The sequence below is a fragment of the Klebsiella sp. GB_Kp047 genome (assembly GCF_040065235.1).
GTDB lineage: Bacteria > Pseudomonadota > Gammaproteobacteria > Enterobacterales > Enterobacteriaceae > Klebsiella > Klebsiella quasipneumoniae.
In genome coordinates, this window is the sequence record NZ_JBEAJG010000010.1 from 1 (window position 1) to 57671 (window position 57671).

At 58.2% G+C, this 57671-nt stretch carries 52 protein-coding genes and 2 pseudogenes (1 of these 54 running past the window's edge); 20 read left to right on the forward strand and 34 right to left on the reverse strand.

Annotation, left to right across the window (positions count from 1 at the left end; all coding sequences use genetic code 11):
* Positions 1-215: 215 nt before the first annotated feature.
* From cpoB to sdhC, 19 genes are all read right to left on the reverse strand, one after another.
* Positions 216-1010, reverse strand: coding sequence for a cell division protein CpoB (gene cpoB / locus ABLV76_RS06760; protein WP_004886003.1), 795 nt, complete (start codon positions 1008-1010; stop codon positions 216-218).
* 9 nt (positions 1011-1019) lie between these two features.
* A complete protein-coding gene (pal, locus tag ABLV76_RS06765) occupies positions 1020-1544 on the reverse strand; it encodes a peptidoglycan-associated lipoprotein Pal (RefSeq protein WP_002895068.1) in 525 nt (174 codons plus the stop codon).
* 34 nt (positions 1545-1578) lie between these two features.
* Positions 1579-2871, reverse strand: coding sequence for a Tol-Pal system beta propeller repeat protein TolB (gene tolB / locus ABLV76_RS06770; RefSeq protein WP_004885999.1), 1293 nt, complete (start codon positions 2869-2871; stop codon positions 1579-1581).
* 132 nt (positions 2872-3003) lie between these two features.
* Complete coding sequence (gene tolA, locus ABLV76_RS06775) at positions 3004-4344, reverse strand: cell envelope integrity protein TolA (RefSeq protein ID WP_099441834.1); 1341 nt, start codon at positions 4342-4344, stop codon at positions 3004-3006.
* 99 nt (positions 4345-4443) lie between these two features.
* Entirely contained in the window at positions 4444-4872 is a 429-nt protein-coding gene (gene tolR / locus ABLV76_RS06780) for a colicin uptake protein TolR (protein ID WP_002895061.1), read from the reverse strand.
* 3 nt (positions 4873-4875) lie between these two features.
* Positions 4876-5568: a Tol-Pal system protein TolQ gene (gene tolQ / locus ABLV76_RS06785; protein ID WP_004152221.1), complete on the reverse strand. Its 693-nt coding sequence runs from the start codon at positions 5566-5568 to the stop codon at positions 4876-4878.
* Positions 5565-5969 carry a tol-pal system-associated acyl-CoA thioesterase gene (gene ybgC / locus ABLV76_RS06790; protein WP_002895056.1) on the reverse strand — a complete coding sequence of 135 codons (405 nt, stop codon included), beginning with the start codon at positions 5967-5969 and terminating at the stop codon, positions 5565-5567. The genes tolQ and ybgC overlap by 4 nt, the downstream gene beginning before the upstream one ends.
* A gap of 149 nt (positions 5970-6118) precedes the next feature.
* Positions 6119-6409 (reverse strand): cyd operon protein YbgE, encoded by a 291-nt coding sequence (ybgE, locus tag ABLV76_RS06795; RefSeq protein WP_002895053.1) that lies wholly within the window; start codon positions 6407-6409, stop codon positions 6119-6121.
* A complete protein-coding gene (gene cydX, locus ABLV76_RS06800; RefSeq protein WP_002895051.1) occupies positions 6409-6525 on the reverse strand; it encodes a cytochrome bd-I oxidase subunit CydX in 117 nt (38 codons plus the stop codon). Before cydX ends, ybgE begins: the two co-directional genes overlap by 1 nt.
* A gap of 15 nt (positions 6526-6540) precedes the next feature.
* Complete coding sequence (cydB, locus tag ABLV76_RS06805) at positions 6541-7680, reverse strand: cytochrome d ubiquinol oxidase subunit II (protein WP_004885993.1); 1140 nt, start codon at positions 7678-7680, stop codon at positions 6541-6543.
* A 15-nt stretch (positions 7681-7695) separates the two neighbouring features.
* Positions 7696-9264 (reverse strand): cytochrome ubiquinol oxidase subunit I, encoded by a 1569-nt coding sequence (gene cydA / locus ABLV76_RS06810; protein WP_032455734.1) that lies wholly within the window; start codon positions 9262-9264, stop codon positions 7696-7698.
* An 828-nt stretch (positions 9265-10092) separates the two neighbouring features.
* On the reverse strand, positions 10093-10962 hold the full coding sequence (gene sucD / locus ABLV76_RS06815; protein ID WP_218422642.1) for a succinate--CoA ligase subunit alpha: 870 nt from the start codon (positions 10960-10962) through the stop codon (positions 10093-10095).
* A complete protein-coding gene (gene sucC, locus ABLV76_RS06820) occupies positions 10962-12128 on the reverse strand; it encodes an ADP-forming succinate--CoA ligase subunit beta (RefSeq protein WP_002895039.1) in 1167 nt (388 codons plus the stop codon). Before sucC ends, sucD begins: the two co-directional genes overlap by 1 nt.
* Positions 12129-12231: 103 nt before the next feature.
* Complete coding sequence (odhB, locus tag ABLV76_RS06825) at positions 12232-13458, reverse strand: 2-oxoglutarate dehydrogenase complex dihydrolipoyllysine-residue succinyltransferase (RefSeq protein WP_004142209.1); 1227 nt, start codon at positions 13456-13458, stop codon at positions 12232-12234.
* 14 nt (positions 13459-13472) lie between these two features.
* Positions 13473-16280 (reverse strand): 2-oxoglutarate dehydrogenase E1 component, encoded by a 2808-nt coding sequence (gene sucA / locus ABLV76_RS06830; RefSeq protein ID WP_004147623.1) that lies wholly within the window; start codon positions 16278-16280, stop codon positions 13473-13475.
* Positions 16281-16720: 440 nt separating this feature from the next.
* On the reverse strand, positions 16721-17437 hold the full coding sequence (gene sdhB, locus ABLV76_RS06835; RefSeq protein WP_002894954.1) for a succinate dehydrogenase iron-sulfur subunit SdhB: 717 nt from the start codon (positions 17435-17437) through the stop codon (positions 16721-16723).
* A 15-nt stretch (positions 17438-17452) separates the two neighbouring features.
* The gene (gene sdhA, locus ABLV76_RS06840) at positions 17453-19219 is read right to left on the reverse strand and encodes a succinate dehydrogenase flavoprotein subunit (RefSeq protein ID WP_004179067.1); all 1767 of its coding nucleotides are present in this window, start codon (positions 19217-19219) and stop codon (positions 17453-17455) included.
* The gene (gene sdhD, locus ABLV76_RS06845) at positions 19219-19566 is read right to left on the reverse strand and encodes a succinate dehydrogenase membrane anchor subunit (protein ID WP_002894949.1); all 348 of its coding nucleotides are present in this window, start codon (positions 19564-19566) and stop codon (positions 19219-19221) included. The genes sdhA and sdhD overlap by 1 nt, the downstream gene beginning before the upstream one ends.
* On the reverse strand, positions 19560-19964 hold the full coding sequence (gene sdhC, locus ABLV76_RS06850) for a succinate dehydrogenase cytochrome b556 subunit (RefSeq protein ID WP_004142216.1): 405 nt from the start codon (positions 19962-19964) through the stop codon (positions 19560-19562). Before sdhC ends, sdhD begins: the two co-directional genes overlap by 7 nt.
* Positions 19965-20604: 640 nt before the next feature.
* Between sdhC and gltA the strand changes: the two genes are divergently transcribed.
* Positions 20605-21888 carry a citrate synthase gene (gene gltA, locus ABLV76_RS06855; RefSeq protein WP_004885983.1) on the forward strand — a complete coding sequence of 428 codons (1284 nt, stop codon included), beginning with the start codon at positions 20605-20607 and terminating at the stop codon, positions 21886-21888.
* A 90-nt stretch (positions 21889-21978) separates the two neighbouring features.
* Here gltA and nei read toward each other — a convergent pair whose 3' ends face one another.
* The 6 genes from nei to ABLV76_RS06885 are packed head-to-tail and all read right to left on the reverse strand — an operon-like array spanning position 21979 to position 26542.
* The gene (gene nei / locus ABLV76_RS06860; protein ID WP_049092145.1) at positions 21979-22770 is read right to left on the reverse strand and encodes an endonuclease VIII; all 792 of its coding nucleotides are present in this window, start codon (positions 22768-22770) and stop codon (positions 21979-21981) included.
* A gap of 15 nt (positions 22771-22785) precedes the next feature.
* Positions 22786-23430, reverse strand: coding sequence for a pyroglutamyl-peptidase I (pcp, locus tag ABLV76_RS06865; protein ID WP_004885979.1), 645 nt, complete (start codon positions 23428-23430; stop codon positions 22786-22788).
* Positions 23431-23459: 29 nt separating this feature from the next.
* Positions 23460-24212: a 5-oxoprolinase subunit PxpA gene (gene pxpA / locus ABLV76_RS06870; protein WP_004885977.1), complete on the reverse strand. Its 753-nt coding sequence runs from the start codon at positions 24210-24212 to the stop codon at positions 23460-23462.
* Entirely contained in the window at positions 24202-25134 is a 933-nt protein-coding gene (gene pxpC / locus ABLV76_RS06875; protein WP_004885976.1) for a 5-oxoprolinase subunit PxpC, read from the reverse strand. The genes pxpA and pxpC overlap by 11 nt, the downstream gene beginning before the upstream one ends.
* Positions 25128-25784, reverse strand: coding sequence for a 5-oxoprolinase subunit PxpB (pxpB, locus tag ABLV76_RS06880; RefSeq protein ID WP_017901415.1), 657 nt, complete (start codon positions 25782-25784; stop codon positions 25128-25130). The genes pxpC and pxpB overlap by 7 nt, the downstream gene beginning before the upstream one ends.
* A 14-nt stretch (positions 25785-25798) precedes the next feature.
* The gene (locus ABLV76_RS06885; RefSeq protein WP_004885970.1) at positions 25799-26542 is read right to left on the reverse strand and encodes a type 2 GTP cyclohydrolase I; all 744 of its coding nucleotides are present in this window, start codon (positions 26540-26542) and stop codon (positions 25799-25801) included.
* A gap of 267 nt (positions 26543-26809) precedes the next feature.
* On the opposite strand from ABLV76_RS06885, the gene ABLV76_RS06890 reads away from it, so the two are divergent.
* Positions 26810-28288: an MFS transporter gene (locus ABLV76_RS06890; RefSeq protein WP_004885969.1), complete on the forward strand. Its 1479-nt coding sequence runs from the start codon at positions 26810-26812 to the stop codon at positions 28286-28288.
* Here ABLV76_RS06890 and phrB read toward each other — a convergent pair.
* On the reverse strand, positions 28260-29702 hold the full coding sequence (phrB, locus tag ABLV76_RS06895; RefSeq protein ID WP_094309561.1) for a deoxyribodipyrimidine photo-lyase: 1443 nt from the start codon (positions 29700-29702) through the stop codon (positions 28260-28262). The genes ABLV76_RS06890 and phrB overlap by 29 nt on opposite strands.
* 183 nt (positions 29703-29885) lie before the next feature.
* Complete coding sequence (locus tag ABLV76_RS06900) at positions 29886-30095, reverse strand: DUF2517 family protein (RefSeq protein WP_004142243.1); 210 nt, start codon at positions 30093-30095, stop codon at positions 29886-29888.
* Between the two features lie 305 nt (positions 30096-30400).
* Here ABLV76_RS06900 and kdpF point away from each other — a divergent pair, with 305 nt between their 5' ends.
* Genes kdpF through kdpE form a run of 6 tightly spaced genes read left to right on the forward strand, consistent with a single transcriptional unit; the run spans position 30401 to position 38186 of the window.
* Positions 30401-30490 (forward strand): K(+)-transporting ATPase subunit F, encoded by a 90-nt coding sequence (gene kdpF / locus ABLV76_RS06905; protein ID WP_020323459.1) that lies wholly within the window; start codon positions 30401-30403, stop codon positions 30488-30490.
* Positions 30490-32169, forward strand: coding sequence for a potassium-transporting ATPase subunit KdpA (gene kdpA / locus ABLV76_RS06910; RefSeq protein WP_017901418.1), 1680 nt, complete (start codon positions 30490-30492; stop codon positions 32167-32169). Before kdpF ends, kdpA begins: the two co-directional genes overlap by 1 nt.
* A 20-nt stretch (positions 32170-32189) precedes the next feature.
* A complete protein-coding gene (gene kdpB / locus ABLV76_RS06915) occupies positions 32190-34238 on the forward strand; it encodes a potassium-transporting ATPase subunit KdpB (RefSeq protein ID WP_004885966.1) in 2049 nt (682 codons plus the stop codon).
* A 10-nt stretch (positions 34239-34248) separates the two neighbouring features.
* Positions 34249-34824 carry a potassium-transporting ATPase subunit KdpC gene (gene kdpC, locus ABLV76_RS06920; protein WP_004885963.1) on the forward strand — a complete coding sequence of 192 codons (576 nt, stop codon included), beginning with the start codon at positions 34249-34251 and terminating at the stop codon, positions 34822-34824.
* Positions 34825-37512 carry a two-component system sensor histidine kinase KdpD gene (gene kdpD / locus ABLV76_RS06925; RefSeq protein ID WP_048323415.1) on the forward strand — a complete coding sequence of 896 codons (2688 nt, stop codon included), beginning with the start codon at positions 34825-34827 and terminating at the stop codon, positions 37510-37512.
* Positions 37509-38186 (forward strand): two-component system response regulator KdpE, encoded by a 678-nt coding sequence (kdpE, locus tag ABLV76_RS06930; RefSeq protein WP_002894776.1) that lies wholly within the window; start codon positions 37509-37511, stop codon positions 38184-38186. Before kdpD ends, kdpE begins: the two co-directional genes overlap by 4 nt.
* Here the strand turns inward: kdpE and ABLV76_RS06935 are convergent.
* Genes ABLV76_RS06935 through seqA form a run of 3 tightly spaced genes read right to left on the reverse strand, consistent with a single transcriptional unit; the run spans position 38168 to position 40881 of the window.
* Positions 38168-38605, reverse strand: coding sequence for a hypothetical protein (locus ABLV76_RS06935; RefSeq protein WP_004885958.1), 438 nt, complete (start codon positions 38603-38605; stop codon positions 38168-38170). The genes kdpE and ABLV76_RS06935 overlap by 19 nt on opposite strands.
* Positions 38606-38659: 54 nt before the next feature.
* Complete coding sequence (gene pgm / locus ABLV76_RS06940; protein WP_002894773.1) at positions 38660-40300, reverse strand: phosphoglucomutase (alpha-D-glucose-1,6-bisphosphate-dependent); 1641 nt, start codon at positions 40298-40300, stop codon at positions 38660-38662.
* 32 nt (positions 40301-40332) lie between these two features.
* A complete protein-coding gene (seqA, locus tag ABLV76_RS06945; RefSeq protein WP_017901421.1) occupies positions 40333-40881 on the reverse strand; it encodes a replication initiation negative regulator SeqA in 549 nt (182 codons plus the stop codon).
* 183 nt (positions 40882-41064) lie between these two features.
* On the opposite strand from seqA, the gene ybfF reads away from it, so the two are divergent.
* From ybfF to ABLV76_RS06985, 8 genes and pseudogenes are all read left to right on the forward strand, one after another.
* Positions 41065-41838 (forward strand): esterase, encoded by a 774-nt coding sequence (gene ybfF / locus ABLV76_RS06950; protein WP_065696723.1) that lies wholly within the window; start codon positions 41065-41067, stop codon positions 41836-41838.
* 133 nt (positions 41839-41971) lie between these two features.
* Positions 41972-42265: a LexA regulated protein gene (ybfE, locus tag ABLV76_RS06955; RefSeq protein ID WP_004885954.1), complete on the forward strand. Its 294-nt coding sequence runs from the start codon at positions 41972-41974 to the stop codon at positions 42263-42265.
* Between the two features lie 151 nt (positions 42266-42416).
* On the forward strand, positions 42417-42947 hold the full coding sequence (gene fldA, locus ABLV76_RS06960; protein ID WP_002894765.1) for a flavodoxin FldA: 531 nt from the start codon (positions 42417-42419) through the stop codon (positions 42945-42947).
* A 291-nt stretch (positions 42948-43238) separates the two neighbouring features.
* On the forward strand, positions 43239-43691 hold the full coding sequence (gene fur, locus ABLV76_RS06965) for a ferric iron uptake transcriptional regulator (protein WP_004885952.1): 453 nt from the start codon (positions 43239-43241) through the stop codon (positions 43689-43691).
* Between the two features lie 127 nt (positions 43692-43818).
* Positions 43819-44745: a tricarballylate utilization LysR family transcriptional regulator TcuR gene (gene tcuR / locus ABLV76_RS06970; RefSeq protein WP_004885949.1), complete on the forward strand. Its 927-nt coding sequence runs from the start codon at positions 43819-43821 to the stop codon at positions 44743-44745.
* Between the two features lie 97 nt (positions 44746-44842).
* A complete protein-coding gene (tcuA, locus tag ABLV76_RS06975) occupies positions 44843-46246 on the forward strand; it encodes an FAD-dependent tricarballylate dehydrogenase TcuA (RefSeq protein WP_017901423.1) in 1404 nt (467 codons plus the stop codon).
* Positions 46233-47372, forward strand: coding sequence for a tricarballylate utilization 4Fe-4S protein TcuB (gene tcuB, locus ABLV76_RS06980; protein WP_049003862.1), 1140 nt, complete (start codon positions 46233-46235; stop codon positions 47370-47372). Before tcuA ends, tcuB begins: the two co-directional genes overlap by 14 nt.
* Before the next feature lie 55 nt (positions 47373-47427).
* A pseudogene (locus ABLV76_RS06985) lies at positions 47428-48722 on the forward strand (MFS transporter).
* Between the two features lie 51 nt (positions 48723-48773).
* On the opposite strand, the gene chiQ reads toward ABLV76_RS06985, so the two are convergent.
* Entirely contained in the window at positions 48774-49106 is a 333-nt protein-coding gene (gene chiQ, locus ABLV76_RS06990; protein ID WP_004885941.1) for a ChiQ/YbfN family lipoprotein, read from the reverse strand.
* A 47-nt stretch (positions 49107-49153) separates the two neighbouring features.
* Complete coding sequence (gene chiP, locus ABLV76_RS06995) at positions 49154-50557, reverse strand: chitoporin (RefSeq protein ID WP_017901425.1); 1404 nt, start codon at positions 50555-50557, stop codon at positions 49154-49156.
* A 73-nt stretch (positions 50558-50630) separates the two neighbouring features.
* Here chiP and ABLV76_RS07000 point away from each other — a divergent pair.
* Positions 50631-50939: pseudogene (locus tag ABLV76_RS07000) on the forward strand (methionine synthase).
* A 54-nt stretch (positions 50940-50993) separates the two neighbouring features.
* On the opposite strand, the gene glnS reads toward ABLV76_RS07000, so the two are convergent.
* Together glnS and nagE are read right to left on the reverse strand one after the other, a co-directional pair.
* Positions 50994-52661, reverse strand: a complete 1668-nt coding sequence (gene glnS, locus ABLV76_RS07005) for a glutamine--tRNA ligase (protein ID WP_004885933.1) — start codon at positions 52659-52661, stop codon at positions 50994-50996.
* Between the two features lie 178 nt (positions 52662-52839).
* The gene (gene nagE / locus ABLV76_RS07010) at positions 52840-54795 is read right to left on the reverse strand and encodes a PTS N-acetyl glucosamine transporter subunit IIABC (RefSeq protein ID WP_064183003.1); all 1956 of its coding nucleotides are present in this window, start codon (positions 54793-54795) and stop codon (positions 52840-52842) included.
* Positions 54796-55110: 315 nt separating this feature from the next.
* Between nagE and nagB the strand changes: the two genes are divergently transcribed.
* From nagB to ABLV76_RS07025, 3 genes are all read left to right on the forward strand, one after another.
* Positions 55111-55911: a glucosamine-6-phosphate deaminase gene (gene nagB / locus ABLV76_RS07015; protein WP_002894749.1), complete on the forward strand. Its 801-nt coding sequence runs from the start codon at positions 55111-55113 to the stop codon at positions 55909-55911.
* A 113-nt stretch (positions 55912-56024) separates the two neighbouring features.
* Positions 56025-57173 (forward strand): N-acetylglucosamine-6-phosphate deacetylase, encoded by a 1149-nt coding sequence (nagA, locus tag ABLV76_RS07020; RefSeq protein ID WP_064183002.1) that lies wholly within the window; start codon positions 56025-56027, stop codon positions 57171-57173.
* An 8-nt stretch (positions 57174-57181) separates the two neighbouring features.
* A protein-coding gene (locus tag ABLV76_RS07025) for an N-acetylglucosamine repressor (protein WP_004885919.1) crosses the window boundary here: on the forward strand, positions 57182-57671 show its 5' end (the start). 731 nt of this gene lie beyond the right edge of the window; the window shows 490 of its 1221 coding nt (coding positions 1-490); it begins with the start codon at positions 57182-57184; its stop codon lies beyond the right edge, outside the window.

A 57671-nucleotide genomic window follows, 5' to 3' on the forward strand; every position in this document is an offset into this window, starting at 1 on the left:
ACCTGCGACCAATTGATTAAAAGTCAACTGCTCTACCAACTGAGCTAACGACCCACTCTGGCGTCGCTTTGGGCTTGTTTGATATCCCTTGGCAACGGCGGCATATATTACTGATTTCAGAATTCAGCGCAACTAAAATTTCGATAAAGATCACTTAACTGCTGGCGATTCAGGCGACAAGACCAGAAATGACGCGATTTCTGGTCATGCCGTAATCAACCAAGGGCATTAAGTCGTTTTTGCGCTTGTTTCGCACCGTCGGTGCCGGGGAATTTGTTGATCACCTGCTGGTAAACCGCTTTCGCTTTCGCGGTATCACCTTTGTCCTGCATGATCACGCCGACCTTAAACATGGCGTCTGGCGCTTTTGGCGATTTCGGGTAGTTCTTCACCACCGAGGCGAAGTAAAACGCCGCATCGTCTTTTTTCCCCTTATTGTAGTTCAACTGTCCGAGCCAATAGTTGGCGTTCGGCTGATAAGTCGAATCCGGGTACTTTTTAACGAAGTTCTGAAACGCCGCCATGGCGTCATCCTGGCGTGAAGCATCCTTCACCAGGGCAATGGCCGCATTGTAATCGGTGTTCGCATCGCCGGTCATCGCCGGAGCGCCTGAAGAGGCCGCTGGCGCTGCGCTGGTAGCAGCCGCGCTCTGATCGCCGGAAGACGACGTCTGGGCGCCAGCCGCTGCTGCGCCACCCCCGCTCGTCAGCCCGTCAATCTGCAGCAGAATCTGCTTTTGACGCTCAACGATCTGATTCAGCTGATACTGGTTCTCCTGGATCTGACCACGGAGAGAATCAATGTCAGTCTGGTTATCAGAGAGTTGTTGCTGGAGTTGGGTTAAAAGCTGGCTGTGAGCATTGGAAATACGCTCAAGTTGAGTGACACGGTCTTCGACCGAGCCTGAGCCGACACTACTGATTGGCGCCTGAGCAAAAGCGGCCCAGGGGGCCGCTATGCCAACCAGTAACGACAGACTCAATAAATGATGTCTGAAGTTACTGCTCATGCAATTCTCTTAGTAAACCAGTACGGCGCGACGGTTTTTGGCATATGCCGCTTCGTCATGACCCAGTACTGCTGGTTTTTCTTTACCGTAAGAAACGATGGAGATCTGATCGGCAGAAACACCTTTGCCCTGCAGATACATCTTAACGGCGTTAGCACGACGCTCACCCAGCGCGATGTTGTATTCCGGCGTACCGCGCTCATCCGCGTGACCTTCTACAGTCACTTTGTAGGACGGGTTGCTGCGCAGGAAGTTAGCGTGCGCGTCCAGCATGGCAGCGAAGTCAGAACGGATATCGTACTTGTCCAGATCGAAGTAAACGATGTTGTTCTGCTGCAGCTGCTGCATCTGCAGACGAGCTTGCTCTTCAGAAGACATGTTGCCGCCGTTACCGTTAGCGTCCATACCAGTGCCGGCACCCAGCATGCCTTCACCGCTCTGGTCGTTGCTGGCGTTCTTGTTAGAAGAACATGCCGCGATTGCCATAACCGGCAGAGCGATCATCAGCCCTTTCAGCACTTTGTTCAGTTGCATTTCTTTGATTCCTTTAATAATCAATTATTTATTATCACAGATACGGCGACCAGGCAGGTGATTTTACCTGTCCATCAGTTGCCGGAAGACGCGCTTTGAAACGCCCATCTGTAGAAACCAGATTCAGCACGGATCCCATCCCCTGAGAAGAGCTGTAGATTACCATAGTGCCGTTAGGTGCCAGACTTGGCGTTTCGTCTAAAAACGTTGATGACAGAACCTGTACACCACCCGCTTCCAGATCTTGTTTGGCAATGTGCTGCTGGCCGCCGGCCGAGCTGACCATTACCATCGTTTTACCATCCGCGCTCACGTCAGCGTCCTGGTTCTGCGAACCTTCCCAGGTGATACGCTGCGGCGTGCCGCCATTAATATTGACTTTATACACCTGCGGACGACCGGCCTGGTCAGAGGTGAAGGCCAGGTTCTGGCTGTCCGGGAACCAGCTTGGTTCGGTGTTGTTGCTGCGACCGTTGGTCACCTGACGAATCTGACCCGAGCCCAGATCCATCACGTACAGGTTCAGGCTACCGGTTTTCGACAGCGCGAAAGCCAGTTTAGAGCCATCCGGCGAGAACGCCGGCGCGCCGTTGTGCTGCGGGAAGGAGGCAATCTGACGCACTGCGCCGTTCGCCAGGGTCTGCACCACCAGCGCAGAACGACCGCTTTCGAAGGTTACGTAAGCCAGTTTTGAACCGTCCGGAGACCAGGCCGGGGACATCAGCGGCTGGGAGGAGCGGTGAACCACGAACTGGTTGTAGCCATCATAATCGGAGACACGCAGCTCATACGGGAACTGACCGCCGTTGGTCTGCACCACGTAGGCGATACGGGTACGGAAGGCGCCTTTAATACCAGTCAGCTTTTCAAATACCGCATCGCTGGCAGTGTGCGCTGCATAGCGCAGGTACTGCTTAGTGACTTTGAAAGAGCCTTGCGCCAGCGTTGTGCCCGGCGCACCGCCGGTATCCACCAGCTGATACGCGACCTGATAAGAACCATCCGGGTTTGACGTCACCTGACCGACGACCACGGCGTCAATACCCAGCGCAGACCAGGCTGCAGGCTGCACTTCCTGGGGACTGGTCGGCTGCTGCGGCAGACGCGAGCGATCCAGCGGGTTGAATTTACCGCTGTTGCGCAGGTCAGCTGCCACGATACCGCCAACATCTTCCGGCGCAGCGCCCTGGCCGGCCCACTGGAATGGTACCACCCCGATGGGGCGCGCCGAGTCCACCCCCTGGGTGATCTCGATACGTACTTCTGCGTGCAGCACCGCCGCCCACAGCATTAAAAAACCAAATGCTACTCGTAATGCCTGCTTCATCATATCTCCCTTATCCGGGCGGAAAGCCCACGATAATTTAGCAGAATGTTAACAAACTCAAATACACAAAACTACCAAAACCCATGACCGCCCTATTTTCTTTCCCCCCGCTAACGCGGGGAGAAAAAGCGCTTAAGGTTTGAAGTCCAGTGGCGCATTTTTGAACGTTTCATAAACAGCCTGCGACGGCGGTTTAGGGAATTTGCTCATCCGACTGGTAGCCGCCAGCATTTGCTGGCAGAAAGCCGGATCGCCGCCTTCCGATTTCACACTCAACAACGTTCCATCCTGAGCCAGGTTTACGCGCAACGTACATACTTTACCCTTGTACGTATCCCAGTCATAGAGATGTCCTTTAATCGCGGCCTGCACCTGCGAAATATAGCTGGCAATCTCCGCCTGAGATGCACCGCCCTGCCCCGGTTTACTTCCTTTAGCAGGTGAAGAGCCACCTGTGCTACCGCTGGTGCTACCTTTCGGCGCATTCTTACCAGAGCTCAGATCGCCGAGCAGGTCGTCAACGCCGTCCGCTTCTTTCGCTGCAGCCGCTTTCTTCGCTGCCGCGGCTTTTGCTGCTGCCGCTTTGGCCGCTTTATCAGCCGCCGCCTTCTCAGCAGCTGCCGCTTTGGCTGCCGCTGCTTTTTCAGCTGCGGCGGCTTTCTCGGCGGCGGCCTTCTCCGCGGCCGCTTTTTGCGCGGCCGCTTTCTCAGCTGCTTTTTCGGCGGCTTTTTCTGCAGCCGCTTTTTCAGCCGCTGCCTGTTTAGCCGCTTCCTGCTGGGCCTTCTTCTCCGCTTCCTGTTGCGCTTTTTTCGCCGCTGCCGCTTCTGCTTTCTTCTGCGCCTCTGCCGCGGCTTTCGCCGCTTCTGCTTCCGCCTGTTTCTTCGCCTCGGCCGCTGCTTTCGCGGCGGCGGCTTCGGCCTGTTTCTTCGCGTCAGCAGCCGCTTTCGCTGCCGCCAGTTCAGCCGCTTTCGCCTGGGCATCCGCCTTCGCTTTCGCCTCGGCGGCCGCTTTGGCCGCTGCTTCCTGCGCTTCTTTAGCCTGCGCATCCGCTTTGGCTTTCGCCGCCGCGGCAGCCTTGGCTGCGGCTTCCTCAGCCTGCTTCTGTTGTTCCTTCGCTTCTTTCGCCGCTTCCTGCGCCTGCAGCCGCTCCTGTTCGAGCTGTTTCAGCCGTTCCTGTTCCGCCGCCTGCTTCTCACGTAACTCTTCCGCCTGCTGCTGCGCCTGTTTTTCGCGCTGTTCAGCGGCGCGACGTGCGCTAGCCTGCTGCTGTTGCTGACGGTTATAGTTATTTACCACCGCCCCCGGATCGACCATGACGGCATCAATCGACGATCCCCCGCCGCCGCCGGCAGAGGCATCCAGATGCTCGTCAAACGAACTCCAGATCAGCAGCGCGATCAGTATGATGTGCAGCGCGACTGAAATGATGATCGCTCGTTTAAGCTTGTCGTTTTGTTCGGTTGCCTTTGACACTATCGGTTCCCAAAAACTGTTCGCCTGTACCCGCGATGCGCACCGACGGCGAGCGATACTCGCCGCCGAACGCCGCGCGGACGCACCTACCTGAAGCGATTAAATAGGTTTGGTCATCAAGCCGACCGATTTAACCCCTGCACTATGCAACAGGTTCAGCGCTTTAATAATTTCATCGTAAGGGACGTCTTTCGCACCGCCGATCAGGAATACCGTTTTCTCATTGGCTTCAAGACGACGCTTCGCTTCGGCAATCACCTGCTCCGGCGGCAGCTGGGACAGCGTCTCCTGCCCCACTTTCACGCTGTACTGCCCTACCCCGGAGACTTCCACAATCACCGGCGGATCGTCATTGCTTTTCACCGCTTGCGATTCCGTGGCGTCCGGCAGATCGACTTCCACGCTCTGCGTAATGATCGGCGCCGTTGCCATAAAGATCAGCAACAGCACCAGCAGGACATCCAGCAGCGGAACGATGTTGATCTCGGACTTCAGTTCGCGACGTCCGCGTCCACGTGCTCTGGCCATGGCTTACCCCTTATTGCTTTCGCTGGTGGTAAAAGCCTGACGGTGCAGAATGGCGGTGAACTCTTCCATAAAGTTGTCGTAATTCAGTTCAAGCTTGTTCACGCGCTGGTTCAGGCGGTTATACGCCATGACCGCCGGGATAGCAGCGAACAGACCGATCGCAGTGGCGATCAGCGCTTCGGCGATACCCGGCGCCACCATCTGCAGGGTGGCCTGCTTCACCGCGCCAAGAGCGATAAAGGCGTGCATGATCCCCCAAACGGTACCGAACAGACCGATATACGGGCTGATGGAGCCTACGGTGCCGAGGAACGGAATATGGGTCTCCAGCGTTTCCAGCTCGCGGTTCATCGAAATACGCATCGCGCGCGATGCCCCTTCGACGATCGCCTCCGGCGCATGGCTGTTGGCCCGATGCAAGCGCGCAAACTCTTTGAAGCCGCTGTAGAAAATCTGCTCCGAACCGGTCAGATTATCGCGACGCCCCTGGCTTTCCTGATACAAACGGGACAGTTCAATCCCGGACCAGAATTTGTCCTCGAACGCTTCAGCTTCGCGCGCGGCCGAGTTAAGGATACGCGTTCTCTGAATAATGATAGCCCAGGAAGCGATAGAAAAACCAATCAAAATCAACATGATAAGTTTAACCAGAAGGCTCGCCTTCAGGAACAAATCAAGGATATTCATGTCAGTCACTGCTTAAACTCCGCGACAATAGACTTGGGAAGCGCACGTGGCTTCATTAAGAGTGGATCAACGCACACAATGAGAACCTCAGCTTCGTTTAACACTGTATTCTCGGCGTTGACGATTCGCTGCGTGAAAACCAAAGAGGTGCCGCGCATCGAGGTAATTTCCGTCTGGACTTCGAGCATGTCGTCGAGTCTGGCGGGGGCAAAATACTCCAGCGTCATTTTGCGAACCACGAAGGCAACGCGTTCAGCCAACAGAACCTGTTGACTAAAGTGATGGTGGCGCAGCATCTCTGTGCGTGCTCTTTCATAAAAAGCGACGTAACTGGCGTGGTAAACCACACCACCGGCGTCGGTATCTTCGTAGTAGACCCGAACCGGCCATCGAAACAGCGTTGTATTCACTTTACATCCCGGTAATGCAAAAAAAGGTTAGAGCTTTCAAACTTCGCTACTATACGCGCGGGAAAGGTGGTTTGGAATGGGGGAAAGTAAACGGGGCGTAAATTTTTATGGGCTTATGCAAGCCCATAGCATTAACAGAGATCTCTTATTCAAAAGAAGAAAAAGAAGAGACCTAAAGCGAGCACGATATCAGCGATAAGCGGACAAAAAATCCCCTGCCAGTGAACGGCACGCGGGCGGAAGCCCACGCCGTGAATAACGCCGCTGCAAACTGCCCACATCAGCAAGAAACCATGCCAGATTTCCAGCTCGCTGGTCTTCGCGGCAAAGCGCGACGGATCCCAGAAGATGCAGCCTGCCAGCAGCAGCGCCATCAATAAGGAAAGCGCCCGGAGCGGGCGCTTGTCCATTATCGCGTACAGAGTAGCGATAAATTTCATCAGATTTCTTCTTTCTTCCCGGCTTTGGTGGCTTCCACGTGCTCAAGCGCCAGCGCGGTAATCACCCCAAAGGCACAGGCAAGAAGCGTTCCCAAAATCCATGCGAAGTACCACATATATAGCTCCTTACCTTAGTACAGCGAGTGGGTGTTCTTTTCGATGTCTTCGCGCGTGATGCGGCCAAACATTTTCCAGTAACACCAGCTGGTGTAGCCCAGAATGATCGGCACGAAGACAATCGCCACGTAGGTCATCAGATTCAGCGTCCGCTGGCTGGAGGTCGCGTCCCACATCGTCAGGCTGGCGTTCAGCATAGTGCTGGACGGCATGATGAACGGGAACATCGCAATACCGGCAGTCAGAATGATGCAGGCCAGGGTCAGCGAGGAGAACAGGAATGCCCAGGCGCCTTTATCCGCTTTGGTCGAAACGACGGTCAGCAGCGGCAGCACCACGCCCAGGGCAGGGATCGCCCACAGCGCTGGCATATTGTTAAAGTTCACCATCCACGCGCCAGCTTCACGCACCACTTCTTTGGTCAGCGGATTAGACGGGCCGGTATGGTCAATCACCGATTTCACCACATAGCCGTCGATACCGTAGTAGACCCACACGCCCGCCAGCGCGAAGCAGACCAGCGTCACCAGCGCCGCCACCGTGGAGACGGTGCGGGTGCGCAGGTGTAGTTCGCCTACGGTACGCATCTGCAGGTAGGTCGCGCCCTGGGTCAGGATCATCGCCACGCTGACGATACCGGCCAGCAGACCAAACGGGTTCAGCAGCTGGAAGAAATTACCGGTATAGAAGAGACGCAGGTATTCGTCGACATGGAACGGCACGCCCTGCAGCAGGTTGCCGAAGGCCACGCCAATCACCAGCGGCGGCACGAAGCTGCCGATGAAGATGCCCCAGTCCCACATGTTGCGCCAGCGGGTGTCCTCGATCTTGGAACGGTAGTCGAAACCGACCGGACGGAAGAACAACGAGGCCAGCACCAGAATCATCGCCACATAGAAACCGGAGAACGCCGCGGCGTAGACCATCGGCCAGGCAGCGAACAGCGCGCCGCCGGCGGTGATCAGCCACACCTGGTTACCGTCCCAGTGCGGGGCGATGGCGTTGATCATAATCCGACGCTCGGTGTCGTTACGGCCGAGGAAGCGGGTGAGCATGCCCACCCCCATGTCGAACCCGTCGGCGACGGCGAAGCCAATCAGCAGGATGCCAATCAGCAGCCACCAGATAAAACGCAATACTTCATAATCGATCATTTGACGACTCCTGTCTTAGCGTGCCGACTGAATAGCCGCAGAGGACTGTTCAAAGTGATAGCGGCCGGTTTTCAGGCTGCTAGGTCCTTTGCGGGCAAACTTGAACATCAGGAACAGTTCAGCCACCAGGAACAGCGTGTACAGGCCGCAGATCAGCAACATAGAGAAGATCAGATCGCCCGCGGTCAGCGACGAGTTGGCCACCGCCGTCGGCAGGACTTCACCAATCGCCCACGGCTGACGGCCGTATTCGGCAACAAACCAGCCTGACTCCACGGCAATCCACGGCAGCGGCAAGCCATAGAACGCGGCGCGCAGCAGCCATTTTTTCTCGCCGATACGGTTACGGATCACGCTCCAGAAGGAGGCGCCGATAATCAACAGCATCAGGATGCCGCACGCCACCATGATACGGAAGGCGAAGTACAGCGGTGCGACGCTTGGAATAGAGTCTTTAGTCGCTTTGGCGATCTGCTCTTCCGTGGCGTCAGCGACGTTCGGGGTATAGCGTTTCAGCAGCAGACCATAGCCAAGATCTTTCTTCACGTTATTGAACTGGTCGCGAACGGACTGGTCGGTGGAACCGGCGCGCAGTTGCTCCAGCAGCGCATAGGCCTTCATGCCGTTACGGATACGCTCTTCGTGCTGAACCATCAGATCCTTCAGACCGATAACCGGCTTATCCACCGAGCGGGTGGCAATGATGCCCAGCGCGTAAGGGATCTGGATGGCGAAGTGGTTGGTTTGCGCATTCTGATCGGGAATACCAAACAGGGTAAAGGCCGCCGGCGCAGGCTGGGTTTCCCACTCTGCTTCGATAGCCGCCAGTTTGGTTTTCTGCACGTCGCCCATTTCGTAACCAGATTCGTCACCCAGCACAATAACGGAGAGGATCGCTGCCATACCGAAGCTGGCTGCGATGGCGAAGGAGCGCTTAGCAAAGGCAAAGTCACGGCCTTTCAGCATGTACCAGGAGCTGATAGCCAGGATGAACATCGCACCGGTGACATAGCCAGACGCCACGGTGTGAACGAATTTCACCTGAGCAACCGGGTTGAGCACCAGTTCGGAGAAGCTAACCATCTCCATACGCATGGTTTCAAAGTTGAAGTCCGATGCGATAGGGTTCTGCATCCAGCCGTTTGCGACGAGGATCCACAGCGCGGAGAGGTTGGAGCCCAGTGCGACCAGCCAGGTGACGGCCATGTGCTGAACTTTACCCAGACGATCCCAACCGAAGAAGAACAGACCTACAAAGGTGGATTCGAGGAAGAAGGCCATCAGACCTTCAATGGCCAGCGGCGCACCGAAGATATCCCCCACGTAGTGTGAGTAATACGACCAGTTAGTCCCGAACTGGAACTCCATGGTCAGACCGGTCGCCACACCCAGCGCGAAGTTGATACCAAACAACTTGCCCCAGAATTTGGTCATATCTTTATAAATCTGTTTGCCGGAAAGGACGTAGACCGTTTCCATAATGGCCAGCAGGAACGCCATACCGAGCGTCAGTGGCACAAACAGGAAGTGGTACATCGCGGTCAAGGCAAACTGTAAGCGCGACAGTTCGACTATATCTAACATCATGACTCCTTGCTCATCGCATGAAGACTCCGAAAATGAACCGAGAAGCTCTGGCTCATACGCATGCCCCAATACAAATTTTTATTTGTCGCCCGCCCGGAGCGGGTTTCAACCGAAAGTGAAACCACGCCAGGACAAGGTTACAAATACGTTAACGAAAAACCCAATTGATTCCCCAATATATTACGCCGCAATAACCTTACAATAAATATGTTTTTATTGTTCCAGTTTTACATTTTTCGACAGTGATCAATATATAGCGAAGATGGCCAGTTTAGGCCAATTTGACTTGAGACAATTTAACGTTTTTTGAAGGATTTTTCCAAGCATTAAGTATTGATATAAATCAATTTTTACTCTACGTGTTAATTATGTAGCCCAATAAAGAATATTGGTAAACTTAATGTTAATACTGTGTTTAAAGTATACTTTGATTGGTTACTAAAAAGGGAGAGATGAGAATCATAGGTAATATTATTTAACGCCGCAGGAAAAAAAAGAAAAAAAAGAGCCGATCCGATTAATGCTAGACCGCTCACAGTATTTTTTCCTGTTTTCTTATCCCCTCCCCCACTCTTTTTTTAGTGTCTGTTTTGCTTCCCTCCGGTACGGCCAGGGCATATTTTCCTTTCCGACAACCGCACGTCGAGAATATTTATGAAATAATTCTTAAAATCAATATGATAGATAAGGTTTTCGCCAAACGCGGGGTTTGCTGGCTCAGCGGCTTTCGGGAGAAGCGGATAACGGCCAAAAAAAAGGCCACCTGACGGTGGCCAACCATGTCGAAATCGGACAGATTTCTGCTTGCGGACAAGCAGAGAGGGTTTACTTGATGATCGCTTTCAGCGCTTCGCCGATATCGGCCAGGCTGCGAACGGTTTTCACACCGGCTGCTTCCAGGGCTGCGAATTTCTCATCAGCAGTACCTTTACCGCCAGCGATGATGGCGCCCGCATGGCCCATACGCTTGCCTTTCGGCGCGGTCACGCCCGCGATGTAGCCGACAACCGGCTTGCTCACGTGCTCTTTGATGTAGGCAGCCGCTTCTTCTTCCGCGCTGCCGCCGATCTCACCGATCATGACGATAGCTTCGGTCTGCGGGTCTTCCTGGAACAGCTTCAGGATATCGATGAAGTTAGAGCCCGGGATCGGGTCGCCGCCGATACCGACGCAGGTAGACTGGCCGAAGCCGTAGTCGGTGGTTTGCTTAACCGCTTCATAGGTCAGGGTACCGGAACGGGAAACGATGCCCACTTTACCCGGCTTGTGAATGTGACCCGGCATGATGCCGATTTTGCATTCGCCCGGGGTGATCACGCCTGGGCAGTTCGGGCCGATCATGCGCACGCCCGCTTCGTCCAGTTTCACTTTCACGGTCAGCATATCCAGGGTCGGGATACCTTCGGTGATGGTGATGATAAGCTTAATGCCCGCGTCAATCGCTTCCAGAATGGAATCTTTGCAGAACGGCGCCGGAACGTAGATCACGGTCGCGGTAGCGCCGGTCGCTTCAACGGCTTCGCGCACGGTGTTGAACACCGGCAGGCCCAGGTGCGTGGTGCCGCCTTTGCCTGGCGTCACGCCGCCAACCATTTGCGTACCGTAAGCGATCGCTTGTTCAGAGTGGAAGGTCCCCTGGCTACCGGTGAAGCCCTGGCAGATAACCTTGGTATCTTTATTAATTAAAACTGACATTATTTCCCCTCCACTGCGGCAACAACCTGCTGTGCTGCGTCCGTCAGACTTTTCGCTGCAATAATATTCAGGCCGCTGTCAGCCAGTTTTTTCGCGCCCAGTTCGGCGTTGTTACCTTCCAGACGAACCACCACCGGAACGTTAACCCCAACTTCCGCTACCGCACCGATGATACCGTCAGCGATCAGGTCGCAGCGTACGATACCGCCGAAGATGTTAACCAGAACCGCTTTCACGTTGTCGTCAGAGAGGATGATTTTGAACGCTTCGGTGACGCGCTCTTTGGTGGCGCCGCCGCCCACGTCGAGGAAGTTAGCCGGTTCGCCGCCGTGCAGTTTAACGATGTCCATGGTACCCATCGCCAGGCCCGCGCCGTTAACCATGCAACCAATGTTGCCGTCCAGCGCGACGTAGTTCAGTTCCCACTGCGCAGCCTGCGCTTCACGCGGATCTTCCTGAGACTGGTCGCGCATTTCGCGCAGATCCGGCTGGCGGAACAGTGCGTTGCCGTCAGCGCCCAGTTTGCCGTCCAGGCAGATCAGGTCGCCCTGCTTGGTGATCACCAGCGGGTTAATTTCGATCAGCGCGAGGTCGCGCTCCAGGAAAATGGTCGCCAGGCCCATGAAAATCTTAGTGAACTGCTGAACCTGCTTACCTTCCAGGCCCAGTTTGAACGCCAGTTCACGGCCCTGGTAAGGCATCGGGCCAGCCAGCGGATCGATGGCGATCTTGTGGATCAGGTGCGGGGTCTCTTCCGCCACTTTTTCGATTTCCACGCCGCCTTCAGTAGAGGCCATGAACACCACGCGACGGGAACTACGGTCAACGACCGCGCCCAGGTACAGCTCTTTGTCAATATCGGTCGCCGCTTCAACCAGGATCTGGTTAACCGGCTGGCCGTTCGCATCTGTTTGATAGGTCACCAGACGTTTGCCCAGCCAGTGCTCGGCAAATGCGCGGATCTCTTCTTTGCTCTTCACCACTTTCACACCGCCCGCTTTGCCGCGGCCACCAGCGTGAACCTGACATTTCACTACCCACGGACCCGCGCCGATTTTTGAAGCGGCTTCTTCTGCTTCACGCGGAGTAGTACAGGCATAACCCACCGGCGCCGGTAAGCCATAGCGGGCAAAAAGTTGTTTTGCCTGATATTCATGTAAGTTCATGTGTTCAGTCCATCCTTCAGGGTGTAATTATCTTTAAACCTGTAGGCCTGATAACGGCGCTAACGCGTGTTATCCGGCCTACGGTAGGTAATACGCTTGCTGACTACACGTCCAGCAGCAGACGGGTCGGATCTTCCAGCAGCTCTTTAATCGCCACCAGGAAGCCTACCGACTCACGTCCGTCGATCAGACGGTGGTCGTAGGAGAGCGCCAGGTACATCATCGGCAGGATCTCTACCTTGCCATTCACCGCCATCGGACGGTCTTTAATGGCATGCATACCCAGGATGGCGCTCTGCGGTGGGTTGATGATCGGCGTGGACATCAGGGAGCCGAACACGCCGCCGTTGGTAATGGTGAAGTTACCGCCGGTCAGGTCATCTACGGTCAGCTTGCCGTCGCGGCCTTTCACTGCCAGCTCTTTAATATTCTTTTCGATATCCGCCATGCCCAGCAGGTCGACGTCACGCAGAACCGGGGTGACCAGGCCGCGCGGGGTGGATACGGCCATGCTGACGTCGAAGTAGTTGTGGTACACCACGTCGTCGCCATCGATGGAGGCGTTCACTTCCGGATAGCGTTTCAGCGCTTCCACTACCGCTTTCACGTAGAAGGACATAAAGCCCAGACGGATGCCGTGACGTTTTTCGAACGCCTCACCGTACTGCTTACGCAGATCCATGATGGGCTTCATGTTGACTTCGTTAAAGGTCGTCAGCATGGCGGTAGAGTTTTTCGCTTCCAGCAGACGTTCGGCTACGCGTTTACGCAGGCGGGTCATCGGGACGCGTTTTTCCGAACGGTGGCCCAGCTGCGGCGCCGGCGCGGCTGCCGGGGCGGCGGCTGGCGCTTTGGCTTCTGCCGGCGCCGGGGCTTTCGCCAGATGTTTCTCAACGTCTTCGCGGGTCAGACGGCCGCCGACGCCAGTGCCTTTGATGGCCGCTGGGTCAAGGTTGTGTTCAGCCAGCAGACGACGGATCGCCGGGCTCAGCGCGTCGTTGTTCTGCTCTTCCAGAGAGGCCTGCTGACGCTGCGCCGGAGTGGACGCTTTCGCATCGGCTTTTTCGCTGCTTTCTTTACCTGCGCTGTTACCTTCGCGCAGGCGGCCAAGGATCTGGCGAGACAGGACGGTAGCGCCCTCGTCTTCCAGCACTGCATCCAGAATGCCGTCCGCTGATGCCGGTACTTCCAGTACCACTTTGTCAGTTTCGATTTCGACCAGGACTTCGTCACGGACGACCGCGTCGCCCGGTTTTTTGTGCCAGGTGGCGACGGTTGCGTCAGCTACGGACTCAGGCAGGTCGGGAACCAGAATATCTACGCTACTCATTGTGTATCCTTTAATTAATCGACGTTCAGCGCGTCATTGACCAGATCTTGTTGCTGTTTCTGGTGAACGGACATATACCCTACCGCCGGAGAGGCGGAGGCCGGGCGGCCTGCATAACGCAGAGAGGCCCCAAACGGAATCACTTCACGGAAGTGATGCTGGCTGCAGTACCATGCGCCCTGGTTGAGCGGCTCTTCCTGGCACCAGACAAAATCATGCACGTGCGCATACGCTTTCAGCGCTTCCTGCACCGCCTGATGCGGGAACGGATAGAGCTGCTCGATACGAACGATAGCGACATCTTTTTGCTCGTTTTTGCGGCGCTGTTCCAGCAGGTCGTAGTAAACCTTACCAGAGCACAGCACAACGCGCTTCACAGCCTGCGGATCAAGTTGATCGATTTCACCGATGGCCGGCAGGAAAGTGCCGTTCGCCAGCTCATCCATGCTGGAGACTGCCAGCGGATGACGCAGCAGCGACTTCGGCGACATCACCACCAGCGGACGACGCATACCGCGCAGCGCCTGACGACGCAGCATGTGGTACACCTGCGCCGGTGTGGACGGTACGCAGACCTGCATGTTCTGCTCAGCGCACAGCTGCAGATAACGCTCCAGACGCGCGGAGGAGTGCTCCGGACCCTGGCCTTCATAGCCGTGCGGCAGGAGCATCACCAGGCCGCACATCCGGCCCCACTTCTGCTCACCGGAGGAGATGAACTGGTCGATCACCACCTGCGCGCCGTTGGCGAAGTCGCCAAACTGCGCTTCCCAGATGGTCAGGGTGCGCGGCTCAGCGGTGGCGTAACCATATTCAAACGCCAGTACGGCTTCTTCAGACAGCACCGAGTCCCAAACGCGGAACTGGCCCTGACCGTTATGGACATGCTGCAGCGGGGTGTAAGTTGAACCATTGGTCTGGTTATGGATCACCGCATGACGATGGAAGAAGGTGCCGCGACCGGAGTCTTCCCCGGACAGACGCACCGGAATACCTTCGTCAACCAGCGTGGCGTAGGCCAGGTTTTCGGCGCCGCCCCAGTCGAACAGCTTCTCACCTGCCGCCATCGCCTGGCGGTCGGCGTAAATTTTCGCTACGCGGGACTGCATTTCGATACCTTCCGGCACCGTGCTGATGCGTTTCGCCAGCTCCTGCAGACGCTTCGGCTCCACTTTATCCGGATAGCTCTCGTCCCACTCATGATTGAGGTACGGCGACCAGGTAAAGGAGTGCATGTTCATCGGACGCCATTCCTGCACCACGCATTCGCCGGCATCCAGCGCATCGCGGTAGAGGTTAACCTGCTCGGTCGCGTCTTCCAGAGTCGCCACCTTCTCCTGCTCCAGCTTGTCAGCATAGATTTTGCGCGGGGTCGGGTGCTTTTTGATCTTCTGATACATCAGCGGCTGAGTTGCGCTCGGCTCATCGGCTTCGTTATGGCCGTGACGGCGGTAGCACACCAGATCGATGAAAACATCGCGTTTGAAGGTATTGCGGAAATCCAGCGCCAGACGAGTGACGAACGCGACCGCTTCCGGATCGTCGGCATTGACGTGGAAAATCGGCGCCTGCACCATTTTACCGATGTCGGTGCAGTACGGGGTCGAACGCGCATCCAGCGGGTTAGAGGTCGTGAAGCCCACCTGGTTGTTGATAACGATGCGCACGGTACCGCCCACTTCGTAACCGCGGGCTTTCGACATGTTCAGGGTTTCCTGAACCACGCCCTGACCGGTGACGGCGGCGTCGCCGTGGATAGTGATCGGCAGAACCTTGTTGCTGCTCGGCTCGTCCAGACGATCCAGACGGGCGCGTACGGAACCGATAACCACCGGGCTGACGATCTCGAGGTGCGACGGGTTAAACGCCAGCGCCAGGTGCACCAGACCGCCTTCGGTTTCCATATCGGATGAGAAGCCCATGTGGTACTTCACATCGCCGGTACCGAGATGTTCTTTATGTTTGCCGGCGAACTCGTCGAACAGATCCTGCGGTTTTTTACCCAGCACGTTGACCAGCACGTTGAGACGACCGCGGTGCGCCATGCCCAGCACCACTTCGCGGGTGCCGCTCTTGCCCGCATGGCGGATCATCTCTTTGAGCATCGGGATCAGGGCATCGCCACCCTCCAGCGAGAAGCGCTTCGCCCCCGGGAATTTGGCGCCGAGGTAGCGCTCCAGGCCTTCCGCGGCGGTCAGTTCGCTGAGGAAGCGTTTTTTCTCTTCCGCGGTAAAGCTCGCTTTGCCAGCTACCGATTCAATGCGCTGCTGGATCCAGCGTTTTTCTTCGGTAGAGGTGATATGCATGTATTCCGCGCCGATGGAGCCGCAGTAGGTTTGCTTGAGGGCGGCAATCAACTCGCCCAGCTTCATCGTGTCTTTACCGATGGCAAATGAACCTACGTTATAGCTTTCCTGGAAATCGGCCTCGGTCAGATCGTGGTAGGCCGGATCGAGATCCGCCACTCTCTCTTGCTTCCACAGCCCCAGCGGATCGAGATTCGCATGCTGGTGGCCACGGAAACGGTATGCGTTGATGAGCTGCAGGACTTTAACCTGCTTCACATTGGTGTCTGGGTCGGAAATCGAAGAAGTGTAACGTGAGGCATCCTTCGCCAGTCGACGGAAATAATCACGCGTTTTGGAATGAAATTGATCCGGTTTAACTCCGGTGCCAGGTAACTGCTGGAACATTGAACGCCAGTTGGCGTCAACAGAGTCAGGATCGGTTAAGAAGTCTTCATAGAGCTGTTCTATCCAGCTCTGGTTCGAACCAGAGAGGTAAGAAGAGTCCAGCCAGGCTTTCATTGCGCCGTTCTGCATCGTGATCCCTTAAGCATTCATATGCTTATTTCGCCGTAGAAACTACCACGCACACCGAGTGCACGTGCCGGGGTTCACTTGTTGCGGACGAGTTGTGGTTTCTATCCGCTAAGGAACCTTTAAAAACTGCCATTAATCTTCGGCGTTCAGGCTGCGGTTGCGTTAGCTGCCTTCACTTACCCCGGTCACATAGTTCGCTATGCTCCCGGGGATGCGTTCAGTTGCCGCCTTACCTCGCACTGAACGCCTTGATTACTGGTACATCTTGTGGCGGTTTTTAAAGATTTCCTGCTATCCCTTCATACTTCAAGTTACATGTACGTTGTCCTGTAACTCGAATTATTTAGGGTATTCATTTCCCGGTAGCACAAACGCTACCGGGGTTACTGCTTTTGGTAGCCCGGATAAGCGGTAGCGCCATCCGGGACACACCGGGTTTCTTACGCGCTGCGCTGCAGCAGCATCGACTTAATATGGCCGATGGCGCGCGTCGGGTTCAGCCCCTTCGGACACACACTGACGCAGTTCATAATGCTGTGACAGCGGAATACGCTGAAAGCATCGCTCAGGCCGTCCAGACGCTCGCTGGTTTCGGTATCGCGACTGTCGATCAGGAAGCGATACGCGGCCAACAGGCCAGCCGGGCCAATGAACTTATCCGGGTTCCACCAGAACGACGGGCACGAAGTCGAACAACATGCGCAGAGAATACACTCGTACAGACCATCGAGTTTCTCACGCTGCTCAGGCATCTGCAGATGCTCGCGAGCCGGAGGATTTTGCCCATTATTCAACAAGTAAGGCTTAATCTTCTCATATTGTGCATAGAATTGCCCCATGTCCACCACCAAATCACGGATAACCGGTAATCCTGGCAGCGGACGGATAACAATCTTCTTGCCCGGCTGATTCAGCGCGGAGATCGGCGTGATGCACGCCAGACCGTTTTTCCCGTTCATATTCAGGCCATCGGAACCACAAACCCCTTCACGGCAGGAGCGGCGGAACGACAGCGACGGATCTTTTTCTTTCAGCTGGATCAGCGCATCCAGCAGCATCATGTCACGACCTTCTTCCGCTTCGAGGGTGTAATCCTGCATGTGCGGAGCGTCATCAACATCCGGGTTATAGCGATAAATTGAAAACTCGAGTTTCATTTTCCTGTCTCCGCATTAGTAAGTACGAATCTTCGGCGGGAATGCCGGACGCAGTTTCGGTTCCATGTTGACGCTACGACGCGTCATGGATTCCGACTCTGGCAGATACAGGGAATGGCACAGCCAGTTTTCATCATCACGATCCGGGAAGTCGAAGCGGCTGTGGGCGCCACGGCTCTCGGTACGGAAGTTAGCGGATACGGCGGTCGCGTACGCGGTTTCCATCAGGTTATCCAGCTCCAGGCACTCAACGCGCTGGGTGTTGAACTCGCTGGAGGTATCGTCGAGACGGGCGTTTTTCAGGCGCTCGCGGATCACTTTCAGCTGTTCCAGACCTTTGTGCATCGCATCGCCTTCGCGGAACACCGAGAAGTTATGCTGCATACATTCCTGCAGCGCTTTGCGGATCGCCACCGGATCTTCACCGGAACGGGTGTTGTTCCAGCGGTTGAGGCGGTCCAGCGAGCCTTCGATATCGGATTCGCTGGCGTCGCGCAGCGTGCCCTGCTCGGCGATGGATTCCTGCAGATGCAGGCCCGCCGCGCGGCCGAAGACCACCAGGTCGAGCAGCGAGTTGCCGCCAAGACGGTTAGCGCCGTGGACCGATACGCAGGCGATTTCGCCTACCGCGAACAGGCCCGGGATCACCACGTCTTCGCCCTTCTCATTGACGGTCAGCGCCTGGCCGGTCACTTTGGTCGGAATACCGCCCATCATGTAGTGGCAGGTTGGGATAACCGGGATCGGCTCTTTCACCGGATCGACGTGAGCAAAGGTACGGGACAGCTCGAGGATACCCGGCAGACGAGATTCCAGAACCTCTTTACCCAGGTGATCCAGCTTCAATTTCGCGTGCGGGCCCCACGGGCCATCGCAGCCGCGACCTTCGCGGATTTCGATCATGATGGAACGCGCCACCACGTCACGACCCGCCAGGTCTTTGGCGTTCGGGGCATAACGCTCCATAAAGCGTTCGCCGTGTTTATTGAGCAGATAACCGCCTTCGCCGCGGCAACCTTCGGTGACCAGAACCCCTGCCCCGGCGATGCCGGTCGGGTGGAACTGCCACATTTCCATATCCTGCACCGGCACGCCGGCACGAATGGCCATCCCGACGCCGTCACCGGTGTTGATGTGGGCGTTGGTGGTGGACTGATAGATACGGCCTGCGCCGCCGGTCGCCAGCACGGTGGCGCGGGCTTTAAAGTAGACCACTTCGCCGGTCTCGATGCACAGGGCGGTACAACCCACCACCGCGCCGTCCTGGTTTTTCACCAGATCGAGGGCATACCATTCGGAGAAAATAGTGGTGTGGTTTTTGAGGTTCTGCTGGTACAGGGTGTGCAGCAGGGCGTGGCCGGTACGGTCAGCCGCCGCCGCGGTGCGCGCCGCCTGCTCGCCGCCGAAGTTCTTCGACTGGCCGCCGAACGGGCGCTGATAAATACGGCCGTCGTCAAGACGGGAGAACGGCAGGCCCATGTGCTCCAGCTCGAGAATCGCTTCCGGGCCGGTCTTACACATATATTCGATGGCGTCCTGGTCACCGATATAGTCCGACCCTTTTACGGTGTCGTACATATGCCATTCCCAGTTATCTTCATGGGAGTTACCGAGCGCGACGGTGATACCCCCCTGCGCTGACACGGTATGGGAACGGGTCGGGAAGACTTTAGAGAGCAGCGCACAGGTCTGTCCGCTCTGGGAAATTTGCAGCGCCGCGCGCATACCTGCGCCGCCGGCACCGATGACAACAGCATCAAACTCTCTGACTGGCAATTTCATTACACACCCCACACCACAACAAATCCATAAAGAACGTAAGCCACCAGCGCCACAACGATAGCCAGCTGCAGAACCAGGCGCAGAGCCAGTGGTTTAACGTAGTCCGTTAACACCTGCCACATCCCGATCCAGGCATGGATAAGAATGGAAACGAGAGCCAGCAGAGTGAAGACTTTAGTGAAGCCGGAGGCAAAGAATCCGGTCCACACTTCCCATGAGATCTCACCGGTGGTAGCGAAGAAGCCAACCATGTAGATGATGTAGAGGGTCAGAACGATGGCGGTAGCACGGACCAGAATAAAGTCATGTACGCCGTTGCGTCCCAGTGCTGAGGCGTTGCTTACCATACGAGGACTCCTGCGAGAAGTGAAAGCACGACAGTAATAACAAAAGAAATCTTGGCGGAACGTTTCCCTGCTTCGAGGGTTTCGTCCAGGTAACCAAAGTCCATCATCAGATGGCGGATACCGACAACGACGTGATAGGCCAGCGCGGTGAGAATGCCCCACATGATGAACTTCACAAAGAAGCTATCCATGATCGAGGCCGCCGTCAGAAAACCTTCAGGGGAGGAGAGGCTGGTGCCCAGCAGCCAAAGCAGAATTCCGACCGCCACGAAGGTGATGACACCGGAAACGCGATGGAGAATGGACGCTATCGCCGTGATTGGGAACCGTATCGTTTGTAGATCCAGATTGACAGGTCTTTGTTTTTTCACATTTCTTACCATGAATAACGCCCACATGCTGTTCTTATTGTTTCCTTCCTCCGGTCTGCTTGCGGGTCAGACAGCGTCCTTTCTATAACCAGAAGTCATGTTAAAACGTCTTTTCAGGCATTAAAACATCACTAAACAACGCTGGGTGGCTCGGGATTGCAGGGTGTTCCGGAGACCTGGCCGCAGTATAGGCCGTTCACAAAATCATTACAATTAACCTACATATAGTTTGTTGGGTTTTCTCCGGAACAGTGATCAAGGTCACGATAACAACATTTTTTTAATTTTTAATCACCTGATTTGACAAATATTAAACATTCTTGTTACAACCATTACCAGTTAAATGCAATAATGCTCAAAAGTTATGGGGTCACTCTTTCACCTGAGAATAAGTTATGTAACAGTGTGTCAGTATTGACCGATGTAATCAGGACAGTTATTAGTGGTATACAGGTTTTAATATTCGGACTGCTAAAACGCTGATTTGCTGTTGTTTCACCGCAGCCCTGAAGAACGTGCCATCAAGCGCCGTTGCTCTGTACCCTGCCCTTTTCGCTGACGCAGAGCTGTGTGCAACATAACAAACTGGTAACGTATACGGGCGCGGGCCGAAAGCAAATCCACCACCCGGCAGTCTTAAGCAATAAAGGCGCTAAGGAGACCATAAATGTCTGATGCTAAAGCAAAAATCACCCTGGGTGGTGACACTGCTATTGAACTGGATGTGCTAAAAGGCACGCTCGGTCAGGATGTTATTGATATTCGTAGTCTTGGTTCAAAAGGCGTATTTACCTTTGACCCAGGTTTCACATCTACCGCTTCCTGTGAATCTAAAATTACGTTTATCGATGGTGACGAGGGGATCCTGCTGCACCGCGGCTTCCCGATCGACCAGTTAGCGACCGAATCAAACTATCTTGAAGTTTGTTACATTCTGCTGAACGGTGAAAAACCAACCCAGGCCGAATATGACGAATTCAAAACCACCGTGACCCGTCACACCATGATCCATGAGCAGATCACCCGTCTGTTCCATGCGTTCCGTCGCGATTCTCACCCGATGGCCGTTATGTGCGGGATCACCGGCGCCCTGGCGGCGTTCTATCACGACTCCCTCGACGTGAATAACCCGCGTCACCGTGAAATCGCCGCCTATCGCCTGCTGTCCAAAATGCCGACCATGGCAGCTATGTGTTACAAGTATTCTATCGGCCAGCCGTTTGTTTATCCGCGCAACGACCTCTCCTACGCCGGCAACTTCCTGCGCATGATGTTCGCCACGCCGTGCGAAGAGTACGAAGTCAATCCGGTGCTCGAGCGCGCCATGGACCGTATTCTGATCCTGCACGCCGATCACGAGCAGAACGCCTCGACCTCGACGGTACGTACCGCGGGCTCTTCCGGCGCTAACCCGTTCGCCTGTATCGCAGCCGGCATCGCCTCTCTGTGGGGACCGGCGCACGGCGGCGCCAACGAAGCGGCGCTGAAAATGCTGGAAGAGATCAGCTCCGTTGAACACATTCCGGAATTTGTTCGTCGTGCGAAAGACAAGAATGACTCTTTCCGCCTGATGGGCTTCGGCCATCGTGTTTACAAAAACTACGACCCGCGCGCCACCGTGATGCGTGAAACCTGCCATGAAGTGCTGAAAGAGCTGGGCACCAAAGACGACCTGCTGCAGGTGGCCATGGAGCTGGAGCATATCGCGCTGAACGACCCGTACTTCATCGAGAAGAAGCTCTACCCGAACGTCGACTTCTACTCCGGTATCATCCTGAAGGCGATGGGTATTCCGTCCTCCATGTTTACCGTTATCTTCGCCATGGCGCGTACCGTGGGCTGGATTGCGCACTGGAACGAAATGCACAGCGACGGCATGAAGATCGCCCGTCCGCGTCAGCTGTACACCGGCTACGCCAAACGCGACTTCCAGTCCGACATCAAGCGTTAATCTCGCTGTCCGGATGATAAAAAACGCGCCTGCTGGCGCGTTTTTTATGCCTGACGATGAAGCCTGGCGCTGACACTGCCTGCTGCCGGCTTAATGCTGGCAGTGCGGGCACCAGTAAAACGGCCGCGATGAGAGCATGGTCTTCTCAATCACGCCCCCGCAGCGCTCGCACTTTTCCCCATCGCGATGGAAGACCTTAAAGCGGAACAGCGCGCCGTGGTGCTTGTTGTTATCGGGCTGGCCGCGAGTGCGATAAGAAAGCCGTGGGATATCGAGTAGCGCGTGCGCCAGCGCATCCAGCTGTGTTTCATTAAGCTTCGAGGCCTTATGCCCCCCGGTCAGCCCCACCTGCCAGAGGATTTCCACCCGCAGATAGTTACCCAGACCGGCAAGAAAAGCCTGATCCAGCAGCAGGCCGGAAAACTGACGATTGCGGAATTTGGCCGACAGCAGTCGCGCTTTCACCTGCTCCGCGGTTAACGTCATATCCAGCACGTCCGGACCGACGCGCAGCAAGAACGGATGGTTGGCCTCCTGCTCCGCCGTGAGCATCTCAATGTCCGACGCGCTGTAGAGCAAAATCGCCTTGCTGGCCGTCTGTAGCCTGACGCGCAACACCCGGTTAGAGGCAGGCTGTTCGCCGGCCTCAACCACGCGCCAAACGCCGTACAGCTGATTATGGCTGTACAGGGTCAGGCCGCCGGAGAAGCGGGTCAGCAGGGCTTTGCCCCGGGTGTCGATATGGGTAACCCGCTGACCAATCAGTTCAGTTTGATAGGGTTGCAGCCGGGGAAAAGCGAACCAGACGTCGGTTAAGGGTTCGTCTTTGATTGCTGCCTCCAGTGTATCCGCCGCGCGGCGGATCTCCGGACCTTCCGGCATACTTTCATCCTTCTGTTAGTGGGTGGCGCCGCCGCCCAGTTTACTATCCACCGGCTGGTGCAGGGCTACGGCTATGGCCGTCTCCAGCGCTTCCCGCACGGTGGCGGTCGCCATACTCGGCTCGCCGGGATGGGCCGCCGCCTGCGCCGGTAGCCAGGGAATATGGATAAACCCGCCCCTCACCTCATTCTGTCCCTGCAGCTTGTGCAGCAGACCGTACATGACGTGATTGCAGACGAAGGTGCCGGCAGTTTGCGACACCGAGGCCGGGATCCCGCGATCGCGCAGCGCGCTGACGATCGCTTTGATCGGCAAGGTGCTGAACCACGCGGCCGGCCCGCCGTCGACGATCGGCGTGTCGATGGGTTGCTGGCCTTTGTTATCAGGGATACGCGCATCATCGACGTTAATCGCCACACGTTCGACGCTGATATCGACCCGGCCGCCGGCCTGTCCCACCGCGATAACCAGCTTCGGCTGCAGGTCTTCAATCGCCGCGTCCAGCGCCGACAGCGCCTCGCCAAACACGCAGGGAAGCTGCCTGGCGATCACCGGCTGACCAGCAATCATTGTGCCGTCAAGCTGCTGCACCACTTCCCAGGAAGGGTTTACCGTCTCGCCGTCAAAGGGTTCAAAACCGGTGAGTAATACGCCCGCCATCGTCTTCTCCTTCGCGGTCCTTCAGATTGTCATATCTCAGCCTCTGGCTGAGCGCTGACCATAATATGGCGCCCGGCGAACGCCGCCCGCAAACGGCGGGCAAATTCGAGGGCATGCGGACCATCGCCATGCAGACATACCGTCTGCGCCACCACGTTCGCCCATTCGCCGCTGACGCTACGCACCCGGTGGTGTTGCACCATTTCGAGGGTTTGCGCCAGGGCCTGCTCTTCGCTGTCAATCAGCGCGCCGGGCTGGGTGCGCGGCACCAGGCTGCCGTCGGCCAGATAACCGCGATCGGCAAACACCTCCTGACGCGTCGTCAAGCCATAGCGTTGCCCAGCGCGGATCAGTTCGCTGCCCGCCAGACCCACCAGCACCAGCTGCGGGTTAACATCGCGGACCGCGCGGGCGATCGCGTCGGCCAGCGGCGGCGATTTGGCCGCCTGGTTGTAGAGCATGCCGTGCGGCTTTACGTGCTGCAACTCGCCGCCCTGAGCCTGAACGATCGCCGCCAGAGCGCCAATCTGATACAGCGTCTGGGCATAGACCGTTTCCGGCGGCAGATCCATCGCCGTGCGGCCAAAATTTTCCCGGTCGGGATATCCCGGATGGGCGCCCACTGCCACGCCGTACTTCAGCGCCTCGCGCACGCTCTGCACCATCAGCCCGGCGTCGCCGGCGTGAAAACCACAGGCGATATTCGCCGACGACACCAGCTGGAGCAGCGCGCTATCGTTCGCCCCGCCTTCCCCGAGATCGGCATTGAGATCAATCATCATCGTGGAGTCTCCACGCCAGTTGTTCAAGATAACGCTGACGATCGGCCCGCGCCTTCAGCGCCTCCTCCAGCGAGCAGGCCACGAAATGGATCGGCTGCCCCAGTGGGATCTGCGCCAGCTGGTACATATCGGCATCGATGATGCAGGCGATCCGCGGATAGCCGCCGGTGGTTTGCGCGTCGTTCATCAGCACAATGGGCTGGCCGTTGTGCGGCACCTGCACCACGCCCGGCAGCAGGCCGTGCGACAGCATTTCGCGATCGGTGGTGCGTTTCAGCGGCTGCCCCTGCAGGCGGTACCCCATGCGGTTACTCTGCGGACTGAGCTTCCAGGGGGCGCGCCAGAATGACGCCTGCGAGGCCGCGTCAAATTCGTGGTACTCCGGCCCGGGCAGCGCACGAATGCGGTTGCCCAGCGGCAGCTGCTTGACGCCGCGCGGGGTGGTGAAGCGGCGGGCGGCTTTCCCGAGCTTCAGCTTGTCGCCGTCCTGCAGGCGGCGTCCTTCCAGACCGCCAATCCCCGCCTTGAGATCCGTGCAGCGCGAGCCAAGGACCTCGGGTACCGCAATCCCGCCCGCCACCGCCAGATAGCTGCGAATGCCATGCTGCGGCGTTTTCAGCACCAGCCGCTGCCCGGGCCGGTAGGCGGTGCGCCAGCCCACCCAGACCGCTTTACCGTCCAGCGTCGCTTCGCAGGCGGCGCCGGTCAGCGCAAACCAGCCGCTGCGGGCAAATTCGATCTCCACCTGGCCGAGGGTAATCTCCAGCCCGGCGGCATTCGCCTCGTTGCCAACCAGCAGATTGGCAATCACCAGCGAGGGATAATCCAGAGCGCCGCAGCGGCTGATGCCAGACTGGCGCAGGCCTTCTCGTCCACCGTCCTGTACCGAGGTGTACAGGCCGGCGCGGATCAGAGTCAACATACCCCCTCCTTTTGCGGCACAAAGCGAATTTTATCGCCCACGCGCAGCAGCGCAGGCTCCTTCCGCGACGGGTCGAACAGCGTTAGCGAGGTCCGCCCCAGCAGCTGCCAGCCGCCGGGCGTCGCCAGCGGATAGATCCCGGTTTGCGCGCCGCCGATACCCACCGACCCGGCCGGGACGTGCACGCGCGGTTCGGCGCGACGCGGCGTCGCCAGCGCAGCTGGCAACCCGCCCAGGTAGGGAAATCCCGGCTGAAAACCAATAAACCAGACCAGATACTCCACCGAGGCGTGCAGCTCCACGACCTGCTTTTCACTGAGGCCGCTGTGCTGCGCCACCACCCCGAGATCCGGTCCGGCCTCGCCGCCGTAGACGACCGGAATGGTCAGCGAGCGCGACTCCGGCTCGATCGCGAGGCTCTCCTCCCACCAGCGCTGCAGACGGTCTATCGCCTCCCACGCCACCTCCTGCGGGCGGCGGAGCACCACAGTGATATTGTTCATGCCGGGAATGGCGTCAATCACTTCCTCATGGTTCGCCAGACGCTGGGCTAAGCCCCAGATCCGCTGCTGGCTCTCAAGGGTGACCGGCGGCTCCAGCTCCAGCACGACGGCCGTTTCTCCTAACAGATAACAACGCGCTCGCTGCACTTTTCTCTCTCCCGTCAGGCAGGGTTGGGAATATCAATAAAGGTGACGTCCAGGTCAGTGGTTTCCGTCAGCCATTCGCTGAGGGCGCGAATACCGCCCCGCTCGGTGGCGTGGTGGCCGGCGGCATAAAAATGCAGGCCCTGCTCGCGGGCGGAATGGATGGTTTGTTCCGACACCTCGCCGGTGATAAACGCGTCCACGCCAAAGCGCGCCGCGGCGTCGATAAAGCTCTGGCCGCCGCCGGTACACCAGGCGACGCGGCTGACGGTGTCCGGTCCGGTATCGCCGCACCACAGCGGCTTACGCCCCAGCCGCGCTTCAATCCATGAGGCCAGTTCAAGGCCGGAAACCGGCATCGACAGTTCGCCCCAGGGCACCAGCGGTTCGATTTCCCCCAGCACGTTAATCCCCAGCAGATGCGCCAGTTGCGCGTTATTGCCCAGCTCGGGATGGGCATCCAGCGGCAGGTGCCAGCCGTAGAGATTGATATCATTGGCCAGCAGGGTTTTCAGGCGCCGGCGCTTCATACCGCGGATCACTGGCGATTCGTTTTTCCAGAAATAGCCGTGATGGACAATCACCGCATCCGCCTGAAGACGAACGGCCTCATCCAGCAGCGCCTGGCTGGCCGTCACTCCGGTGACGATCTTGTGCACCGTGTCGCGCCCTTCCACCTGCAGACCGTTAGGGGCGAAGTCACTGATGGCTGCACTATTGAGCTTGTCGTTTATCAGTTGTTCCAGTTCGCTATTTTTCATCGCCACTCCAGCAGATAATCAGGGTATACAAAGGCATAACATAACCAGATCCATTCGGGTCGTCGATAGTCCGCCTCCGACACTGACGATGACTTTTTACCGAATAGCGCAATTTGTCTATTCACCCCGCCGCGCATTCGTGTATATTTATGCACTAATAAAGCATATTAAATAATCAGAAAGCCCCTCAAGCCATGAATATGACTAATTAAACGCTATTCATGCAGAACGATCGACTTTCGCTTTAGGCCAGGAAACACACTTCTCATGAAGACAACATCATCGCAACCGCGGGCGATTTACTACGTCGTGGCGCTGCAAATCTGGGAATATTTTAGCTTCTACGGCATGCGCGCCCTGCTGATCCTCTATCTCACCAATCAGCTCAAATATGATGATAACCACGCTTACGCCCTGTTCAGCGCCTACTGTTCGCTGGTCTATGTGACGCCGATCCTCGGCGGCTATCTGGCCGATAAGCTGTTAGGCAACCGGATGGCGGTCATGCTCGGCGCGCTGCTGATGGCCATTGGCCATCTGGTGCTCGGGGCCAGCGAAACCGCCCCGGCCTTCCTCTACCTGTCGCTGGCGATCATCGTCTGCGGCTACGGGTTGTTTAAATCCAACGTCAGCTGTCTGCTGGGCGAACTGTACGAACCCGCCGATCCGCGTCGCGATGGCGGCTTCTCGCTGATGTATGCCGCGGGCAATATCGGCTCGATCATCGCGCCCATCGCCTGCGGCTACGTTCAGGAGGAGTATAGCTGGGCGATGGGCTTTGCCCTGGCGGCCATCGGCATGGTGGCGGGACTGGTGATTTTCCTCTGCGGCAACCGTCATTTCCAGCATACCGCCGGCGTGAACCGCCAGGCGCTGTGCGCCCGCCGCTTCCTGCTGCCGAACTGGGGCTGGCTGCTGGTGCTGCTGGTCATCGCGCCGCTGCTGATTGCCGTGCTGTTCTGGCAGGAGTGGTCGGTGTATGCCCTGATCGTGGCCACGGCCATTGGCCTCGCGGTGCTGGCGCGGATCTACCTGCGTGCCGAGACCGATAAACAGCGCAAGGATCTGCGCCTGATCGTCGTCCTGACCGCCTTCAGCCTGCTGTTCTGGGCCTTCGCCCAACAGGGCGGCAGCTCCATCAGCCTGTATATTGACCGCTTCGTTAACCGCCATATCATGAGCTACGAAGTCCCTACCGCTATGTTCCAGTCGATCAACGCCTTTGCGGTGATGCTCTGCGGCATGGTGCTGGCGTGGCTGGTGAAAGAGAGCGTCGGCGGTAACCGCACCGTGCGCATCTGGGGGAAATTTGCCCTCGGTCTGGGCCTGATGAGCGCCGGGTTCTGCATTTTGACCCTCAGCGCCCGCTGGTCGGCGGCCTATGGCCAGTCGTCCATGCCGCTGATGGTGCTGGGGCTGGCGGTGATGGGTTTTGCCGAACTGTTTATCGACCCGGTCGCGATGTCGCAAATCACCCGCATTGAGATCCCGGGAGTGACCGGGGTGCTGACCGGCATCTATATGCTGCTCTCCGGGGCCATCGCCAACTATCTGGCCGGCGTTATCGCCGACCAGACCTCGCAGGCGTCATTCGACGTCGCCGGGGCGGTGAACTATTCCATTGACGCCTACATCAACGTCTTCAGCCAGATCACCTGGGGCGCGCTGGCCTGCGTCGGCGTAGTGCTGGTTATCTGGCTGTATCACTCGCTGAAGGTCAGGACCCGCCGTCTGGCGGTGGAATAATCCCCTTTCTGGCGGCCTCCCAGGCCGCCAGCGTCTCCTGTCGCGCCTGCTTGTGATCGACTATCGGGCGCGGATAATCCAGCGTCACCCCCTGTTTATCCGCCCACACCCACGGCTGATGCAGCGCCTTCTCCGGCACCTTTGCCAGCTCCGGCAGCCAGCGACGCATAAACACCCCCTGCTTATCAAACTTCTCGCCCTGGGTGGTGGGATTAAATATGCGGAAATAGGGCGCGGCGTCGGTGCCCGTCGAAGCCGCCCATTGCCAGCCGCCGTTGTTCGCCGCCAGGTCGCCGTCAATCAGCTGGCTCATGAAATAGCGCTCCCCTGCCCGCCAGTCGAGGCGCAGATCTTTGGTCAGGAAGCTGGCGACAATCATGCGCAACCGGTTATGCATCCAGCCGGTGGCGTTAAGCTGGCGCATGGCGGCATCGACAATCGGAAAGCCGGTCTCCCCGCGCTGCCAGGCCTGCAGGGCGCCATCCTCTTCGCGCCAGGCGACCTTATCGGTCCAGGCGACAAACGGCCGACCTTTACAGAGTTTCGGATAGTAGACCATCAGATGGCGGTAAAACTCGCGCCAGATCAGCTCATTAAGCCAGGTGGCGCCTGCCCCGCCATCCAGTGCGGCGGGGTGTTCCGTCAGCAGCCGATGCAGGCACTGGCGCGGCGACAGCACCCCGATGGCCAGGCAGGGCGACAGGCGACTGGTCCCTTCCACGGCCGGGAAGTCGCGCTGCCCCTCATAATCCGCCGCCGGTTGCTGACAAAACGCGCGCAGCCGCGCCAGCGCCGTTTTTTCATCCGCGGCAAACAGCAGCCCATCGAACGGCGTTTGCGGATAGTTAAGCTCCGGCACCGGCGGCGCCAGGCGAGCGGGCGCCTGGCGCGGCTTTGGCGCGGCCACGCACGCCGGCAATCCTTCCCGCAGCCGGCGAATAAACGCGTTCTTAAACGGGGTGAAGACTTTATACATTTCGCCGCCGCCGGTCAGTACGCTGCCGGGCGGCAACAGGACGCTGTCGTCAAATCCCTGGCAAATCACTTCGCTCAAGGAGCTCTCAACGGCGGCATCGCGCTGGCGTTCATTGAATTCGTACTGATAGTTGTAGAACAGGTGACTGACCTGGTGCTGCTGGCAGAAATGGGCCAGCCGCTCGACGCTGGCGCTAAAATCGTCCGCCTCTTCTACCCACAGCGGTATGCCCCGCTCCGCCAGCGCGGCGTGCAGACTGCGCAAATGGCTGGCGATAAAAGCGGCCTGCCGCGGGGCCAGGTGATGTTCGCGCCACTGCCCCGGGGTGGCAATATACAGCGCCAGCACCTGCGCCTGCGGATCGCGGCAGGCGGCGGCCAGCGCCAGGTTATCGTGAATGCGTAAATCCGTGCGTAACCAGACCAGATGGGTGGCCATATCACTCCTCACTCTCCGTCAGCAAAACTCATCTTATGATCTAAGCCGGCAAAAATAGCGCGCCCAGGCAAAATAAGCACCTGCCAATTCCGCTGCGGCGCCTGAAAACGAGTGTAGACAAGCGACGAAAAAAAACCGCCGGGGGCAACCGGCGGTAAGTGGTTTTCCTCGCAGCAGGGCGAATTAGTAGAAGTCGTGCGCGGCTTTTTCCGCCTGCGCCATCCACACCGGCTGCTCGCTGGTTTTCGACCATACACGGTGCAGCCAGCTGTAATAGCGGGCGCGATCCTTCCAGAACAGCATCACCGGCAGCGCCGCGACGCCAGCCACGACGGCGAAAGCACGACGCAGCAAAATAATATGAGCAGGATAAGCTTTGTACAACGCCATCATTTCTCTCCCCTTTGTCAGGCCGGCAAGCAGCGCCGGAAAATTAATCATGTTTGTCTGAGCAAAATAATACCGCTCTGGTTGTAATTTTACTACTCATCCGACCACTAAAAAGCACGTATTTATACTTAATTTACATTCGCTACGTAAATTAGTTACGAAAAAGTTAAATTAATACTAACCATCAGTTAAATTGTGCCTTTGTCATTTTTATACTTTTTTTACACCGCGCCCGCGGATTTTTGCGAAATCTTTGCGCCGTAATTTCTATTCTCCTGGTAAATCAAAAACACACCCGGAGGTGGATTGTGACTGCAGGCGTACTCACTGGCGTTGGGCTGGTGTTCCTGTTACTGGCTTATCTGGTTTATGCCTTGATACATGCGGAGGCATTCTGATGGCTGCCCAGGGATTTTTATTATTAGCCAGCTATCTGCTGGTATTGCTGGTGCTGGCGCGCCCGCTGGGGATGTGTCTGGCAAGAATGGTGAATGACATCCCGCTTCCCGGCCTGGCCGGGGTCGAGCGCGTCCTGTGGCGCGTGGCCGGGATCCGCGCCGAAGAGATGGGCTGGCTGCAGTATTTGCTGGCGCTCCTGCTGTTCAACGCCCTCGGCGGCCTGGCGCTGTTTGCCCTGCTGATGCTGCAGGGCGTGCTGCCGTTTAACCCGCAGCACCTGCCGGGGCTGACGTGGGATCTGGCGCTCAACACCGCGGTCAGCTTTGTCAGCAATACGAACTGGCAGGCCTACGCCGGCGAAAGCACCATGAGCTATCTCAGCCAGATGGTGGGGCTGACGGTGCAGAATTTCCTCTCCGCCGCTACCGGCATCGCCGTGGTCTTCGCCCTGACCCGCGCCTTCGCCCGGCAGAAAATGTCCACCCTCGGCAATGCCTGGGTCGACCTGACGCGCATTACCCTGTGGCTGCTGCTGCCGCTCTCTCTGCTGGTGGCCCTGTTCTTTATTCAGCAGGGCGTGCCGCAGAACCTGCAGGCCTACCAGCCCTTTACCACCCTCGAAGGGGCGCACCAGCTGCTGCCGATGGGGCCCGTCGCCTCACAGGAAGCGATTAAGCTGCTGGGCACCAACGGCGGCGGTTTCTTTAACGCCAACTCCGCCCATCCGTTTGAAAACCCGACGGCGCTGACCAATCTCGTGCAGATGCTGGCCATCTTCCTGATCCCGGCGGCGCTGTGCTTCGCCTTCGGCGAGGTGGTGAGCGATCGCCGCCAGGGGCGCGCCATCCTGTGGGCGATGACGCTGATCTTTATCCTCTGCGTCGCCGTGGTGATGTGGGCGGAAACCCGCGGCAACCCGCACCTGATGACGCTGGGCGCCGACAGCAGCCTGAATATGGAAGGTAAAGAGAGCCGCTTCGGTATTCTCGCCAGCAGTCTGTTCGCGGTGATCACCACCGCCGCCTCCTGCGGCGCGGTCAACGCCATGCATGACTCCTTCACCGCGCTGGGCGGGATGGTGCCGATGTGGCTGATGCAGATTGGCGAAGTGGTGTTCGGCGGCGTCGGCTCGGGTCTTTATGGCATGCTGCTGTTCGTTATGCTGGCGGTGTTTATCGCCGGCCTGATGGTCGGCCGCACCCCGGAGTACCTCGGAAAGAAAATCGATGTCCGGGAAATGAAAATGATCGCCCTGGCCATTCTGGTCACCCCGACGCTGGTGCTGCTCGGCACGGCGCTGGCGATGATGACCGAGGCCGGCCGCGCCGGGATGTTCAACCCCGGACCGCACGGCTTTAGCGAAGTGCTGTACGCCGTCACTTCGGCGGCCAATAACAACGGCAGCGCCTTCGCCGGCCTGGGCGCGGCGACGCCATTCTGGAACCTGCTGCTGGCGTTCTGCATGCTGGCTGGACGCTTCGCCGTCATCATTCCGGTGATGGCTATCGCCGGCTCGCTGGTGGCGAAGAAAATTCAACCGGCCAGCCCCGGCACCCTGGCCACCCACGACGCCCTGTTTATCGGTCTGCTGATCGGCACCGTGCTGCTGGTTGGCGCCCTGACCTTTATTCCTGCGCTGGCGCTTGGCCCGCTGGCCGAACACTTTTCCTTACTTTGAGCGATGCGGAGCACCCTGTTATGAGTCGCAAACAATTAGCCCTGCTGGAGCCGACGCTGGTGCGCCAGGCGCTGCTGGATGCCGTTAAAAAACTCAGCCCGATGGTGCAGTGGCGCAATCCGGTGATGTTTATCGTCTGGGTGGGCAGCCTGTTAACCACCCTGCTGGCCATCGCCATGGCTGGCGGCGCCCTGACCGGCAGCGCCACTTTTACCGCCGCCATCAGTATCTGGCTATGGTTTACCGTGCTGTTCGCCAACTTTGCCGAAGCGATGGCGGAAGGCCGCAGCAAAGCCCAGGCCAATAGCCTGAAAGGGGTGAAAAAAACGGCCTTCGCCCGTAAGCTGCGCGCCCCGCAGCATGACGCGACGGTCGACCACGTGCCGGCGGAAGACCTGCGCAAAGGCGACGTAGTGCTGGTGGAAGCCGGGGATATTATCCCCTGCGATGGTGAAGTCATCGAAGGCGGCGCCTCGGTGGATGAAAGCGCCATTACCGGCGAGTCTGCTCCGGTGATCCGCGAATCCGGCGGTGATTTCGCCTCGGTGACCGGCGGGACGCGCATCCTCTCCGACTGGCTGGTGATCCGTTGCAGCGTTAACCCGGGAGAAACCTTCCTCGACCGGATGATCGCCATGGTGGAAGGCGCCCAGCGCCGTAAAACGCCGAACGAAATCGCCCTGACGATCCTGCTGATCGCCCTGACGCTGGTGTTCCTGCTGGCCACCGCCACCATCTGGCCATTCTCGGCGTGGAGCGGCAATGCGGTCAGCGTCACCGTACTGGTGGCGTTGCTGGTGTGCCTGATCCCGACCACCATCGGCGGTCTGCTGTCGGCCATCGGCGTCGCCGGGATGAGCCGTATGCTGGGCGCCAACGTGATCGCCACCAGCGGCCGCGCGGTGGAAGCGGCAGGCGACGTTGATGTGCTGTTGCTGGATAAAACCGGGACCATTACGCTCGGCAACCGCCAGGCCTCCGCTTTCCTGCCGGCGCGCGGTGTGGAAGAGCGAACCCTCGCCGATGCCGCCCAGCTCTCCTCGCTGGCGGACGAAACCCCTGAGGGACGCAGCATCGTGGTGCTGGCGAAACAGCGCTTTAACCTGCGCGAACGCGATCTGCAGTCGCTGCACGCCACCTTTGTCCCCTTTACCGCGCAAACGCGGATGAGCGGCATCAATATCGATCAGCGCATGATCCGCAAAGGGTCGGTGGACGCCATTCGCCGCCACGTAGAGGCCAACGGTGGCCACTTCCCTGCCGATGTCGAGAAGCAGGTGGAAGAGGTCGCCCGCCAGGGGGCCACGCCGCTGGTGGTCGCCGAAGGGGAAAAGGTGCTGGGGATTATTTCACTCAAAGATATCGTCAAAGGCGGCATCAAAGAACGTTTCGCCCAGCTGCGCAAAATGGGCATTAAAACGGTGATGATCACCGGTGATAACCGCCTGACCGCTGCGGCGATCGCCGCCGAGGCCGGCGTCGACGATTTCCTCGCCGAAGCGACGCCGGAAGCCAAGCTGGCGCTGATCCGCCAGTATCAGTCGGAAGGTCGGCTGGTGGCGATGACCGGCGACGGCACCAACGACGCGCCCGCGCTGGCGCAGGCCGACGTGGCGGTAGCCATGAACTCAGGCACCCAGGCGGCGAAAGAGGCGGGCAACATGGTCGACCTGGATTCCAACCCCACCAAGCTGATTGAGGTGGTCCATATCGGCAAACAGATGCTGATGACGCGCGGCTCGCTGACCACCTTCAGTATTGCCAACGACGTGGCGAAATATTTCGCCATTATTCCGGCGGCGTTTGCCGCGGTCTATCCCCAGCTGGCCATGCTGAACGTGATGGGCCTGCATTCGCCATCGTCGGCGATCCTCAGCGCCGTTATCTTCAACGCGCTGATCATCGTCTTCCTGATCCCGCTGGCCCTGAAAGGGGTGAGCTATCGCCCGCTCTCCGCCTCGGCGATGCTGCGCCGCAATCTGTGGATCTACGGCCTCGGCGGTCTGCTGGTGCCTTTTATCGGTATTAAAGCCATCGACCTGCTGCTGACCCTGAGCGGTCTGGTGTGAGGAACAAACTATGTCATTGATTCGTCCAGCACTTGTGCTATTTATTCTGTTAACCCTGCTCACCGGCGGCGTTTATCCTCTGCTGACCACCAGCCTGGGGCAATGGTGGTTTAACTCACAGGCCAACGGCTCGCTGATCCGCATGAACGGCGAGGTGCGCGGCTCGGCGCTGATTGGCCAGAACTTTACCGCCGCAGGCTATTTCCAGGGTCGCCCGTCAGCCACCGCGGAGACAGCGGATAACCCGATGGCCTCTGGCGGCAGCAACCTCGCCGCCAGCAACCCGGCGCTGGATAAGGCGGTGAGCGAGCGGGTGCAGGCCCTGCGCGCCGCAAACCCGGATGCCGACCCGCGTGTGCCGGTCGAACTGGTCACCACCTCGGCGAGCGGTCTCGATAACAACCTGACCCCGGCCGCCGCGCTGTGGCAGGCGCCGCGGGTGGCCAAAGCGCGCCAGCTGAGCGTCGACCAGGTGACCGCGCTGGTTAACCAGGCCACACAAAAGCCGCTGCTGAGCTTCCTTGGCCAGCCGGTGGTCAATATACTGCAACTCAATATGGCGCTGGATGCCCTGAAGGATAAGTAAATGAGTGACGAGCCGCTGCGTCCGGACCCTGACCGCCTGCTGCAGCACACCGCCGCCCCGCATCGCGGCAAACTAAAAGTGTTCTTCGGCGCCTGCGCCGGGGTGGGGAAAACCTGGGCGATGCTGGCGGAAGCGCAGCGGCTCCGGGCGCAGGGGTTGGATATTCTGATTGGCGTGGCGGAGACCCACGGCCGGAAAGAGACCGCCGCGATGCTGCAGGGCCTGAGCAGCCTGCCGCCGCGGCGGCTCGCCCACCGCGGGCGCTACGTGTATGAGTTCGATCTCGACGCCGCCCTCGCCCGCCGTCCGGCGCTGATTCTGGTGGATGAGCTGGCGCACAGTAATGCCCCCGGCTCCCGCCATCCAAAGCGCTGGCAGGATGTGGACGAACTGCTGGAGGCAGGGATTGACGTCTTCACCACCGTTAACGTCCAGCATCTGGAAAGTCTGAATGACGTCGTCAGCGGGATCACCGGCGTGCAGGTGCGAGAGACCGTCCCCGATCCCTTCTTTGACGCCGCGGACGACGTGGTGCTGGTGGACCTTCCCCCTGACGATCTGCGCCAGCGGCTCAATGAGGGCAAAGTCTATATCGGCGGCCAGGCCGAGCGCGCTATCGAGAACTTTTTCCGCAAAGGGAATCTGATTGCGCTGCGCGAACTGGCTCTGCGCCGCACCGCCGATCGCGTCGATGAGCAGATGCGCGCCTGGCGCGACCGCCAGGGCCAGGAGAAAGTCTGGCACACCCGCGACGCGATCCTGCTCTGTATCGGGCACAACACCGGCAGCGAAAAGCTGGTGCGTACCGCCGCCCGCCTCGCCGCCCGTCTGGGCAGCGTCTGGCATGCGGTGTATGTCGAAACGCCTTCCCTGCACCGCCTGCCGGAGTCCCGGCGGCGGGCCATCCTCGCCGCGCTGCGTCTGGCCCAGGAGCTGGGCGCCGAAACCGCCACCCTCTCCGACCCGTCGGAAGAGAAAGCGGTCCTCCATTACGCCCGCGAACACAACCTTGGGAAAATTGTTATCGGCCGCCAGAGCAAGCGCCGCTGGTGGGATCGCAGCGGCTTCGCCGATCGTCTGGCTCGCCACGCGCCGGACCTCGATCTGGTGGTCATCGCTCTGGATGAAAAGCCCTTCCCCCTTCAGGCGCGCGCCAGCGACAGCCGTCCGGCGCTGGAGAAATGGCGGCTACAGCTGCAGGGCTGCGCGGTGGCGGTGGCGCTGTGCGCCATCATTACCCTGGTGGCCATGCAGTGGCTGATGGCCTTCGAAGCCGCCAACCTGGTGATGCTCTATCTGTTAGGAGTGGTGATCATCGCTCTGCTCTACGGCCGCTGGCCGTCGGTTCTGGCGACGGTGATCAACGTTATCAGCTTCGATCTCTTTTTTGTCGCCCCGCGCGGCACGCTGGCGGTGTCCGATGTCCAGTATCTGCTCACCTTCGGCGTGATGCTCACCGTGGGCCTGCTTATCGGTAACCTCACCGCCGGCGTGCGCTACCAGGCGCGGGTGGCGCGCTACCGCGAGCGGCGTACCCGCCATCTGTATGAGATGTCCAAAGCGCTGGCGGTGGGTCGTAGCCAGCAGGATATCGCCACCACCAGCGAGCGGTTTATCGCCTCCACCTTTCAGGCCCGCAGCCAGCTGCTGCTGCCGGACGCCCAGGGGAAACTGTTGCCCTTAACCCACCAGCCCGGGCTGACGCCGTGGGATGACGCCATCGCCCGCTGGAGCTTTGATAAGGGTCAACCCGCCGGCGCCGGCACCGATACCCTGCCCGGCGTGCCGTATCAGATCCTGCCCCTGAAGAGCGCCGCCCGCACCTGGGGCCTGCTGGTGGTGGAGCCGGCGAATCTGCGCCAGCTGATGATCCCGGAGCAGCAGCGGCTGCTGGAGACCTTCACCCTGTTGGTGGCCAGCGCCCTGGAGCGTCTCACCCTGACCGCCAGCGAAGAGCAGGCCCGACTAACCAGCGAGCGCGAAAGCCTGCGTAACTCGCTGCTCGCTGCCTTGTCGCACGATCTGCGTACCCCGCTGACCGTGCTGTTTGGCCAGGCGGAAATTCTGACCCTCGATCTGGCCAGCGAGGGCTCGAAGCATGCCCCGCAGGCCAACGAAATCCGCCAGCATGTGCTCAACACCACCCGGCTGGTAAACAACCTGCTGGATATGGCGCGGATCCAGTCCGGCGGCTTTAACCTGCACAAGGAGTGGCTGACGCTGGAGGAGGTGGTCGGCAGCGCGCTGCGCATGCTCGAACCGAGCCTCGGCGGCCAGCACGTTCAACTGGATTTACCCGATCCGCTGCAGCTGGTGCATGTTGACGGGCCGCTGTTCGAGCGGGTGCTGATTAATCTGCTGGAGAATGCCCATAAGTATGCCGGCGCCCGGGCGGACATCGGTATTCGCGCCGAAGCGGACGCCCGGCAGCTGTCGCTGGAAGTATGGGATAATGGTCCAGGGATCCCGGCGGGCCAGGAACAGGCTATCTTTGATAAATTCGCCCGCGGCAACAAAGAATCGGCGATCCCCGGCGTCGGGCTGGGCCTTGCCATCTGTCAGGCCATCGTCGACGTCCACGGCGGGACCATCTCCGCCAGCAACCGGCCAGAGGGCGGCGCCTCATTCCGTGTTACACTGCCGGGAGAAACGCCCCCTGAACTGGAAGAGCTATCTGAGGAATTGTGATTAACGTTCTGATTATCGAAGACGAACACGCTATCCGTCGCTTTCTGCGCACCGCGCTGGAAGCCGACGGCATGCGCGTATTTGAAGCGGAAACCCTGCAGCGCGGGCTGATCGAAGCCGCCACCCGTAAGCCCGACCTCGCGATCCTCGATCTCGGCCTGCCGGATGGTGACGGCATTGATTTTATTCGCGACCTGCGCCAGTGGAGTCAGATGCCGATTATCGTCCTGTCAGCGCGTAGCGAAGAGCATGACAAAATTGCCGCCCTGGATGCCGGCGCCGATGACTACTTAAGTAAACCCTTTGGCATCGGCGAGCTGCAGGCCCGCCTGCGCGTCGCGCTGCGTCGCCACGGCGCGGCGCAGGCCGACGAGCCGGTGGTGCGCTTCGCCGACCTGGAGGTCAATATCCCCGCCCGCCGCATCCTGCGCGGCAGCGAAGAGATCCACCTGACGCCCATCGAGTTTCGCCTGCTGGCGGCGCTATTGAATAATCCCGGCAAAGTGCTTACCCAGCGCCAGCTGCTGAATCAGGTGTGGGGCCCTAACGCCGTGGAGCACAGCCATTATCTGCGGATCTATATGGGTCACCTGCGGCAAAAGCTGGAGGCCGATCCGGCGCGCCCTCAGCATCTGCTGACCGAAACCGGGATTGGCTATCGCTTTATGCCCTGAGCCCCGCCTCTGCAGTACCAGAGGCTGGTGATCTTCAGCCCTTCAGAGAGTAGCAGGAAGCCTGCCAGGATCGCTAAATGCCTGACGCCGGCGGCCTGAATCAGCCACAGACCCAAAGAAAGCGAAGGCTGCATAAACACCAGCCTGAGCGGCGCCTGCCCCCAGGCCAGCCACAGCCCATAGCGGCTCTGACGGAAAAAAAGGATCATCGACAACGGGATGCTGATAATCAGCAGCACATTTAGCGGATAGAGCCAGACCGCCGCAGAGCCCCAGGTGTGCAGCAGCTGGAGATAAGCCAGCAGGTCGTCGTAAAAAGGGAGTCGGCGGTGGGCAATATTCCACCATAAGAATTGCAGGACGAAAAAGAGATCCATCCACGCCCAGAACAAAAACAGGGACTTCCGTTGTATTTTCATCGCTATCCTTGCGAAAAAAATCAGGCCCGCAAGGGGCCTGATGATCGTGCGCCGTTAAGCGTTCTTCAGCACTTCACTGACAATCTCTACCGCTTCTTTTTCAATCAGCTTGCGATGTTCTTCGCCGAGGAAGCTTTCGCAGTAGATCTTGTAGGCGTCTTCGGTGCCTGACGGGCGTGCCGCAAACCAGCCGTTGTCGGTCATCACTTTCAGGCCGCCAATCGCCGCCCCGTTGCCCGGCGCCGCGGTCAGACGAGCGGTGATCGGATCCCCCGCCAGGGTGTCAGCGCTGACCATTTCCGGCGACAGCTTAGACAGCGCCGCTTTCTGCGCGGAGGTCGCGGAAGCCTGCAGACGGTTGTAGCTCGGCGCGCCGAAGCGTTCCGCCAGCTCGTTATAGTGCTCCTGCGGGTTTTTCCCGGTCACTGCGGTGATTTCCGCCGCCAGCAGGCACATGATGATGCCGTCTTTATCGGTGGACCACGGCGTGCCGTCGAAGCGCAGGAAGGAGGCCCCGGCGCTCTCTTCGCCGCCGAAGCCGAAGCTGCCGTCGAACAGGCCGTCAACGAACCACTTAAAGCCCACCGGCACTTCCACCAGCTTGCGGCCCAGATCGTTCACCACGCGGTCAATCATCGCCGAGGAGACCAGGGTTTTACCGACCGCCACCTCTTTGCCCCACTGCGGACGATGCTGGAACAGGTAGTTAATCGCCACCGCCAGGTAGTGGTTCGGATTCATCAGCCCGGCAGGGGTGACAATCCCGTGACGGTCGTAATCCGGGTCATTGGCAAATGCCAGATCGAACTTATCGCGCAGCGCCAGCAGGCCCGCCATCGCACATTCCGAGGAGCAGTCCATGCGGATGGCGCCGTCTTTATCGAGGTGCATAAAGCGGAAGGTCTGGTCCACCTGGTCGTTCACAATGGTCAGATTGAGCTTGTAGTGCTCGCCAATGCGCTTCCAGTATTCGATACCGGAACCGCCCAGCGGATCGACGCCCAGCGTCAGGCCCGCTTTCTGGATCGCCGCCATGTCGACGATGTCCGCCAGGCCTTCAATGAACGGCTGCACCAGATCCTGCTCTTTGACGTGGCCGGAAGCCAGCGCCGCGTCCAGAGAAATGCGTTTCACACCCTGCAGGCCAGCGGCCAGCAGTTCGTTGGCACGGTTTTCCACCACTTTGGTGACGTTGGTATCAGCCGGACCGCCGTTTGGCGGGTTGTACTTGATACCGCCATCTTCCGGCGGGTTGTGTGACGGGGTGATCACAATGCCGTCCGCCAGCGGACCGCCTTTTTTGTTATGCACCAGAATCGCGTTAGAGACCGCCGGCGTCGGGGTGAAGCCGTTGTTTTCCTGAACGATAACGTCAACGCCGTTGGCGGTTAACACTTCCAGCACCGAAATAAACGCCGGCTCGGACAGGGCGTGGGTATCTTTACCGACATAGCACGGACCGGTGATCCCGTTCTTCGCACGATCTTCCGCAATAGCCTGGGCGATGGCCAGGATATGCGGTTCGTTGAAGTTGTGACGCGCCGCGCTGCCGCGATGGCCGGAGGTGCCGAATTTGACCGCATGCTCCGCATTACCGACTTCAGGCTTCAGCACGTAGTACTGAGCAGTCAGTTGGGCGACGTTAATCAAATCACTCTGTTGCGCAGGCTGCCCCGCACGTTTATCGATTGCCATTGCCTGATCCTTCTGGTGCAAATGTTAAAAAGCTAGATCGTGCCGCAAACCTTTTCAATCAGCTCCGCAGGGAACTGCATCGACTGCATGATGTGCTCAATCATGCTGCATTTACGGCCGGTATTGGTATTGGTGATCACCCACCACGGTGTACCAGGAACCTGTTTCGGTTTGGTCTGATTACCGCTTTTCAGCAGCGTACGCGCATCTTCCGCGAAGTAAACGCGCGTGCGGCCGTGCAGAGACTCAGTGGCCTCGGCAAATGCTTTACTGTCCAGGGAATAGAGGGTGGTCAACACCAGCATAAAACGGTTCACCGCGCGCTTCTGCTCGGCGTATTCATCAGATAACAGCATCTCGCGCATGGCGCGGACTTTATCTTTCACCGGGTTAGCGGGTTTCACCTCAGCGGCAGGCGTGGGCGCCAGCGTCGGCGCGGCTTTGCTGACCGGTGTAGCCGGTTGGGAAACGGCGGAAAATTTCAGCATACGCCGTAAAATGTCGGATGCGCTCTCGCCGATATGCAGAGTGTGGCTGGCAATATAGCGGTAGAGTTCATCATCAACTTCAATTGTTTTCATCTTAATCCAGTGCGATATCTTTTCTGAATACAAATCGTTGGGATTATAAGTACAAATCCCAACCGCGGATAGCGTCAAACCAGGATGGCGGTAAAACTCAGATAACTTCTGGGTCTTGCAGCCGGATGGCAGAATGTCCAACATAATACCCTAACCCGACGCAGCGAAAAAAAGAACTTTGCCATGAAATTAAATAGCCGAGCGCAATCTGCACAGAATCCGCACAACCACTCCCCGATCGTGCTGGTCCACGGTCTGTTTGGCAGCCTGGACAACCTGGGCATCCTCGCCCGCGACCTGATCGCCGACCACGATATTCTGCAGGTCGATATGCGCAACCACGGTTTGTCGCCGCGGTCGCCAGAGATGACCTACCCCGCGATGGCGCAGGATCTGCTCGACACGCTCGATGCACATCAGATTGAACGGGCCACCTTTATCGGCCATTCGATGGGCGGCAAAGCGGTGATGGCGTTGACCGCCCTGGCCCCGGAGCGCATCAGCGGTCTGGTGGCTATTGATATCGCGCCGGTGGATTATCACGTTCGCCGCCATGATGAGATCTTCGCCGCTATCCGCGCCGTCAGCGAATCCGCCGCCAGCACTCGCCAGCAGGCGGCGCAGGTGATGCGCGAGCATCTGCAGGAAGAGGGCGTGATTCAGTTCCTGTTGAAATCTTTCGTCGACGGCGACTGGCGCTTCAACGTCCCGGTGCTGTGGGACCAGTATCCGCATATCGTCGGCTGGGAAACCATCCCGGCCTGGCCGCACCCAACGCAGTTTATTCCCGGCGGCAACTCCCCCTATGTGACCGACGCCTACCGCGACCCGCTGCTGGCCCAGTTCCCGCAGGCTCGGGCCCACGTCATTGCCGGCGCCGGACATTGGGTCCATGCCGAGAAACCCGAGGCGGTGTTGCGCGCGATCCGCCGCTATCTGACGAGCATAGCCGCCTGATTGGCTAAAATATGCCCGACCGCGCCGCAGAATGCCCGCGGTCGTTGGCGCAGCCGTTCGCCTGATGTATGATGGCGCGCTATCTGCGCCGGCTAGAGCCCGGCAGCTTGTTTCCCCGAAGTCACTCAGAATCATGGCAAAAGAACAAACGGACCGTACGACATTAGATTTGTTCGCAAACGAGCGTCGCCCGGGAAGACCGAAAACCAATCCGCTGTCGCGCGATGAACAACTGCGCATCAACAAACGTAATCAGCTGAAACGCGATAAAGTGCGCGGGCTGAAGCGCGTGGAGCTAAAGCTCAACGCCGACGCGGTCGATGCGCTTAACGAACTGGCGGAAGCGCGTAATATGAGCCGCAGCGATCTCATTGAAGAGATGCTGATGACGCAATTAACCGCCCTGCGCAGCCAGGGAAAACTCTAACTTTCCGCGAAAAATCCGCATTCATGTAGCAGAGTGTGCAGTCGGGCGTGATTGCTGTTTCCGCGCCCTTGCCTGTTCTGCTATGATTGCCGTTATCTGTGGGCATCGCGTCCCTACCACATCATTTAAGTTTCAAGAGGTTATTTTACTCATGGCAATCATCGGCATCTTTTTTGGCAGCGACACCGGCAACACCGAAAATATTGCAAAAATGATTCAAAAGCAGCTTGGTAAAGATGTTGCTGATGTTCACGACATTGCCAAAAGCAGCAAAGAAGATCTGGAAGCCCACGACATCCTGCTGCTCGGCATCCCGACCTGGTACTACGGTGAAGCGCAGTGTGACTGGGACGATTTCTTCCCGACGCTGGAAGAGATCGACTTTAACGGCAAACTGGTGGCGCTGTTCGGCTGCGGCGACCAGGAAGACTACGCAGAGTACTTCTGCGATGCGCTGGGCACCATCCGCGACATCATTGAGCCGCGCGGCGCGACCATCGTTGGCCACTGGCCGACTGCCGGCTATCACTTCGAGGCCTCTAAAGGCCTGGCGGATGACGACCACTTCGTCGGCCTCGCCATTGATGAAGACCGCCAGCCGGAGCTGACCAACGAGCGCGTTGAGAAGTGGGTGAAGCAGGTGGCCGAAGAGCTGCACCTCGAAGAAATCAAAAACGCCTGATGATTAAGCGGCGCAATCATTGAGTTGCGTCGCATTAATAGACAAAAGCAATCAAACTAATAGCTACAAGTTTTTAACTTTTAATCACATATCTGTACAATGTCCTCTGATTCTACGAGGCACGTGACGCAGTTTGTAGCTGGTGCCTCGTTTTTGACAGCAAACCAGGCCCGATACTTGCAGTTTTCATTTACCAGTGGCAGTTCTATAATGAGACGCATTACGTCGGGTTAATTTCTGTATGACTTCCGTTGAAGGAAGTAGATCGTTTAGCAACAGGACAGATTCCGCATGACTGACAACAATACCGCATTAAAGAAGGCTGGCCTGAAAGTCACACTTCCTCGACTGAAAATCCTTGAAGTGCTGCAGGAACCGGATAACCATCATGTCAGTGCGGAAGACTTATATAAACGCCTGATCGACATGGGCGAAGAGATTGGTCTGGCGACCGTTTACCGCGTCCTCAACCAGTTTGATGACGCCGGTATCGTGACTCGTCATAATTTTGAAGGCGGTAAATCCGTTTTCGAACTGACTCAGCAGCATCACCACGATCACCTGATCTGCCTCGACTGCGGCAAAGTGATCGAATTCAGTGATGACTCTATCGAAGCGCGCCAGCGTGAAATCGCGTCCCGTCACGGCATCCGCCTGACCAACCACAGTCTGTATCTGTACGGCCACTGTGCGGAAGGTGATTGCCGCGAGGACGAACACGCCCACGACGCGGTGGAAAAGTAATTCCCCGCTTCGCCTGCTCTGAAAAGCCAACCTGCCGGTTGGCTTTTTTATGGGCGCTTCTGCCGCGCTTCCCGCTCACGTCCCGGCGGCGCCCCTCGCGAGTCCCCGCTTTGTCCGGAGAGTTGATATGGAACTTCGCCAGCTACGCTATTTTACGCGCATTGTTGAAACCGGCAGCATGGGCCGCGCCGCGCTCGATCTGAATATCGGCGTCTCGGCGCTCAGCCAGCAGATCGCGCGTCTGGAAAATGAGCTGGCCATTCGCCTCCTGCAGCGGACCTCCCGCGGCGTGACGCCCACCAGCGCGGGCCTCGCTTTCTACTCACAGGCGCAGCTGGCGCTGCGTCATGCCGATGATGCCATCCTCGCCGCCCGCGAGGCGCGGCTGTCGGGCCACGTCAGCGTCGGCATGGCCCCCAGTACCGCCTCCGTTCTTGGCGTTCCGTTCATCAACGCGATGCGCGAGAGCTACCCCGACGTCCGCCTGCACCTGGTGGAAAGCCTCTCCGGGAATCTGGAGCGGATGATCAACACCCGCCAGCTGGATTTAGCCATCGTCTTCCAGCAGGAGAAGATCCTGCGCTGGAGCGCCAGACCGGTGCTCGAAGAGCGCCTGTTCCTGATTGGCACCCATGCGCTGTTGGCCTCGCTGCCGGATGATCCTGTATCCCCTGACCAGCTCACCACCCTGCCGCTGATTATGCCAAGCCAGGGCCACGGCCTGCGCGGCAGGCTGGAGGCGGTTTGCCAGCAGCACAACCTCAGCGTTGAGGTGGTGGCGGACATTGACGGTCTGGCCCTGCTGATGCAGGCCGTGCGCAGCGGGCTGGGCGCCACCCTGCAGCCCGGGGCCGCCATTTCCCATCTCGACCATCAGGCGCTGAGGGTGATCGGCATCGCTAATCCGGTCCTCAGCCGCCCCAACTTTCTGGTCAGCCTGTCGGATGATGAGCTCACCCCGGCAGGCCTTGCGGCAAGGGTAATACTGAGCAAAGTCATGCGCCAGCTGGTGGAGTCCGATCGCTGGCCAGGTGCTACCCTTTACGTTAACTAAACCCCTCTTTAGCGCTACGCCATAGCGCCCTGCCGCCGTTACCGCCTACATTCCCATTACAAATTTAACAATTAATTAAATTACAAGGGAACCGATAATGGTGGATGTACTGGTCATTGGCGGCGGCAATGCCGCGCTATGCGCCGCCTTAACCGCCCGGGAAGCCGGCGCCTCGGTGCTGCTGCTGGAGGCGGCGCCGCGGGAGTGGCGAGGCGGCAACTCGCAGCACACGCGTAACCTGCGCTGTATGCACGATGCGCCACAGGACGTGCTGGTCGACAGCTACCCGGAAGAGGAGTACTGGCAGGATCTGCTGCGCGTCACCGAAGGGAACACCAACGAAGCGCTGGCCCGGCTGGTGATCCGCACCTCATCCCAGTGCCGGGACTGGATGCGCCAGCACGGGGTTAACTTTCAGCCGCCGCTCTCCGGCGCCCTGCACGTGGCCCGCACCAACGCCTTTTTTATGGGCGGCGGCAAAGCGCTGGTCAATGCCTATTACCGCAGCGCAGAGCAGATGGGGGTGCAGATCCGCTACAACACGCCGGTGCAGGCCCTGGAGCTGCGCAACGGTGAATTTGTCGCCGCGCTGGCGGGCGAGGAACGGATTGTCGCGAAAAGCTGCGTTCTCGCCGCCGGCGGATTTGAATCCAACCGCGAGTGGCTGCGCGAGGCCTGGGGGCAAAATGACCGCGGCGAATGGCCCGCCGATAACTTTCTCATCCGCGGCACGCGCTTCAACCAGGGGGTGCTGCTCAAGTTTATGATCGACGCTGGGGCCGATATCATCGGCGATCCTTCTCAGTCCCACTGCGTCGCCATTGACGCCCGGGCGCCGCTCTATGACGGCGGGATCTGCACCCGCGTCGACTGCGTTTCGCTGGGGGTGGTGGTCAACCGCGATGCCGTGCGCTTTTATGATGAAGGGGAAGATTTCTGGCCTAAACGCTACGCCATCTGGGGCCGACTGGTCGCCCACCAGCCCGGACAGATCGGCTACTCGATCATCGACAGCAAAGCCATCGGCCACTTTATGCCCCCGGTCTTTCCCGGCGCTCAGGCCAATACCATCGCGGAACTGGCCCGCCAGCTGGGGCTTGACGGCGAACGCTTAGCGCAAACCATCGCCGACTATAATGCCGCCTGCGCGCCGGGCCAGTTCGATCACACCCGCCTGGATAACTGCGCGACCTCCGGCCTCACCCCGGCGAAAACTCACTGGGCGCGCCCCATCGATACGCCGCCTTACTACGGCTACGCCCTGCGTCCGGGGATCACCTTCACCTACCTTGGGCTCTACGTCGACGACACCGCCGCCGTCCATTTCGCCGGTCAACCCAGCCGTAATCTCTTCGTCGCCGGGGAAATGATGGCTGGCAACGTGCTGGGCAAGGGCTACACCGCCGGCGTCGGGATGTCGATCGGCACCACCTTCGGCCGTATCGCCGGCCAGCAAGCCGCCCGGGCGGCGCAGCAGGAGAAACACCATGAAGTCGCTTGAAAAGCTGATCATTGACGCGCAGATCATCACCGAACCGGAAGCGGAAGTCGAACGGGTGATGCAGGTGTGTAACGCCTGCCGCTACTGCGAAGGGTTTTGCGCCGTCTTCCCGGCGATGACCCAGCGCCTGGCCTTTGGCAAGGCGGATATCAACTATCTGGCTAACCTGTGCCATAACTGCGGCGCTTGCCTGCACGCCTGCCAGTACGCGCCACCGCACGAGTTCGCCATTAACGTGCCGAAGGCGATGGCCGAAGTCCGGCTCGAGACCTATCAATACTACGCCCAGCCCGCCGCCTTTGGCAGCCTGTACCGCCGGGCCGGCATGACCACCGTGCTGGCGCTGGTCGGCGGCCTGATTGTCTTTCTGCTGCTGGCGATGGGGCTCAAAGGCTCGCTGCTTCATCCGCCGCTGGCAGGCGACTTCTACCAGATATTCCCCCATAACCTGCTGGCGTGGATGTTTGGCTCGGTCTTTGTGCTGGCGATTGGCTTACTGATGACCGGGGTGATCCGCTTCTGGCGCGAGATCTCCTCTGGCCAGCCGCAACCGATTGATATCGCAAAGGCATCCCATGATGCGCTGACGCTGAAATATCTCGACGGCGGCCACGGGAAAGGCTGCAACGAAGCCGATGACGCCTTCACCCTGCTGCGCCGCCGATTCCACCACTGCACCTTCTACGGTTTTATGCTCTGCTTCGCCGCCACCGTGGTGGCCACGGGCTATCACTATATCGCCGGCCGGGAAGCCCCCTACCCGTTCTTCAGCCTGCCGGTGCTGCTCGGCACCCTCGGCGGCATCGGCCTGCTGGTCGGCCCGGCGGGCCTGCTGTGGCTGAACCTGCGCCGCTCGCCGCTGCACGGCGACGCGCGGCAGAAGCCGATGGATCGCGGATTTATTCTGCTGCTGCTGCTGACCAGCTTCACTGGCCTGGCGCTGCTGGCGGGGCGGGATACCTCGTGGATGGGCATCCTGCTCGCCATCCACCTCGGGGTGGTGATGGCCCTGTTCTTAACCCTGCCGTATGGAAAATTCGCCCACGGATTTTATCGCTGTGCGGCGTTACTCAAGTGGGCGATTGAGAAACGCCGCGGAAAACAGGTGGGCGTCGCCGGCGACTGACCTACCCCCTCTGCACCCGATAACAACAAGATAAAGACAATGGAGAGCACCCCCTATGACCCAACAACCCACCCGCGCCGGCACCGTCGGCGCTATCCTCCGCGTGACCAGCGGTAATTTTCTCGAACAGTTCGACTTCTTCCTGTTTGGCTTTTACGCCACCTATATCGCCCGCACCTTCTTTCCGGCGGAGAGCGAGTTCGCGGCGCTGATGCTCACCTTTGCGGTATTTGGTTCGGGCTTCCTGATGCGTCCCATCGGCGCGGTGGTGCTCGGCGCCTATATCGACAGAATCGGTCGCCGCAAAGGGCTGATGGTTACCCTGGCGATCATGGGCTGCGGGACGCTACTCATCGCCCTGGTCCCTGGCTATCAGACTATCGGTGTGCTGGCGCCGATCCTCGTGTTAGTGGGCCGTCTGCTGCAGGGGTTCTCGGCGGGCGTCGAGCTTGGCGGAGTGTCGGTCTATCTCTCTGAAATCGCCACACCGGGCAATAAAGGCTTCTATACCAGCTGGCAGTCCGCCAGCCAGCAGGTGGCTATCATCATGGCGGCGCTGATCGGCTATGCGCTGAACGCCACGCTGGAACATGAGGAGATCGCCGCCTGGGGCTGGCGCATCCCCTTCTTTATTGGCTGCCTGATCATTCCGCTGATTTTCGTGCTGCGCCGCTCACTGCAGGAAACCGAGGAATTCCTGCAGCGTAAACATCGCCCGGATACAAAGAGATCCTGACCACCATCGCCAGGAACTGGCGCATTATTACCGCGGGGACCCTGCTGGTGGCGATGACCACCACCACGTTTTACTTTATTACCGTCTATACGCCAACCTACGGCAGAGCGGTGCTGCACCTCAGCGCCCGCGACAGTCTGCTGGTAACCATGCTGGTGGGCATCTCCAACTTCATCTGGTTACCGATTGGCGGAGCCATCTCTGACCGGATCGGTCGTCGCCCGGTGCTGATGGGAATTACCGTGCTGGCGCTGCTCACCACCTGGCCGGTGATGCACTGGCTTACCGCCGCGCCGGATTTCACCCGTATGACGCTGGTCCTGCTGTGGTTTTCGTTCTTCTTTGGCATGTATAACGGCGCGATGGTGGCGGCCCTCACCGAAGTGATGCCGGTTTATGTCCGCACCGTGGGCTTTTCGTTGGCCTTCAGCCTCGCCACCGCCATTTTCGGCGGCCTGACGCCGGCTATCTCCACTGCCCTGGTCGAGCTTACCGGCGATAAAAGCGCGCCGGGATGGTGGCTAATGTGCGCTGCGCTGTGCGGGTTCATTGCCACCGCGCTGCTGTTTGTGCGCCTGAGTCGCGGCTATCAGCCGGCGGAGAGTCAGCGCTAAAAAAGCAAACGGGCGGAGATATGCTCCGCCCGTTTGCCGCTGCCGTCTGGCTTAATGGGTCGAATTATTGCTGCGGATCTCTTTCCAGATCTGGTCGCAGCGCGCTTTTACCGCCTGATCGTTGCCGGTGCGGGTAGCCTGGATACACTGTTGGTAATCCAGCACCCGGACGCTCTCCTGGTTAGCAAACTGCTGGTGCTGTTTATCCTCTTTCAGGACATTCAGTACGCTCTGGCAGGCTTCAATCTTGTCCGGATTGCCTTCCGCCGTATTAATACAGGCGCTATAGGCATCTTTCAGTTTGGTGTCTTCTTTCGGGGCCGGGGACGTGGTGCAGGCCACCAGAGCCGATGCCATTATGGCAATAAGCAGCATTTTTTTCATAGTCGTTCTCCCAGAGGTGCGGCAGGCTCACGCCCGCCGCGCAGGCATCAGAAAATGGTGAACGGGGCGATAACCATGAACTTCACGTCGCGCTCATCCTGGAAGATATTGCCGTAGCCGCCGCTCCAGCTCGGAATATCGGAATGGTTGTCGTACTGGGTAAAGTGCAGTTTAAACAGCGTGCCCTTCGCCCGGCCTTCCTGCACGGTATACATGGCATCGAGGCTATAGGCCGACTCTTTCAGGCGATAGTCAGGGTCATAGTACGCATCCGGAGAAGCCATTCTGCCAGGCTTCGCATCCCAGGCGTACACATAAGACGCGCCAAACGCCCAGCCCGGCATATCCCAGTTTTTCATGTCATACATCGCGCCGAAGAAGACTGCTTTTTCGCCGTTGGCGTTGAAGTCGGAGCGGTTATCCCACCAGATATCGAGACGACCGTTGGAGGAGGCGTAGGTCGGGGTCATACGCTGCAGGAAGTAGCCCTGCTGCCCATCGGCCTTCACCCAGGTCCCTTCCAGACGCAGATCCAGCACATCCGCTACTTTATAGCCAAAGGTTAACGCCTGCAGCCATGCGGTGCCGTCATAGATGTCGTTGACCCCGCCGTTGCTGACCTTATCGCGAGTGCCGTAGAACTGGTAGCTGGTGCTCAACGGTGCGCCGGCGACGTCAAACTTGTAGCTGGCTTTAGCAAAGTACTGATCGATATAGCCCTGAGCCTGACCAAATGCCGCCTCCAGCACCAGGTCGTTTTTGAAATCATATTTGGCGCCGATGGAGTGAAGATAATCAACTTTGGTCTTCTTATCGTTCTGGTAGAAATCATCCATTTCGATATGCCATGGCGCTTTATACTCGTTCGTCCACATGTAGGAAAAACTTAACGCGCCCGCGGTGCCATAGTCGAAGTTGGCCCCGGCTTCCGCCCCCTGATAGGTCCCCGGCATGAAGCTCCAGTGCGGCGCCAGCAGGGTCTGACCGGTTGGCTGGATGTAGCCCGCGCGCGCCCACGCCGGACCGTATTTGAATTTCGCGGCGGCTTTATACAGGCTGATGCCGCTCTTATCGCCGGAGTAGTCTTCGTCATAGGCTTTGTTGCGCGACGAGAAGGCGATTTCGTTCGGGTGACCGCTGTCGCCGTTCTCCGCCATTTCAATCGCGGTAAACGCCGCAATATCAAGGCCAAACATATCGGCGGCATAGCCGGACTGGAAGTCCAGGTTGGCGTTCCAGGTGGAGTGGGAAAGGTTGGTTTTGTATTTATCGCCGTCGGTCACATCTTTACGGTCACGCTCACGCTGCCAGTAATAGATACCGCCGGTTAAAGTAGAATCATCGATAAAGCCTGCTGCGCTGGCCTGCGGAATCACAACCCAGCCCGACATCGCGGTGACGGCGGCAATAGCCAGCGCCAGCGTACTACGTTTGCCACTAAACGTACGCATGTGCATATCCTCTTTGACGTTTTAAAAGGCGAAGACCAGAGGTCATTCGCTAAAAAATAAATAAAACTGCAAAATGTGGGGCGGCGAAAAAGGCCGCGAAACCACTGTAGATAGACTATTTTTCGTGACGCGAATTATCAATGTTTTTCGTGAGGCAAAGCTTAAGATTATGACAAAGCGCACATAATTTATGTCGTTTTGTTACAGTCTTATCTCTGATGATTTTGTCATGGAAGTCATTGCTAAATCAGGGAAAAATGCGAAGGCTGAAAGCGATTACATTGGTTTTTTATATGAGACAGGAAATATCAGAAGCGTTATTTATTTCCGGAGCGAAACAGAATTAATTCGCTTCGCGAAAATAAAAAGAGTAATTGGCTGATTCTGAAACAAAAAAAGCGCCGCAGAGAGCGGCGCTTTGACGGTAGGGAAAATGTTATTCGCCTGCTTTCGCCCAGGTATCGCGCAGACCGACGGTGCGGTTAAACACCAGACTGGTTGCGGTTGCATAGCGGCTGTCGAGGCAGAAGTAACCTTCACGCTCAAACTGGTAAGCTTTACCGGCTTCCGCCTGCGCCAGGCTCGGCTCCGCGTAACCCTGTTTGATCACCAGCGATTCCGGATTGATCACCGCGAGGAAATCCTCCGCTGCACCCGGGTTTGGTACGCTGAACAGGCGATCGTAGAGACGGATCTCTACCGGCAGCGCATGCGCCGCGCTCACCCAGTGGATCACGCCTTTGACCTTGCGGCCGTCAGCCGGATCTTTGCTCAGGGTGTCGGCATCGTAGGTGCAGAAGATAGTAGTGATATTGCCTTCGGCATCTTTCTCCACGCGTTCCGCTTTGATGACGTAGGCGTTGCGCAGACGTACTTCTTTGCCCAGCACCAGACGCTTGTACTGCTTGTTGGCTTCTTCACGGAAGTCCGCGCGGTCGATCCAGATTTCCGCGCTGAACGGCACTTCGCGGCTGCCCATCTCCGGCTTGTTCGGATGGTTCGGCATCGCCACCATTTCGCTTTCGCCCTGCGGGTAGTTCTCGATAACCAGTTTCACCGGATCGATCACCGCCATCGCGCGCGGCGCGTTTTCGTTGAGATCTTCGCGAATGCAGGACTCCAGCGACGCCATCTCAATGGTGTTGTCCTGCTTGGTCACGCCGATACGCTTGCAGAATTCGCGGATGGATTCGGCGGTGTAGCCGCGACGACGCAGACCGGAGATGGTCGGCATCCGCGGATCGTCCCAGCCCTCCACGTGCTTCTCAGTCACCAGCTGGTTCAGCTTACGCTTGGACATCACGGTGTATTCGAGATTCAGGCGCGAGAATTCGTACTGGCGCGGGTGAACCGGGATGCTGATGTTGTCCAGCACCCAGTCGTACAGACGACGGTTGTCCTGGAACTCCAGGGTACACAGCGAGTGGGTAATTCCTTCCAGCGCATCGCTGATGCAGTGGGTGAAGTCGTACATCGGGTAGATGCACCACTTGTTGCCGGTCTGATGATGCTCAGCGAACTTAATGCGGTACAGCACCGGATCGCGCATCACGATGAACGGCGACGCCATATCGATCTTCGCGCGCAGGCAGGCCTTGCCCTCTTCGAAGCCGCCGCTGCGCATTTTTTCGAACAGCGCCAGGTTTTCTTCCACGCTGCGGTCGCGATACGGGCTGTTTTTACCCGGCGCTTTCAGGGTGCCGCGGTATTCGCGGATCTCATCAGGAGAGAGTTCATCAACGTAGGCCAGGCCTTTGTTGATCAGCTCAACCGCATACTGATGCAGCTGATCAAAGTAATCAGACGAGTAGCAAACGTCCCCGGACCAGTGGAAACCTAACCACTGCACGTCGTTTTTAATCGACTCCACGTATTCGATATCTTCTTTCACCGGGTTGGTGTCATCGAAACGCAGGTTGCATTGGCCCTGATAATCCTGGGCGATGCCGAAGTTCAGGCAGATGGATTTCGCATGGCCAATGTGCAGATAACCGTTCGGCTCCGGCGGGAAGCGGGTGTGAACGGTGGTGTGCTTACCGGTAGCCAGATCTTCATCAATGATCTGACGGATAAAGTTAGTCGGGCGGGCTTCTGCCTCACTCATCACGGGTTCCTCAAAGCGTAAACAACGTATAACGGCACATGATCTTACAAGCAGGGCGTAGTGACAACTATTAGTTACGTAAAATAGGTATCAGAAGAGGATTATGGGGCCGATTGCTGGAAAAAAAAGCGGCGAAGGTTTCCCTTCGCCGCTGAGGCATAAACTCGACTCAGGAGCCTTACTTGCCTTTAATCTCATACAGCGGCGTCTGGCCGGCTACGACCTTACCGCTCGCCAGTATCACCAGCGCGCTGTAGTCATCGCTATTGCTGCAGACTACCGGGCTAATCATCGAGCGCGCGTTGGCGTTGAGGAAGTCCAGATCCATTTCCAGAATCGGCTCGCCCGCCTTCACGTCCGTGCCCTCTTCAACCAGACGCTTGAAGCCCTTGCCTTCCAGCGCCACGGTGTCGATACCCATGTGGACGACGATTTCCGCACCGTTGTTGGTTTCGAGGCAAAACGCGTGGTTAGTGTTGAAAATTTTCACCACAGTACCCGCCGCTGGCGCGACAACGATGTTGCTGGTCGGTTTCACCGCGATACCGTCGCCGACGGCTTTGCTGGCGAAGGCTTCGTCCGGCACCTGTTCGAGCGCCACCACGTCACCGGTAATCGGCGAAACCAGCGACTCAACGGTCTTCGCGTTCGCTACCGCCTGCGGTTTAGCCGCTGGCGCTGCGGTGGCGACGTTGCCAGCCGGTGCGGTTGCCGCTGCCGCTACCGGGCCGCGGGCAACCACTTTTTTCATCTCATCGCCGATAGACTCTGCCTTCGCGCCGACGATAACCTGGATGGTTTGCTTATTCAGTTTCACCACCCCGGATGCGCCGAGACGTTTACAGGCGGCGTCGTTCACTTTCGCCGAATCGCCCACGGTCAGACGCAGACGGGTGATACAGGCGTCAATCGCTTTCAGGTTGTCCGTTCCGCCCACCGCGGCGATATAGCTGGTCGCCAGCTGGGTCAGGCCTTCTTCAGTGTTGCTGTTAGCTTCTTCCGTTACCACGTCAGCGGCTTTGTCTTCACGACCCGGTGTTTTCAGGTTGAACATGCGGATCACCGCGCTGAACAGCAGGAAGTAGACGAAGAAGAAGACCACGCCCATCACCAGCAGCATCCAGACGTTTTTGCTGGCGGCCGGCAGGCTGTACATCAGCACGTAGTCAATGGCGCCGGCGGAGAAGGAGAAGCCCGCATGAATGCCCAGCGCCGTTGCGATGAACAGACTGATACCGGTCAGTACCGCGTGCAGGAGGTACAGCAGCGGAGCCAGGAACATGAACAGGAATTCCAGCGGCTCGGTTACCCCGGTCAGGAACGCGGTGATGGCAACAGACAGCAGCATACCGCCCACCATTGGACGACGCGCTTTCGGAGCGGCCAGATACATCGCCAGCGCCGCGCCCGGCAGACCAAACATCATGATTGGGAAGAAGCCGGACATGAACATCCCCGCGGTGCCGTCGCCGGCGTAGAAGCGGTTGATGTCGCCGTGGAACACGGCGCCTGCGGCGTTAGTAAACTCACCAATCTGGAACCAGGCGATGGTGTTCAGCACCTGATGCAGGCCGGTCGGGATCAGCAGACGGTTGATAAAACCGAAGATACCGGAACCCAATGCCCCTGCGGAAACGATCCACTCGCCGCCCGCATGGATAGCGTGCTGCACCGGCGGCCAGACGTAGCCGAAGATCGCCGCGAGAATCAGACAGAAGAAGCCGGTGGCGATCGGCACGAAGCGTTTGCCGCCGAAGAAGCTCAGGAAGTCCGGCAGCTTGATGCCGGCCCAGCGGTTGTACACCGCCCCTGCTACCAGACCGGTAATGATACCGGCCAGTACGCCCATGTTAATTTCCGGATTGATGGTGACCATCGCTTTGGTCATCACGAAATAACCTACTGCCCCGGCCAGCGCCGCAGAACCGGCGTTATCCTTGGACCAGCTTGACGCCACACCGATAGCAAAGATCAGCGCCAGGTTGTCGAAGATAGCCCCACCCGCTTGCGCGATGAAGGGTACATTCAACAGGTCTGGTTGCCCGAAACGCAGCAGCAATGCTGCGACCGGCAGCACTGCGATAGGGAGCTGTAACGCCCTACCCAGCCGCTGAAAGAAACCTAAAATATTCATCTTATTCCCCCTATGAGACCCCGATGAGGCTCATTTTCAAAGCCACTTTTTTATTGTGTAACAAGGTCGGTTTTATCACTTACCGGCAAAGTGTGTGAAAAATTAATTCGTATCGCAAATTAAACGGGTATTTTTTGTGATAATTATCACCAAATATCGTATTCCCCCCTCCCTTACACTGGCTAACATCGAAAACTTATTTTATCATTCAAAAAATCAACACGGATTGACCCCGGTCGGCGCAGTTGCTGCAATACTCTCCTCAGAGTGCTGGCGCCAATCCGCCAGAATCTACTTTAACTATAGAGGTGAAGAATGAGACTGATCCCCCTGGTAACCGCTGAGCAGGTCGGTAAATGGGCTGCCCGCCATATCGTTAACCGCATTAATGCATTTAAACCAACCGCGGACCGTCCGTTCGTCCTGGGACTGCCGACCGGCGGCACCCCACTCACCGCCTACAAGGCGCTGGTTGAAATGCATAAAGCAGGCCAGGTTAGCTTCAAACACGTCGTCACCTTCAACATGGATGAATACGTTGGCCTGCCGAAAGAGCATCCGGAAAGCTATCATAGCTTCATGCACCGTAATTTCTTTGACCACGTTGATATTCCGGCAGAAAATATCAACTTGCTGAATGGTAACGCGCCGGACATCGATGCGGAATGCCGTCGCTATGAAGAAAAAATTCGTTCCTACGGTAAAATCCACCTGTTCATGGGCGGCGTGGGCAACGATGGTCACATCGCGTTTAACGAACCGGCCTCCTCTCTGGCGTCTCGTACCCGTATTAAGACCCTGACCCATGAAACCCGCGTGGCGAACTCCCGCTTCTTCGACGGCGACGTGGATCTGGTGCCGAAATATGCGCTAACCGTCGGCGTGGGCACCCTGCTGGACGCAGAAGAGGTAATGATTCTGGTGCTGGGCCATCAGAAAGCGCTGGCGCTGCAGGCGGCGGTAGAAGGTAACGTCAACCACATGTGGACCATTACCTGTCTGCAGCTGCATCCGAAGGCGGTGATCGTCTGTGACGAACCGTCTACCATGGAGCTGAAAGTGAAGACACTGAAATATTTCAACGAATTAGAAGCTGAAAATATTAAAGGTCTGTAATGTAGTCGTGTCCCGCGATTTGCGCGGGACCATCTTTTTCTTTGTATGCATCATCATGCCGGCGGCAAACGAACGTACCCGGGCCTGATGAGGCGTATATACCGGGGGTCGTAATGTATGCATTAACCCAGGGCCGGGTTTATACCGGTCATGAAATTCTTGATGACCATGCGGTTGTTATCGCTAATGGCCTTATCGAACGTCTTTGTCCGCTGGCAGATTTGCCGTCTGACATCGAGCAGCGCTCAGTCAACGGCGCCATCCTCGCCCCCGGTTTTATCGACGTCCAGCTCAACGGCTGCGGCGGCGTGCAGTTTAACGACAGCCCTGACGCGGTCACTGTCGACACGCTGGAGATCATGCAGAAGGCCAACGAACGCTCAGGCTGCACCAGCTTCCTGCCGACGCTGATTACCTCCAGCGACGATCTGATGAAGCAAGGCGTGCGCGTGATGCGCGAATACCTGCAAAAGCACCCGAACCAGGCGCTGGGTCTGCATCTTGAAGGACCGTGGCTGAATATCGTCAAGAAAGGCACCCACAACCCGGACTATGTGCGTAAACCGGACGCGGCGCTGGTCGATTTCCTGTGCGACAACGCCGATGTGATCACCAAAGTGACCCTCGCCCCTGAGCGCGTTGAGCCGGAAGTGATCCGCAAACTGGTCGCCGCCGGGATCGTCGTCTCCGCGGGCCACTCCAACGCCACGCTGAGAGAGGCGAAAGTGGGCTTCCGCGCAGGCATTACCTTCGCCACCCACCTGTATAATGCAATGCCGTACATTACTGGCCGCGAACCGGGTCTGGCCGGGGCGATTTTTGACGAGCCGGATGTCTACTGCGGTATTATTGTCGACGGGATGCACGTCGATTACGCCAACGTGCGCAACGCCAAGCGCCTGAAAGGCGACAAACTGTGCCTGGTCACCGACGCCACCGCGCCGGCGGGGGCGAATATTGACCAGTTCATTTTTGCCGGGAAAACAATATACTACCGCAACGGGCTGTGCGTAGATGAAAACGGCACCCTCAGCGGATCTTCCCTGACCATGATTGAAGGGGTACGTAATCTGGTTGAGCATTGCGGTGTGGCGCTGGACGAAGTATTGCGCATGGCGACGCTCTATCCCGCGCGCGCCATTGGTGTGGACAAGCAGCTCGGCAGTATTGCGCCGGGTATGGTCGCTAACCTGACCGCCTTTACACGCGATTATAAAATCACCAAGACCATCGTTAATGGTAACGAGGTCGTCACTGAGTAAGTAAAAGTATGACAGCAGGCGGACAAGCTCAAATTGGTAACGTTGACCTCGTAAAACAACTGAACAGCGCGGCCGTGTACCGCCTGATTGACCAGCATGGGCCTATCTCGCGCATTCAGATCGCGGAACAAAGCCAGCTTGCCCCTGCCAGCGTGACCAAAATCACGCGTCAGCTTATTGAGCGCGGCCTGATCAAAGAAGTCGATCAGCAGGCCTCCACCGGGGGGCGCCGCGCCATCTCCATCATTGCGGAGACGCGCAACTTCAACGCCATTGGCGTGCGCCTTGGCCGCTATGACGCCACTCTCACCCTCTATGATTTAAGCAGCAAGACCCTGGAAGAGGAGCATTTCCCGCTGCCCGAGCGCACCCAGGAAACGCTGGAACACGCCCTGCTGAATATCATCGCCACTTTTATTGAAAACTGTCAGCGCAAAATTCGCGAGCTGATCGCCATCTCGGTGATCCTGCCGGGGCTGGTGGATCCGGAAAGCGGGG

What these genes read in the sequence shown, in the direction of transcription:
- chiQ (WP_004885941.1), bottom strand. Translation starts at nt 49,106, where the DNA reads ATGAAAAAAATGCTGCTTATTGCCATAATGGCATCGGCTCTGGTGGCC.
- ABLV76_RS06885 (WP_004885970.1), bottom strand. Translation starts at nt 26,542, where the DNA reads ATGAAAAATAGCGAACTGGAACAACTGATAAACGACAAGCTCAATAGT.
- phrB (WP_094309561.1), bottom strand. Translation starts at nt 29,702, where the DNA reads ATGGCCACCCATCTGGTCTGGTTACGCACGGATTTACGCATTCACGAT.
- kdpB (WP_004885966.1), top strand. Translation starts at nt 32,190, where the DNA reads ATGAGTCGCAAACAATTAGCCCTGCTGGAGCCGACGCTGGTGCGCCAG.
- sucD (WP_218422642.1), bottom strand. Translation starts at nt 10,962, where the DNA reads ATGTCAGTTTTAATTAATAAAGATACCAAGGTTATCTGCCAGGGCTTC.
- ABLV76_RS06900 (WP_004142243.1), bottom strand. Translation starts at nt 30,095, where the DNA reads ATGATGGCGTTGTACAAAGCTTATCCTGCTCATATTATTTTGCTGCGT.
- cydA (WP_032455734.1), bottom strand. Translation starts at nt 9,264, where the DNA reads ATGTTAGATATAGTCGAACTGTCGCGCTTACAGTTTGCCTTGACCGCG.
- cpoB (WP_004886003.1), bottom strand. Translation starts at nt 1,010, where the DNA reads ATGAGCAGTAACTTCAGACATCATTTATTGAGTCTGTCGTTACTGGTT.
- sdhA (WP_004179067.1), bottom strand. Translation starts at nt 19,219, where the DNA reads ATGAAATTGCCAGTCAGAGAGTTTGATGCTGTTGTCATCGGTGCCGGC.
- gltA (WP_004885983.1), top strand. Translation starts at nt 20,605, where the DNA reads ATGTCTGATGCTAAAGCAAAAATCACCCTGGGTGGTGACACTGCTATT.
- tcuA (WP_017901423.1), top strand. Translation starts at nt 44,843, where the DNA reads ATGGTGGATGTACTGGTCATTGGCGGCGGCAATGCCGCGCTATGCGCC.
- ABLV76_RS06890 (WP_004885969.1), top strand. Translation starts at nt 26,810, where the DNA reads ATGAAGACAACATCATCGCAACCGCGGGCGATTTACTACGTCGTGGCG.
- seqA (WP_017901421.1), bottom strand. Translation starts at nt 40,881, where the DNA reads ATGAAAACAATTGAAGTTGATGATGAACTCTACCGCTATATTGCCAGC.
- kdpC (WP_004885963.1), top strand. Translation starts at nt 34,249, where the DNA reads ATGTCATTGATTCGTCCAGCACTTGTGCTATTTATTCTGTTAACCCTG.
- kdpD (WP_048323415.1), top strand. Translation starts at nt 34,825, where the DNA reads ATGAGTGACGAGCCGCTGCGTCCGGACCCTGACCGCCTGCTGCAGCAC.
- nei (WP_049092145.1), bottom strand. Translation starts at nt 22,770, where the DNA reads ATGCCGGAAGGTCCGGAGATCCGCCGCGCGGCGGATACACTGGAGGCA.
- sucC (WP_002895039.1), bottom strand. Translation starts at nt 12,128, where the DNA reads ATGAACTTACATGAATATCAGGCAAAACAACTTTTTGCCCGCTATGGC.
- nagB (WP_002894749.1), top strand. Translation starts at nt 55,111, where the DNA reads ATGAGACTGATCCCCCTGGTAACCGCTGAGCAGGTCGGTAAATGGGCT.
- ybgE (WP_002895053.1), bottom strand. Translation starts at nt 6,409, where the DNA reads ATGAAATTTATCGCTACTCTGTACGCGATAATGGACAAGCGCCCGCTC.
- tcuR (WP_004885949.1), top strand. Translation starts at nt 43,819, where the DNA reads ATGGAACTTCGCCAGCTACGCTATTTTACGCGCATTGTTGAAACCGGC.
- sdhC (WP_004142216.1), bottom strand. Translation starts at nt 19,964, where the DNA reads ATGTGGGCGTTATTCATGGTAAGAAATGTGAAAAAACAAAGACCTGTC.
- nagA (WP_064183002.1), top strand. Translation starts at nt 56,025, where the DNA reads ATGTATGCATTAACCCAGGGCCGGGTTTATACCGGTCATGAAATTCTT.
- pcp (WP_004885979.1), bottom strand. Translation starts at nt 23,430, where the DNA reads ATGGCGGGCGTATTACTCACCGGTTTTGAACCCTTTGACGGCGAGACG.
- chiP (WP_017901425.1), bottom strand. Translation starts at nt 50,557, where the DNA reads ATGCGTACGTTTAGTGGCAAACGTAGTACGCTGGCGCTGGCTATTGCC.
- sdhB (WP_002894954.1), bottom strand. Translation starts at nt 17,437, where the DNA reads ATGAAACTCGAGTTTTCAATTTATCGCTATAACCCGGATGTTGATGAC.
- sucA (WP_004147623.1), bottom strand. Translation starts at nt 16,280, where the DNA reads ATGCAGAACGGCGCAATGAAAGCCTGGCTGGACTCTTCTTACCTCTCT.
- fur (WP_004885952.1), top strand. Translation starts at nt 43,239, where the DNA reads ATGACTGACAACAATACCGCATTAAAGAAGGCTGGCCTGAAAGTCACA.
- tolB (WP_004885999.1), bottom strand. Translation starts at nt 2,871, where the DNA reads ATGAAGCAGGCATTACGAGTAGCATTTGGTTTTTTAATGCTGTGGGCG.
- pxpA (WP_004885977.1), bottom strand. Translation starts at nt 24,212, where the DNA reads ATGATGATTGATCTCAATGCCGATCTCGGGGAAGGCGGGGCGAACGAT.
- odhB (WP_004142209.1), bottom strand. Translation starts at nt 13,458, where the DNA reads ATGAGTAGCGTAGATATTCTGGTTCCCGACCTGCCTGAGTCCGTAGCT.
- cydB (WP_004885993.1), bottom strand. Translation starts at nt 7,680, where the DNA reads ATGATCGATTATGAAGTATTGCGTTTTATCTGGTGGCTGCTGATTGGC.
- glnS (WP_004885933.1), bottom strand. Translation starts at nt 52,661, where the DNA reads ATGAGTGAGGCAGAAGCCCGCCCGACTAACTTTATCCGTCAGATCATT.
- pxpC (WP_004885976.1), bottom strand. Translation starts at nt 25,134, where the DNA reads ATGTTGACTCTGATCCGCGCCGGCCTGTACACCTCGGTACAGGACGGT.
- cydX (WP_002895051.1), bottom strand. Translation starts at nt 6,525, where the DNA reads ATGTGGTACTTCGCATGGATTTTGGGAACGCTTCTTGCCTGTGCCTTT.
- pal (WP_002895068.1), bottom strand. Translation starts at nt 1,544, where the DNA reads ATGCAACTGAACAAAGTGCTGAAAGGGCTGATGATCGCTCTGCCGGTT.
- pgm (WP_002894773.1), bottom strand. Translation starts at nt 40,300, where the DNA reads ATGGCAATCGATAAACGTGCGGGGCAGCCTGCGCAACAGAGTGATTTG.
- fldA (WP_002894765.1), top strand. Translation starts at nt 42,417, where the DNA reads ATGGCAATCATCGGCATCTTTTTTGGCAGCGACACCGGCAACACCGAA.
- ybfE (WP_004885954.1), top strand. Translation starts at nt 41,972, where the DNA reads ATGGCAAAAGAACAAACGGACCGTACGACATTAGATTTGTTCGCAAAC.
- nagE (WP_064183003.1), bottom strand. Translation starts at nt 54,795, where the DNA reads ATGAATATTTTAGGTTTCTTTCAGCGGCTGGGTAGGGCGTTACAGCTC.
- ybfF (WP_065696723.1), top strand. Translation starts at nt 41,065, where the DNA reads ATGAAATTAAATAGCCGAGCGCAATCTGCACAGAATCCGCACAACCAC.
- ABLV76_RS06935 (WP_004885958.1), bottom strand. Translation starts at nt 38,605, where the DNA reads ATGAAAATACAACGGAAGTCCCTGTTTTTGTTCTGGGCGTGGATGGAT.
- sdhD (WP_002894949.1), bottom strand. Translation starts at nt 19,566, where the DNA reads ATGGTAAGCAACGCCTCAGCACTGGGACGCAACGGCGTACATGACTTT.
- tcuB (WP_049003862.1), top strand. Translation starts at nt 46,233, where the DNA reads ATGAAGTCGCTTGAAAAGCTGATCATTGACGCGCAGATCATCACCGAA.
- tolR (WP_002895061.1), bottom strand. Translation starts at nt 4,872, where the DNA reads ATGGCCAGAGCACGTGGACGCGGACGTCGCGAACTGAAGTCCGAGATC.
- kdpA (WP_017901418.1), top strand. Translation starts at nt 30,490, where the DNA reads ATGGCTGCCCAGGGATTTTTATTATTAGCCAGCTATCTGCTGGTATTG.